Below are 56,851 nucleotides of genomic sequence, written 5' to 3' on the forward strand. Positions count from 1 at the left end.
AAGGTAAAGGCGGCGGGCGGCATCCGCACGCGCGAAGAGTTTGACGAATTGCTGGCGATGGGCGTTGAGCGCTTTGGAATCAACACGCAGTCTGCAATTGAGATTGTAAAGTCTTTCGAATGAGGAGAGGAAGAAATGACAGCAAAAGAATTAGGCAGGATCATGGGAGGCCGTATCCTAGAAAGCTATTATGATTATGCGCACGTATCCAACCTGGTATACGAGGCGCTCGACCTAGGGTTCGAGTGCATCCAGGTATTCCCCAATATGCTCCCCAAGGTGAAGGAAGTCCTAAACGGACGCGACCTTGAGGTCTGTGCGGTGGTTTCCTATCCTCATGGGATATTTCTGCCGGAGCAGAAGGCATTTGAGATCAAAGACGCCATCGGCGCAGGCGCGACGCAGATCGAATTCGCGGTACACAACATCAATGTACGCTCCGGAAATTGGGAACTCGTGCACGATGAATTCCGGGCTTGCCGACAGGCGGCGGGAAGCTGTGTCCTGAAGGCGATCCTTGAATGCGAATGGCTGACGGACGAAATGATTTGCAAGGTATGCGAGATCGCTGTAGAAGAGAAGATCGATCGTGTATGTACCTCGATCGGCGTATACACGCGGCCGGACGAAAACAAGAACGATATGCTGATCGGCGTGGAGCCTGAGGATGTGCGGAAAGTGAAGGCTGCCGTGCAGGGAAAGGTGAAAGTCGTTGCACAGGGAAATATAGACAGCATTTCCAAATGCAGGGAATTACTGGGTGCGGGTGCGGACTACATCAGTTCGGAGTATGCGGCAGATATACTGCGGAACTGGGAATAAACGGGAGGAATTTATGTACGATAAAGATTTTGTGAAACGGGCGATTACGTCGCCGTTTATTTCCTACCTATCAGAAGATATTGTAAGGAAGGAACTGGTCGACGGTTACAAAAACAGCGTTCGGTCCGCGATCATTGCCCCCGGGCAATGCGACATTATCAACGAGGTCAAGGTGGAATACGATAACGGCTATTCCAGAACCGGGATGATCGTCGGGTATCCCTATGGTGGTATGTCTACGAATATGAAGGTATACCTAACCAAATATGCAAGAAAAAAGCATCTCGACGAAATCGACGTAGGCTTCAACGTAACAGCGGCCGCTTCCCGGGATTTTGACAAGGTGCGGGAGGAAATGAAGCTGATCATGGAAGCGGCAGGCGGGGAAATTAAGGTAATTCCTATGCTGTGGATGGTCAAGTTTCCTTTCGAAATCGTGGATGAACTGTGTCGGATTTATGTTGATCTCGGCATCACCTCCGTGAAGACGAGTGCGGGAATCCATTTTGGACGGATGCAGGTGGAGCATATCGAATGGCTGTGCAATAACTGGGGCGATAAGCTGGAGATTGAGGTTGCCGGGAAGGTGCGTTCGCGCGAAATCGCGGAACGGATGATCGAGGCGGGCGCGCGGTTCTTCCATATGGGAAGCTGGCGGCGGCTTGGCGGGATTGGGCAGGATATCCAGTTCGATTTTAATACCAAGGAAACCAAATACGGGGAATATAAGGAAGCGGAATAAACCGTGGCAGGGCTTTGAAAAGGGAACGGACAACCGGAGCAGGCCAAGATGCCTGCTCCGGAAACTGCAAACAGCGGAAATGGATTTTGAAACCAAGACGGGCGGCTGCGGTGAATATAAGGACAGGTTATAATTTTGCGGAAAACGGGGGCTGCGGTTCCCGTTTTTTTATAAAGCCGGACCGGGAAACATGTTATAATGAAACGAAAGCAGGCCGTAGCCTGCGGAACGAAAAAGGGAGGGATTTAAGTGATACCATGTTTTAAACTGCATAACGGGGTAGAGGTTCCGGCTATCGGTCTTGGAACTTACCGGATTCCAAACGATGAAGAAGCAGTGCGGTGCGTACGGGACGCGGTGGCGGCGGGCTACCGCAGCATCGATACCGCCATGTTTTACCATAATGAGGAATGGCTGGGAAAAGGCGTGCGTGAATGCGGCGTGCCGCGCGAAGAAATGTATGTCACCACTAAGCTGTGGAACGATTCCCACGGATACGAACCGGCCCTGAAGGCGTTTGCCGCCTCGCTCAGGCGCCTTGGCCTTACCTACGTGGACGAATACCTGATTCATTGGCCCGGTTTCGACGTGGAAGCGTTCGTGCAGACGTGGAAGGCGTTTGAAACGCTTTACAAAGACGGCCTTGTGCGCGTAATCGGCGTATCGAATTTTATGGACTGGCAGCTCAAGGTGCTGATGGAGCGCTGCGAAATAAAACCCATGGTCAACCAGATAGAGACGCATCCCCTGTTCCAGCCCGCGCAAGCCATTCGCTTCTGCCGTGAAAACGGTATCCAGGTCGAGGCGTGGCGGCCGATTGCGCATGGAAAGCTCGACCGCGGCGCCCTGCTTGACGCGGCGAAAAAATATGGTAAAACGCCCGCGCAAATCACGATGCGCTGGCATTACCAGAACGGCTGCCGGGCGATTCCCAAAACGACGCATAAGGAACGTATGGCGGAAAATGTGGATATTTTTGATTTTTCACTTACGGAAAGGGAAATGGAACGGATCACGAACCTCAATACCTATGTGCGGACAGGTGAGTCGCCGGATGAGTTTTTCCTCACCGTAAAGCGCGGCAGTGTATAAAAGCGTGAAACGCCGCGCGCGGCGGGAGGTTGCAGAAAAATTAGATGATCCAAAAAGCGCGGGTCTGTGGCGGCTGTAAAAAGGCATGGAAACCATCGCGCTTTTTTGATATAATAATGAATCATATGGAGTCTGGAAGGAAACGGCTCCCGGAGGATATTTTTTTGAAGTATGACGTAACGCTCAGCATTGTCAACTATAATGACTATGAACGGGCGAAAAAGGCGATCGCGTCCATCCTGCAGTATACGCACGGAGTCCGTGTGAAAATATACCTTGTCGATAACGCTTCCAAAGACGGGAGCGCCACCAGGCTTGCGGATGAATTTCCATCCATCAGCGTGATCTTCAGCGATAAGAACCTCGGGTTTGGCGCAGGGCATAATCTTGTGCTGCCGCTCATCGATTCAGATTTCCATGCCATTGTAAATCCGGATATTATCTTCGCCGGGGATATCCTCGCGGAGCTCGCGGATTATATGCGCAGCCATCAGGATGTGGGCATGTGTACTCCGGCGATCCGCTATATGTCGGGCGAACCCCAGCACCTTCCCAAACGGAACCCGCACCTTAGGTACCTGATTGCCAACCGTGCGCCGGGCAAGCGGTGGGAAGCGCTCCGCGGGCATTATAAAATGCTCGATGAAGACCTTTCTGGTGTTACGGATGTGGAATTTGCGTCCGGGTGCTTCCTCTTTGTGCATACGCCGCTCCTGAAGCTCGTGGGCGGGTTCGACGAACGGTATTTCATGTATTTTGAGGATGCCGACCTCACGCGTACCCTGCGCAAGAATACGCGGGTGGTCTATTATCCATATGCATACGTCTATCACGATTATTCGCGGGCCAGCGCGCACAGCGCACGCTACCTGCTGATCCATATCGCGTCCATGTTCAAATATTTTTGGAAGTGGAGAGGGCAGGACGATGCTCCTGTACCCGGCGGTATGACCGGTCCAAAGCCCAAACAATCTGGAAAAGAGGTACGGTGACTATGAAGGGAATTATACTTGCGGGCGGAAGTGGAACGCGCCTCTACCCGCTCACCATCATGACCAGCAAACAGCTTTTGCCGGTTTATGATAAACCAATGATCTATTATCCGCTTTCCACGCTGATGATGGCGGGCATCAAAGATATCCTGATTATCTCTACGCCTGTGGACTTGCCGCGTTTCAGGAATCTGCTGGGGGACGGGCAGCAGTTCGGCATTTCGCTTTCCTATAAAGAACAGCCCTCGCCGGATGGTCTCGCGCAGGCGTTTATCCTGGGGGAAGAATTCATTGGCGGGGATTCGTGCGCGATGATCCTCGGCGATAATATTTTTTACGGGAACGGCCTCACGCAATTGATGGCGGAGGCGGTGGCAAATCAAAACCGCGCGACGGTCTTCGGCTATTATGTAGACGATCCGGAACGCTTTGGCATCGTAGAATTCGACAAAAACGGGAGGGCGCTTTCCGTGGAGGAAAAGCCGCTGGAACCGAAATCCAATTATGCGATCACCGGGCTGTATTTTTATGATGAACGCGTGGTGGAGTATGCAAAGAGTCTGAAGCCAAGCGCGCGCGGCGAACTCGAAATTACAGACTTGAACCGTATTTACCTTGAAAAAGGAGACCTCGACGTAAAACTGATGGGCCGCGGCTACGCGTGGCTTGATACAGGTACGTTCGATTCGCTGATCGAAGCGGCGGAATTTGTGCGCATGCTGCAAAAGCGGCAGGGCATTGTGATGTCCGCACCGGAGGAAATCGCCTACCATAAGGGCTGGATCGATGTAAAAACGCTTGTCGAAAGCGCGGACCGGTATGGTAAATCGTCCTACGGGCAGCATCTGCATGCCGTTGCGAAAGGAAAGGTGCTTGATATATGAATGCAATAGAAACGGGAATTGAAGGCCTTATAGTCATCGAGCCGGATTGCCACGGAGACCATCGCGGATGGTTTATGGAAACGTACAGTAAGCCCAAGTTTGAAGCGCTCGGCGTCACCTGCGAATTTGTGCAGGATAACCAGTCCTATTCGGCGCGGAAGGGAACGCTGCGCGGCCTGCACTTCCAGAAAAATCCCATGGCACAGTCAAAACTTCTGCGCTGCACGCGCGGGAAAATTCTCGACGTGGCGGTGGATATCCGCAAAAATTCGCCGACCTATAAAAAATGGTATGCCGTAGAGCTTTCGGCAGAAAACAAGAAACAGTTTTTCATGCCCAAAGGCATGGCGCATGGCTTCGTGACGCTCACGGACGACGTGGAAGTGCAGTATAAAGTAGATGCGGTATACGCGCCCGAATGCGATCGTTCCATTCGTTTCGACGATCCGGAGATCGGGGTCGACTGGGGGATCAGCGAGCCGGTTCTTTCGGAAAAAGACCTCAGGGCGCCTCTTCTTGCGGACAGCGACGCAGACTTTTAAGCAAGCGGGACCGGAAATATGGCGCAGTCCGCAGGCTCCCCTTGTGCGGCGTATAACAAACAGGAGCCACGGACGGCTTAGGCGTTCGCAAGCCGCTTCGGGAGGAAGAGCAATCGCTTGAAAGCGGGTTGCGGCGCAGCGATACAGACCAATTTTAAGGAGTTTATTATCTTATGAAAATACTTGTCACCGGCGGAGCCGGGTTCATTGGCAGCAACTTTGTGTTCCATATGCTTGAAAACCACCCGGATTACGATCTGGTGGTTCTCGATTTGCTGACCTATGCGGGCAACCTTGAAACGCTCAAGGATGTTTTAGATCGGCCGAACGTGCGTTTTGTCCGTGCGGACATTGCCGACCGCGAAGCGGTCTTCGGGCTGTTCGGGGAAGAACATCCCGATATTGTGGTAAATTTTGCCGCGGAATCGCACGTGGACCGTTCCATTGAAGACCCGGGTATCTTCCTGCGCTCGAATGTCATCGGTACGCAAACCCTGATGGATGCGTGCCGTAAATACGGGGTGACGCGTTATCACCAGGTCTCTACGGACGAAGTGTACGGCGACCTGCCGCTCGACCGCCCGGACCTGTTTTTTACAGAGGAAACGCCCTTGCATACCTCCTCGCCCTATTCGGCTTCGAAGGCCGGAGCAGACCTGCTGGTGCAGGCGTACCACAGGACCTACGGCCTGCCCGCGACCATCTCGCGGTGCTCGAACAACTATGGGCCGTACCATTTCCCGGAAAAGCTGATCCCGCTCATCATCTCGCGGGCACTCGCGGATGAAAGCCTGCCGGTATACGGCACGGGGGAAAATGTGCGCGACTGGCTGTATGTGCGCGACCACTGCGCCGCCATCGACCGTATCATCCATGACGGGCGCGTGGGCGAGGTATATAACATCGGCGGGCATAACGAGCGTACCAACCTGCAAGTGGTAAAGACGATCCTGAAGGAACTGGGGAAACCCGAGAGCCTCATCACCTTTGTCCGGGACCGTGCGGGGCACGATATGCGCTACGCGATCGATCCGGCCAAGATGATGAGCGAACTTGGCTGGGAACCGACCACCACTTTTGACGAAGGAATCAAACAGACGGTAAAGTGGTATCTTGATCATGAAGATTGGTGGAAGAACATCATCAGCGGGGATTATCAGCAATATTACGAGAAAATGTACGCGGACAGGTGACGCGCACGGCGCGGGCCGTCGCGCTCCCAAAACCGGGGCGGCCGGATGAAAAGAGGAATCTATGGCAATGAAAGTACTTGTAACAGGCGTAAAAGGACAGCTCGGGTACGATGTGGTGCGGCATCTTGATGCGCTCGGCATTGAAAACCGGGGCGTAGATATTGACGACTTCGACCTGACGGACGAAGCGGCCGTGCGTGCGTATATCGGCGAATACAGGCCCACGTGCATCGTGCACTGCGCGGCCTATACCGCGGTGGACAAGGCGGAGAGCGAACCGGAAAAATGTTTTGCCGTTAATGTGACGGGCACGAGAAACATCGCGCTTGCGGCGAAAGACGTGGACGCGGAGGTGCTGTATGTCAGCACGGATTATGTGTTCGATGGGTTTTCCCGCGAAACGCCGTGGGAGGCAGACGATCCCAAAGACCCGCAGAACGTGTATGGCAAGACCAAATATGAGGGCGAACTCGAGGTGCAAAAGCTTCTTGACCAATATTATATCGTACGGATTTGCTGGGTATTCGGCAAAAATGGCAATAATTTTGTGAAAACCATGCTGCGTCTTGCGCAGTCGCATGACGAGATTTCCGTAGTGTGCGACCAGCACGGCGCGCCCACCTATACATACGATGTAGCCAGTCTCCTGTGCGACGTAATCGCATCCCACAAATATGGCGTCTACCAGGCGCCCAACGAAGGAGATATCACCTGGTACGATTTTGCGGTGGAGATCTTCCGGCAGACAGGGAAGGATACGAAAGTGATCCCGGTTTCTACGGAGGAATATGCAAAGATGAATCCGCAGGCCGCGCCGCGGCCCAAAAATTCGCGGTTGTCGAAAAAATCGCTGGACGAAGCGGGTTTCTCCCGCCTTCCCGACTACAAGGACGCGCTCGCGCGGTACCTCAAAGAGCTGTGAGCTATGGAAGAACCCCTGATTTCCGTTGTCATTCCATCCTATAATTACGAAGCCTATATCGGCCACGCTATCGAAACGGTGGCCGCTCAGAGCTACCGCAACCTGGAGCTGATCGTGATTGACGATTGTTCGCAGGACCACAGCCTTGAGAAGGTGAACGGGCTCGCCGGGGATAAGCTCCTGCGGGAACGGTTTTCCGAGCGGATTACGGTACGCAAAAATGAGCACAACCGAGGTGCGCACGAAACCATCAATGAAGGGATCGCGGCGGCAAACGGCGAATATCTTGCTATTCTCAACGCGGACGACCTTTTTGAGCCGAACCGTTTTTCCGCGCTGATGGGGGAGATGCGGCGCAAAGGAGCCATGTGGGGATTTTCGCGCGTGCGGTGCATCGGCCCGGATGGGGAACCGCTCGAAACAGAGCAGGCGCATTCATTCGAACGAATTCAGGATAAACTCGCCGGCAAGCGTTTCGCCGCCCTCGCGGCGGTGGCGGAAAACGTAGGAATTTCCACGGGAAACCTGCTTTTTTCCCGTCGGCTTTTTGAGGGGATCGGCGGTTTCAAAAACTATAAATACGTGCACGACTACGATTTTTTCCTGCGGGCCTGCCTGTATGACGAGCCTGCCTTCACGGCGGAAACATCCTACCTGTACCGCCTTCACGGGGAAAATTCTTTTCTTTCCCTGCATGAGGAAGGAGTGCGGGAAAACCGGGTCGTATGGCTGGAGTTTTACCGTGCCGTGCAAAAAGGAGAGATTGCCAACCGGATCATTCTGCAAAACCCGGCATATGCGCAGGAGTTTTATGAAGCGGTAAGCGCGGAAGGCAAAAAAAAGCGCACCCTGTGGAAGCTGGCCCAAAACCCCCTCATGCGCGCGGGCCTGAAGCTCTTTAAGGCAAAATACCGTATGGACTGACCGCCTTTCCCAAATTGGCTGTAAGGAAAGCAGAAATGCTTTTCTTTTTTATGTACGGATTTTACTCAAAATCTCTTGTTGACGCGCCGCAGTTATGCTAAGATAGTGCTTGCGCCGCTATGTAAAGCCGCTCATCCCTCAGGAAAGGAAACCGGTATGGAACAGAAGATCAACCATAAGCAAATGCTGAAGCTGTTTCTCACAATCGCGCTGCCTGTGGCACTGCAAAACCTGCTGACCTATGCCGTGGGCCTGATGGATTCCATCATGGTCGGCTCTCTCGGTGAGGTGCAGCTTTCCGCGGTTACGGTGGCAAACCAGCCCTTTTTCCTCTTTATGATGTGTATGTTTGGGCTTTCTTCTGGCGCGTGCGTACTGATCTCACAATATTGGGGCAAAAAAGACCAAGACACGATTTCCCGCATCTTCGGCATCGTCCTGCGGATCGCGGTACTCGTGGGCATTGGCGTCACGGCGGTAGTTCTTCTCTTTCCGCGGCAGGTAATGGAGCTTTATACCAATGAACAGCCTGTCATTGAATACGGTATGCAATACCTGCGGGTCGTCGCCTTTTCCTATATTCCTTTTGCGGTTACGAACGGCTATCTGACCTGTGTGCGCAGCGTGGAGCGTGTAAAAATTGCGGTCATTACCTATAGTATTTCGTTCTGCGTGAATGTATTTTTTAACTATATATTCATCTTCGGAAAATTCGGGGCGCCGGCGCTCGGCGTTGCGGGCGCGGCCGTGGGTACCATCATTGCCCGCGCGGCGGAACTTGCAATCGTTCTTGTATACGCGCTTAAAAAGGAAACGCGCGTCACCTTGAAATGGAGCTATATTATAAAAAATGAAAAATGGATCCTGCACGATTATATGAAATTTTCTCTGCCTGTGCTGGTCAATGAGATGATGTGGGCGGTCGGGTCTTCGGCAAGTACCGCGATCCTCGGACGCATGAGCGTTTCGGCGGTCGCAACGGTCAGCATCGTTTCCACCGCGTTCCAAATTGTTACGGTGTTTATTTACGGTGCGGCCTCCGCGACGCTTGTGATCGTGGGGAAATATATTGGAGAAAAGAAATTTGCAACCGCGCGCAAAAGCGCGAATTGGCTGGTTGTGGCCAACATCGTCATTGCGGCGGCGACTGCCGCCATGTTCCTGCTTTTAAAGGACATCTTTATGGGCTTTTACACGATTACGCCCGAAACGCGCGCAGCGCTCGATATGACAATGATTGTAGCAGCGGTGGTCATCCTTTTTTATGCGGTCAACATGGCATGTATTGTGGGGGTGTTCCGCGGCGGCGGCGATACGGTTTTTGCCATGCTTCTCGATATCGTTGCCATGTGGGGAATCGCCGTGCCGCTGGGTGCGCTGGGTGCGTTTGCCTGGGGGCTGTCGATTCCGCTGGTTTACTTTCTTCTGCGCTCCGATGAAGTTGTCAAAGCCTTTGTCTGCCTTGTGCGTATGAAAAGCGGAAGGTGGCTGCGCGTAGTCACGCGGGATATGGGTGACGATGCGGGTCCCATGCCGCCGGAATCAAGCCAGGTACTCGAATGAGCTGGAAAGCTCATATGAGCGGGCCGGCAGATGCACATGCCGCATATGTCCGCAAATGCTATGCCAGACAGGAGGTTGGCGCAGCCTGACAGGATGGAAACATCCTGTTTTTTTATGCGGAAACCATGCTATACTATTAGGGAAAGAAGTGCGGAGTAAGAAAGCGTGTATTTTGCAAGCCCCCCTGTTTATAGGAAACGGGAATCTTCTTATTTTCGTTGAAAGGTGGATAAGCAATGGCGCAAAACGGAACGATGATGCAGTATTTTGAATGGTATCTGCCCCCGGGAATGCTGTGGAACAAAATGAAAGACGAAGCGCAGGCCCTTGCGCAGAGCGGGATCACCGCGTTGTGGATTCCGCCCGCCTATAAGGGCAGCGCGGGCGTAAACGACGTCGGTTACGGCGTCTACGATATTTACGACCTCGGCGAATTCGGGCAGAAGGGAACGGTCGCCACCAAATATGGAACGAAAGACGAGCTTCTCGCGGCGATCCATGCCCTGCATAGGGCCGGGATTGAAGTCTATGCGGACGTGGTGCTCGACCATATGATGGGAGCGGACGGCATAGAACTCGTAAACGCTTCCGAGGTCAATCCGGGCAACCGCAACGAAGAGGAGGGAGAGCCGCAGCAGATTGCGGCGTGGACGCACTTTTATTTCCCCGGAAGGAATAAAGTATATTCAGATTTCGAGTGGCATTGGTATCATTTCACGGGCATCGATTGGGATCAGAAGGCAAAGGAAACGGCGGTCTTCAAATTTGAAGGCAAGGAATGGGACGAAGAAGTGGATGCGGAAAACGGTAATTTCGATTATCTGATGGGCGCGGATTTGGACCTCGACCATTTCGATGTAATCACGGAACTGACCCAGTGGGGCAAATGGTTCATTGAAACGACGGATATTGACGGATTTCGCTTTGACGCGGTCAAGCATATGAAATTCTCATTCTACCAGAATTGGCTTGATTCCATGCGCCGCGATACCAAGGAAGAACTTTTCTCCGTAGGCGAATACTGGAATGCAGACCTTGGCGCGCTCAAGAACTATATCGATACGACGAAAGGCGCGCTTTCCCTATTCGACGTGCCCCTGCATTTCCGCTTCATGGACGCGGCAAATTCGGGCGGGTCATTTGACATGCGCACGATCTTCGATGGAACGCTCACACAGGATAATCCCACGCGTTCCGTTACTTTTGTGGATAACCATGATACACAGCCGGGGCAGGCGCTCGAGTCGTGGGTGCCGGACTGGTTCAAGCCCCTCGCTTATGCGCTCATCCTGCTGCGGCAGGACGGCTATCCCTGCGTTTTTTATGGGGATTATTACGGCATCGGACACAGCGGTATAGCTCCCAAAAAGCAGATGCTTGATTGCCTGCTCGCGGCGCGGCGGAACCATGCTTACGGAAAGCAGAACGATTATTTCGATCATCCGAATCTCATCGGGTGGACGCGCGAAGGGGAGGAAGGGCACCCGGGCGGGCTTGCGGTGGTTGTTACCAATGGCGAAGGCGGCATAAAGCATATGTACGTCGGGCAGGCGCATGCGGGGGAAACCTATTACGACTGCACGGGAAACCGTACGGAGGAAGTGACCGTCGGGGAAGACGGAACCGGGGATTTTTCGGTGAACGGCGGCTCGGCATCGGTGTGGATCAAAAAGAAAGAAGGGGAGAATGCGGTATGAACGAAAGAAAGATACGCATGAAGGACGGCGGCGAAATGCCTGCCCTCGGGCAGGGCACGTGGCATATGGGCGACCATAAAGACAGGGAGGAGCAGGAAATCGAAAGCATACGCCTTGGGGTGTCCCTTGGTATGACGCTTCTTGATACGGCGGAAATGTATGGAGAGGGCGCGTCCGAACGCATGCTCGGCAAGGCGATTGCCCCGCTTAAGCGGGATGAATTGTTCCTTGTTTCCAAGGTTTACCCGTGGAATGCGGGACGGGCCAATCTATTTGAAAGCTGCGAAAACAGCCTGCGGCGGCTGGGGACGGACTACCTCGACCTTTATTTGCTGCACTGGCCGGGCAGCGTGCCGCTGGCGGAAACGGTAGATTGCATGGAGCAGCTCGTGCGCGAGGGAAAAATCCTGCGGTGGGGCGTCTCTAATTTCGATACGGATGATATGGAGCGGCTGTGGTCTGTGCCGGACGGCGACAAATGCGCAGTCAACCAAGTGCTCTATCATCTTGGTTCCCGCGGTGTGGAATACGATTTGCTTCCGTGGCTGCAGCGGCATGAAGTGGCCATGATGGCCTATTGTCCCATTGCACAGGGCGGCGCCCTGCGAAGGCAGCTTCTTAAGGATAAAGTTCTGGGCGGAATCGCGGCTGCCCACGGGGTTACGGTAATCCAGCTTTTGCTCGCTTTTGCGCTCCGGAGGGAAAGCGTAGCGGCAATTCCCAAAGCGGGAACGCCGCGGCATACGCGCGAAAACGCGGAGGCGGCGGAAATTAGGCTCTCCGATGAGGAATGGAAACGAATCGAAGCGGAATTTCCCTCTCCCGCACATAAAATGCCCCTTGATATCAGGTAGCGCATGGATAGAGAAAACCGTTCCGGAAGGAACGGTTTTTTAGATACGAGGCATCTCATACAATATCATAATCAAAAGAAATAGTCTATACTTTTTTTCCGTTTCTGGTAAGCTGGAATCACCGGCCGGATTTAAATCAAAGGAGAAAACGACGATGGCAGTTGATTTTGAACAAATGGCGGAATACTATGATGCCATGTATGGAAACGAAGATGAATACCGAAGGGAGGCGGAACAGGTGCATGCTCTGGCGTGCGAATATGGCGTGCAGGGGAGCCTGCTCGATATCGCCTGCGGAACAGGACTCCATGCGAAATATCTCTCGCGTTACTTTGAGGTAACAGGGGTGGATCTTTCCGGAGGAATGCTGCATGCAGCACGGAAAAATGTGCCGGGAGTCCGTTTTGTGGAGGGAGATATGTGCACGCTTCCTTTGGAAGAAACATTTCACGTTGCCGTGAACCTTTACGGAAGCATCGGTTTTGTAAAGGATGGAAAGGGGCTTGCAGCCGCCTGCCGGGAAACATACCGTTGCCTTGAAGAAGGCGGTCTTTTTATCCTTGTGCCGTGGAGCACACGGGAGTCCTTTGCGGAAGGGATGGTTGCGGACAGCGGGGAGAAAGACGGTCTCTTTTATTGCAGGATGGAAGCGGTGCGCCGAGAGGATACGCATCATGCCGGAATCGTTATGCGGCATCTGATCGGACGGAGCGGGAAAATCCGCGAATTTTGCCAGATGCAGGTAATTACGCTTTTCTCGGAGGATGAATATTGCACCGCACTTGAAAATGCAGGTTTTCGTATTGCATTGCGCCTCAAAGAACCGGAATTCCGTATGGGTGCCTTTGTATGTATCAAATGAAAGAAATAAAAAACGGCTGCCAATGGCAGTCGTTTTTTGCTTATTCATAATCTCTTCTGAAATTGTTCCGCTGCTGCTTCTTTGCCTTCCTGCAAGCCGGGCGCCTGACTGGATCGTTTTCAAAGCCTTTTTCTTTGTAAAATTCCTGTTCGCCCTCTGTGAATATGAACTCGTTCCCACAGTCCTTGCAGGTAAGGGTTTTGTCAGCCATGCTGTGCATCCTCCTGAAAAATAATTTGAGAAAAGAGACCATAGTTAAAATTTCCCCAAATTGAATTTTTCGCAGGGTTGTTTTAATTTGCGGTTCTTTTTCTGGCTTCATTTTAACATAGCGTTTTTCGCTTTGCGACGTTTTTTCGCGGGGGCAAACCAAAATTTACAGAAAAATAATTTTATGTAGGAAAGTTTTGTGATATAATCAATACAATATATCATGGGGAAGGTGTTGAGTTTTGTATAACGTGCATTTCACGTATACAAAAATGCCTTTTCATGGCGGAAAGAAATGGATATGACGAAAACAACACAAAATATTATGGTGAATATACGCGGCAGCCAGGCGGATGAGTATGATGACAACACTATGGAGCTTTATACTGAAGGAATGCTGACGCATGACGGCGGAAAATATATCATTGAATATGATGAAAGCGAAATTTCGGGTATGGAAAATACGCGGACCTCGCTTACGGTGGAAGGAGACAGGGTGCAGCTTAAACGTACCGGCGCAGTAGAGACGGAGTTTGTGTTCCTAAAGAGCCGCGTGTTTGAGGCAGCTTATGAAACGCCTTTTGGCATGATGCAGATGTCGGTTCTGCCTACGCAGATTTTAAGCGAACTTTCGGAAGACAAAGGGAAAATCAATCTCGAATATGTCATCCGTATCGGCGACCAGCAGGCCGTAAATAAGCTGGATATTGACTATAAAAAGTTACCGAAAGCATGAGCTTTGCAATAAGTTTCAAATGTTTCCCAGAGGAGGATTGATAGATTATGTTAATTGAGTGGATTGGGCATTCCTGCTTTTATATAACGACGGAGGCGGGCAAGACAATCATAATAGATCCCTACGAAGATACCATTGGTCTTCGTGTGCCCGAAACGCGCGCGGATATCGTGCTCATCACGCACGATCATTTTGACCATAAGAACCAGGCGTATATTGACGGTATGCGCAACGGGGACGTACTGATCGCGGATGCGGGCGTTCATGAAGTAGACGGCATAAAAATTACGGGAATCCCCGTATGGCATGACGAACAACAGGGCAGTGAGCGCGGGCAGGTGATTACATTCCTGGTTGAGACGGATGGTATGCGTCTCCTGCACATGGGCGATGTCGGCGCAATGCCCGAGCCTTCTTATTTTGAACAGATCGGGAAAATTGATATCCTGATGATCCCCATAGGCGGCTACTACACTGTAGATGCAAAGGGAGCGCTTAACATTATGGATATTATCCGCCCGAATATCACGATTCCCATGCATTATCTTGTGGGCAGTCTTACGCTGACCGAAATCGCAGGGTCGCATGATTTCCTTGCGCGCGCAGCCAGCCGCGAATACGATGTTTCACGCCTTGGCGGCGGGCTGTTTGATATCACAAAGGATAATTTGAAAAAGCGCAACAGGATTGTTGTTATGGAGTGTTCACACTGCTAAAAGCAGTGTAGTGCGCGCCTGCCGTTTGTTTTCTCTTCGGGGGGAAATACCGCTTTTGCGCGCTTACTTCTTTTTTCCACGCAACACACGCTGCTTGGGCGGGGGCGTAGCCGGGAGGCGCGCGCCTCTTTGTCCCGGAAGGACGGCGGCCCCTGCGCGGCAGGCACTTATATAATATGAAACAATGGAAACGGGAACGCATTTTATGCGTTCCGTTTCTTGTGAATTTATGAAAATTGATAGACGGTTTCTTTGGGGTTTTGCTTTCAAAGCAAAAAAGGAAGCGGTCATTTTGGGAGGCTTGTATATTTATGAAAACCGGATTTGACAATGAATTGTATATCCAGAAGCAGACGGAAAAAATACGTGAACGGATCGATTTATTCAAGGGGAAGCTGTACCTTGAATTCGGCGGGAAGCTGTTCGATGATTACCATGCTTCGCGGGTGCTGCCCGGGTTTGACGTAAATGGCAAGGCCAAGCTCCTCCAAAGCCTCAAAGACCAGGCGGAAATTATCTTCTGCATCAATGCGGGGGATATTGAAAAAAATAAGGTCCGTGCGGATCTTGGCATTACCTACGATCTGGATGTACTGCGCCTGATAGACAACCTGCGCGGCATGGATCTCTACATCGGCAGTGTGGTGATTACCCAGTATACAGAGCAGCAGGCGGCGGATATTTTTCGCCAGAAGCTTGAGCGCAGGGGAGTCAAAACCTATATTCATAAGCACACCAAGGGATATCCAAACGAAATCGAACTGATTGTAAGCGATGAAGGGTACGGCATGAATCCCTATATAGAAACGACACGGCCGCTTGTCGTTGTAACCGCCCCCGGTCCGGGCAGCGGAAAGCTTGCAACGTGCCTCTCACAGCTGTACCATGAAAATAAAAGGGGCGCGCGGGCAGGGTACGCGAAATTTGAGACTTTTCCCATCTGGAACCTTCCGCTGAAGCATCCGGTCAATATGGCATATGAGGCGGCAACGTCCGACCTCAACGACGTCAATATGATCGATCCGTTCCACCTTGAGGCCTATGGGAAAACGGCGGTCAACTATAACCGTGATATCGAGGCGTTTCCTATTGTCAAAACAATCCTAGCCAAGATCACGGGGAATAAGGATTACTATAAGTCGCCTACGGATATGGGCGTCAACATGGCCGGTTACGCCGTTACGGACGATGAAGTGTGCAGGCAGGCTGCATGCCAGGAGGTCATCCGCCGCTATTACAATGCGCAGTGTGATTTCAAAAAAGGACTCATACAGCAGGAAGCGCTGCAAAAAAACCTGATGGTTATGAAGCAGCTCGAGCTTGAACCGGCAGACCGCGTTGTGGTTGCCCCGGCAATTGCAAAGTCTGAAAAGGAAGGCGTTCCCGCCGCCGCGATAGAGATGCCGGACGGCACGATTATTACCGGCAAAACAACGGAACTGATGAATAATGTTTCGAGCATGCTCTTAAACGCCATTAAGCACCTCGGGAATATTGCCGATGAAATCCGGCTCATTTCCCCAATGGTGCTGGAACCGATTTTGAAGCTTAAAGAAGGCGCGCTCAAAGAACTCGATCCTATTCTTAATATTGAGGATGTGCTTATTGCACTTTCCATCAGCGCGGCAATGAACCCCATGGCCGAGGTTGCGATGGAAAAATTCAAAGACCTCGCGGGATGCGAGGTGCATTCCACCTGTATGCTGACGCAGACGGACGAATCGGCGCTCAAAAAGCTCAATGTAAATCTCACATGCGAGCCGGCATATCCATCCAAAGACCTGTATTACGTATAAGTTGATCTGCATGTGGACGGGAATGCAAAAAAGCATTCCCGTTTTTGGCGAATTTAAACCAAGGCTTTCTTCTGCCCGGATTTTGGATAGCAAAACCAGAAAAAAACGCCAAGGGCAATGAGCGCGAGGCTCACCCATTGCGAGATGGAAAAAACACCGTAAATGCCGCGAAATGCATCGTAGCGGAAAAATTCCAGTACGAAACGAATGATGCCATATCCAATCAGGTAGACCGCAAGGATTTTTCCGGGCGGTCTTTTTTGTTTCCCATAACGGAGCATGAAAAAGAACAACGCCAGGAGGCACGCCGATTCGATTAGCTGCACAGGCAGCAGCCGCACACCGTGCGGCGCAAACGGCGAGGCATCAAAGAATACGCCGAAGTCGCAGGGAATGCCATAGCAGCATCCGGCGGAAAAACAGCCTACGCGCCCGACCGCGTGCATGAGCGGGATAGAAGGCAGTATGGTATCGAGCATGGCCCATGCCGGCGTTTTAATGAGTCTGGCCGCCAGAAACAGAAAAAGGATACCTCCGATGAATCCGCCGTAATACACAAGGCCCGCATCCATGAAATATTCGAGAAATGTATAACCGGTATCTTTTGCCAGTTGCAGGAAACTGGTAAAACCTTGCGCCATATAAAAGAGTTTAGCGCCGAGAAGCGCGCCAGCCGCTGCAATAAATAAACACGCGACAAGATCGTCCGCGCGAATTCCGTTTATTTTGCGCCGCAAAACGGCGCAAATGAGCCCGGCGGCAAAGCCGATAACGATCATAATCGCATAAGTGGATATGGAAACGCCAAAGATTTGTGTTACAGGACACATAGAGGAAACCTTTCTAAAAGAGAAAAACAGGCAAACCTTACGGTTCGCCTGTTTTAAAAAACTCAGTCAGATTAACCAAGCATGCTTGCAGCCGTCATACCTGCAGCAAGAAGCGCACCCGCGCAAGCAACCGCAACGATGATCAGGATCACCGAGAGAATCAAGCCGATCAGCGAAAGAATCCAACCGGCAGTTGCCATTCCGGAAGGAGCCTGCTTTTTTGCTTTGGAACCGAGTACGAGACCAATGATGCCGCACACGAGACCAACCGGCCAGAAGACAAATGCAAAAATGATCGCTACAATACCAAGTACGAGCGATACAACTGCAAAAGTACTTTTGTTTTCCATAACTATGATACCTCCAAAAATATATAATAATAGCGGGCCGGAATATAAAACCTGACCCTGAAAGCCGGATTTTAAACCACTTCCCACGATCTCATTATATAATAAAACACCTTCGCAAGTCAAACTCCGGGCGCAAAAAAAAGGCAAAACAGGGACGTTTTGAGGCGCAAAATTATTTTTTGGAGAAAAATCGTTTTTTACCCGTAATAAATGTAATATTTTTGTATAAAATATAGATAAATTTCATTGACAAAAACGCCTTTTTTGCGCATAATAAAAGGGACAGAAGTGGAAATTTATGAAAATGGAGTTCACAACCGTTTTTTCCTGTATATTTTAGTGTATATATAATTTTATCACTTCCATGCACGTTAAAGGGTTTTGATTGACGCTGTTTCGTTGATATTGTTTATTAAATTTTAAAAATTTTTAACATACCAAAAAGGAGTAACCATTGTCGTGGATACCAGTTTACTCGAATCCAAAAGTCTCGCCGACCTGCGCGAGATCGCAAAACTAGCAGGTGTAAAATCTCCAACCAAGTACAAGAAGGCGGATCTTCTGGCAAAGCTTCTTGAGCTTGAACAAGCGGAAGAGCAGAACGCAGCCCCGCAGCAGGAACCTGCGGCGGAGGAACCGGCCGTCTTGGAACAGCCGGTTGCCGAGGAGGCGAAGCCGGAAAAAGCGCCCGCCCCCCGGCGAGGGCGTCCAAGGGCCAAGCCGCAGCCGGAACCGGAAGAACAGCCGCAGCCGGAGGCGCAGCCACAACAGGCGGCCCCCGCGGCGGAACCGGAATCGATGCAGGATTTTGGGGATGACGAGTCTGCCGGGGAAGTAGAGGAGCATCATGATTCCCGCCGGCGCAGGATCATCGAATATGTGCCGAATAACGATGCCGTAAACGAAATACTCAATACCGGCGAATGCAAGGATGCAAACGGCATCTTGGAAGTGCATTCGGAGGGATACGGCTTCCTGCGCAGTGAAAATTACCTGCCGGGCTCCAAAGATGTATACGTATCTCAGGCACAGATTCGTAAGTTCAACCTGAAAACGGGGGATAAGGTGCGCGGTAAGACCCGTCCCTCCAAAGATGGGGAACGCTTGCTCGCCCTCCTGTATATCGAAACGGTGAATGGGGAGCCGGTGGAAAATTGCCAGACACGTCCGGCCTTTGAAACCCTGACGCCTATTTATCCGGATGAACGTTTTACGCTGGAAAATATCCGCGCGTCGCGGGATCTTGCCATCCGTATGATCGACCTCATTTCACCGATCGGCAAAGGCCAGCGCGGCCTCATCGTAGCGCCGCCGAAGGCAGGCAAAACAATCCTGCTGAAAAAGATTGCCAACAGCATCACCACGAACTATCCGGAAGTAGAGCTTCTGGTGCTGCTGATCGATGAGCGCCCGGAGGAAGTTACGGATATGCAGCGCTCCATCGCGGGAGAGGTTGTCTATTCGACTTTTGACGAAAAGCCGGAAAACCATGCGCGTGTCTCGGATATGGTCATCGAGCGCGCCAAGCGCCTTGTGGAACATGGGCGCGATGTTGTGATCCTGCTTGACAGCCTGACGCGTTTAGGGCGCGCGTATAACCTGATTGTTCCGCCATCCGGGCGTACGCTCTCCGGCGGTCTTGATCCGGCATCCCTCTATAAGCCCAAGCGTTTCTTCGGCGCGGCGCGTAATATTGAAGGGGGCGGTTCGCTGACCATTATTGCCACAGCGCTGGTGGAAACGGGTTCCCGCATGGATGAAATTATCTATGAAGAATTTAAGGGAACGGGCAATATGGAAATCCATCTTGACCGCAAGCTGTCTGAAAAACGTATTTTCCCGGCAGTGGATCTTGCGAAATCGGGTACCCGCCGCGAAGACTTGCTGCTCTCGCAAAAAGAGCTCGAGGGTACGTGGGCGCTGCGGAAAGCGTTGTCTTCCGGGAACACGACGGAAGTTACAGAACAGCTCATAGGCATGCTCGTACGTACGCAGACAAACGAGGAATTCCTCGCAAGGCTGCATGAATGGTTCCGTATTTGGGAAAAAGAAGGATATAATTCCGGCAGCGGCGGAAGATATTAATTTGCGGTAACAAAAAAACGGATAGCCGGTCCCGGATATCCGTTTTTTTCGTGATTTTTTGAAGGGATGCTGCGTTATCCCAGGATTCCTTTTACACAGTCATAAAACGCATGCGCCAGTTTGCCGTGCCCTTCTTCATCCAGATGGAGCTGGTCAATGGGCGAAGGCTCCGCGACCTGCGCGGCGTCGATATAATGGCAGCCGTATAGCTCCGCCATCTTCTGATAGCGCGGGGCAAGTTCCTTAGCCAGGGAAATGGAGCGTTCATCGAAATAATCTCCGAGCCAGGTTTCCCCCACCTTTTCACCGATCCTGATCGGCGAAACGACCAGGATTTCAGGCGCTTTCCCATCCCTGCCATATGCTGGATTCTGCGCTTTTACAATCAGTTGTTCCAGGCATTTGGAAATGGAAAATGCGGTTTGCCCAAGATGCGCCTTGGTGTCGTTGGTGCCCAGCATAATAATCAGCAGGTCCACCGGCATTTTGGTCAGCAGACACGGATCCAAATAAGAAATACCGTTCCGGTACGGATCCACCGGGTCGTCGAAACCAGTGGTGCGTGCGTTCATACCTTCTTCGTACACAAGGTATTCCCCGCCGAGGAGTTTTTGGAGTACGCCCGGCCAGCGGTCCTCGTACGGCGTGCGGTGCCCGTCGGACGGATGGTGTCCCCATGTGTTGGAATCTCCGTAGCAAACGATTGTTTTCATTCCTGTCATTCCCCCTTATGGTTTTGCTTTGCAGCCGGACAACATGGGTCCGGCTCCAAAATGATATGTTTATCATACAACAAAATTCTTTGCGGTTCAATGTGGGCGGCCTTTACCAAAACGGCTTTTTGTGCTATATTTTGAGCTGTATCAAAGAATTTACGGAGGCGCGCGTGAAGCTGAAGGACTTGGACGTACGCAAAAAAATAATACTCGCTAATTTTATGATGATTGTGATTCCAGTCCTCATCATAGTGCTTGTTATGATAGGAATCCTCATCGGCATCCTCACGGGCGCGGGCTCCAGTGTGACGATTGCAGCCACGAGCAAATGGGCGGGGGAAACGACCAATTACCAGCTCCAATTGATGATCGATTCCCTGAGCGAAGACCTTGTGGAAAATAAGAATGTATTCCGGGAAGGTTCCACACTGCTCGAAATTTGCTCGGAATTGGAGGCAATGGGCGTCCATATCGCCATTTCGGATGGAACGGGTACGCGGTATATCTCTCCGGGCGTATCGCCCGGGGAACTGGAAGCGCAGGCCAATGCGCTCCATGCGGACGGCTCGCCGTCGTTTGTGCGGACACAGGAGGGTTTCGCGTGCCGCACCGTTACGGAAAGTGAAAACGGTGTTTTTTCCATCGTTGCCGCAGCTCCCGGTTTTGCATATCCGGCAGGGGAATATTATGCCTATGACTCGCTGAAGGCCCACCTGAAAGTGATTCTTGTAACCGTAGGCGCAGCCGCGATCATCATTATCATATTTACAGGCAGCTATCTTTCCAAACGGTTGTCGCGCAGTATCCTTGCGCCGGTGCGTAAGCTGGGGGAGGCGACGGCTGCCGTACGCGGCGGGAACCTAGACCGTCCGGTGGGCTATACGTCCGGGGACGAACTTGGGCAGGTATGCGCCCTCTTTGATGAAATGCGCCTTCGCCTAAAGGAGTCCAAACAGGCGGAGCAGCGCTATGAGCAGCAGCGAAAACAGATGATTGCGGGAATATCCCACGACCTTTCAACGCCTATTACCACAATAAAAGGCTATGTAAGCGGCATTTTGGATGGAATTGCGGATACGCCCGAAAAAAAAGAACATTACCTGCGCACGATTTACGGCCGGGCATGCGATATGGAGCAAATGGTGGATAGCCTTTTCCTGTTTTCGAAGCTTGACCTGGATGAGGAACCATTCCGCATGGAACGGGTGGACCTCGTTGCGTATTTTGAGGATTACTTTGCGGAAATGCGCAAACCTGTGGGAGTGAAGTCTGGCTTCCATCCCGGAACGTGCAGAAGCGCGCCCGTGCTGATCGACCGGCTCCAGTTCGACCGTGTAATCGCCAATTTAGCGGATAACAGCATCAAATACCGCCGGGGGGATTCCTGTTTACTGGAACTGTGGCTCTCCTGCACGGAAAATGAGGTGGTGCTGGAATGGAAAGACGACGGCATCGGCATTGCCGGAGGAGAGGCGGAAAAAATATTTGAAAGCTTTTACCGCACGGATCCTGCGCGCGGGAATGCCGCGAAAGGGAGCGGCCTTGGCCTTTCCATCGCGCGGCGGATCGTGGAACGTATGGGCGGGTATATCAGTGCGCGCGCCAGGAGAAGCGGCGGCCTATGCATTACCATTACTCTGCCAATGGCGAAAGGAGAAGTATGAAAAAAATATTAATCATAGAAGACGATGCAAGCATTGCGGAACTTGAACGGGATTACCTCGAAGCGAACGGTTTCAGGGCCGTGCTGGAAAGCGACGGGGGACAGGGACTTAAGCGGGCGTTGGCAGAAGAATTTGCATTGATCCTGCTCGATGTGATGCTGCCTGGAATAGATGGCTTTGAGCTGTGCAAAGAAATCCGCGCACAGAAAGATACGCCGGTGCTCATCGTGTCGGCACGGCGGGACGATGTAGATAAGGTAAAGGGCCTTGGGCTCGGCGCGGATGATTATATGGTAAAGCCGTTCAGCCCGTCTGAGCTCGTTGCGCGGGTGCGTGCGCATATCGCGCGTTACGAACGGCTGACCAATAAAACGGGTGACGGAACACTTGCGGTACGCGGGCTTACAGTCGATGTGCCTGCGCGGCGGGTATATGTGCAGGGAGAGGAAGTTATACTCAAAAATAAGGAATTCGAGCTGCTCGAGTTCCTGATGAAAAATCCCAATATTGTATTCAGTAAGGAAACGCTGTTTGACCGCATCTGGGGAATGGATTCCCTTGGAGACACGGCAACCGTAACGGTGCATATCAACCGCATACGGGATAAAATCGAAACGGCGGATAAATATATCGAGACGGTATGGGGATCGGGCTACCGCTTCCGGGAATAGGGAAAACGTCAAAAAACAGATGCCCGGAAACAGAAATTTACCGCAAGAGAGCAAATTTTGGACGGTAATATTTATATGAGGCAGCGCGCCAAAAATTCATCGACGATTAGGGCGTTGACATAGCCGCTGCGCAGGATGCTTTTTACGGCGGAAGCACGCTCCGAACCAACCGCAACGCCAATACGCAGGGGAATCCGCTTTAATGTTTCAAGGTCGATCGCGAGGATGCGCTCGTTGATTCCCGCGTTGCAGGGGCTTCCCTGAATATCGAAATATCTTCCACATATAACGGCTTCCGCTTTCATTTCAATCAATTGCAGGACGTCCGCGCTGGAAAGCTGACCGTCGTGCATCGCCATGCGGTGTGGAAATTTAGCCGTGCCAATCGCGAGCAGGGCAACGTCAAGATGTGGAAACTGCTGGAATACTTTTTGAATAAGCGGCTCCTGAAGCAACAATGTTTTGAGCGCTTTGGACTGTACCATCATGGGCGCGTTTACCGTATAAGCGTCGCCGTGCAGCTTGGACATGAAACTGTGGGCAATTTCAATATTCCCATATTTTGAATATTTCCCGGAAAGGCAACCGGAAAGCGCAACGGAATCAACCTTAACAAAATCGGAAAAATCAAGGTGCGAAATAATATTTAGATTGATCCTTCCAGAAGAAAAACCAAATTTCATTCCAGTTTCAAGATGACGCTCCAAATAGGCGGCGGCGAGTGCTCCAGCGTTATCCTGCGTGATTTCAGGATCGCTGTGCGACGTGGCGATCTGGATGTCCTGAAGGGAATATTTGTCCTTTATCCTAGCTGCCATATCCACCGCTTTTGATTCGGAATCGACGATTCGGATTACAACGACGCCGTTGTCTTCGCACGATTTCAGAAGCATGGAAACATTCGACCGGGACATAAAAAGCCGGTCTGCAATCTGCTGCTGGGAAAGGCCTTCGTAATAATAGAGCTTTGCGATTTTTACAAGAAGGTCCCGTTTATTCTTAGGGGAAGTACTTTGTGCCTGTTTCATTGCGTATCCTCCCGGAGGGCTGTGGAATTTTGATAGGGCTTTCTTTATTGTATGCATGCCTTTTTGTATATGTCAATTGAGAGGGGATATTTTAATACATTTGTCAAAGATTACTGACATTCGTCATAATAGGCCAATATAGATTGACGAAAGATAAAACACGAGTTTAAAATGAAACTGAAATTTGACAAACTGATTATTTTTCCGATCACATCTAGACAAATGTTTTCCGTACAAAAGGAGATAGGGAATATGAAGAGAGAAGAAGTCGTAAGGGACGCCCTTGCAAAGAAGGCGACCAGCCATCTGCCGGTTACCTTTGTTTATTCCAACCAAAAAGCGGAACGGTATTTTGCGGAACAGATGCACATGGACCACGAAGCGTTCTTAAAATATTCTGACAGCGATATCAAAGACATCTATCTGATGGATGACCTGAATATGTATATTTCAGAGCCGGAACAACTTTCCCTCGCGCGAGATATGGGGTTTGTGTTTGACAGGGGGGAAGAAAACGTGCTGTTCGATAGGTGGGGGATCGGATGGTCGACGCACAGCGTGGGCCTTGAAGTAAGGATCAACGCGCTCAGGAAGGGCGAGGATGTCCTGTCCTATGAAGTCCCGAAGGAAAAAGGCGGGAATTTTATAATGGCAGACCGTCTGGTTGAAACCTACCGCAAAGAAGGTTATGCTGTATGGATCCCACAGTATATTTCGTTTTTTGAGCGTGGCTGGGCGATCGTTGGTTATGAAGATTTTATGATGAAATGTTATACCGAACCGGAAAAGATCGAGACGCTGTTGGATAAAATCCTGGAATATAAAATGACTTTGGCCGAGCGAATCTGTACCTATCCGGTCGTTATGGGACATACGGGGGACGATTATGGCCTCCAGCGCGGCGGCGTGATGTCCCTTGAAATGTGGAAACGTTTTTTCAAACCGCGCCTGAAAGAATTGTGGGGAGTGTATAAAAAACACCATATCAAAGTATGCCACCATAGCTGCGGGGATGTCGGCATGTATCTGGATGATATGCTGGATGCAGGATTGGACATCCTCCATCCAGTACAGGCGACGTGCCTGTCCATCACAGAACTTTCCGAACGTTATGGAAAAGATCTCATATTTTATGGAGGGATCGACTGCGTAGATGTCCTGACCAACGGAACGCCCGATGACGTCAGGCGGAACGTAGATGAAACGGTTGAGGTCCTCGGAAAAAACGGAGGACTGATTCTTTCGGCAATCAATATCATGCCGAATGTTCCGGTGGAAAACCTCAGGTCGCTGATCAATGCGGTAAACAGCTATAAATAGCAACTGCCGGGCGAACCGCACAGGAAGTTAAGGATCACACCCAAATAACGTAATCAAAATTACCCGAAAAACATGCGAAAAGCAATGTTTTTACAAGGGCTGGCTTAGTTTTGCCGTTTTAGAGAAAAACGGCGATGCAAACAAAACAAGGAGGAAGAAAAATGAAAAAAGGTATGATTTGTGTAATGGCTGTTCTGCTGGGGGCGGCGATGCTCTTTGCCGGATGTTCATCCGGCGGGGATTCAGGGAACGCAGCGGCTCCGGCCGCGCAGGGAGAAACCAGCGCGGAACAGGAGAGCGTGCCCGCAGTACAGGGAGCGACGACCATCGGCAAAGTCGGCATATGCATGCGGGAGCAAAAAAATCCCTTTTATAAGGTCATGAACGATGTACTGGTGAACCTTTGTAAGGAAAAGGGGTATGAAGCGGCGACAACGGATGCAAACGGAGATATCCAGACGCAGATCGGCGATTTCGAGAACCTGATGACACAGGGGTGCGATGTGATCATCCTGAATGCGGCTGATCCAGATTCTTTCATAGACGTAGTGACCCGCGCCCGGGAACAGGGGATCATTGTAATCGCGGTCGATAACGCGCTGAATACGGATACGCCTGTCAACGCGACAGTACTTACCAACAACGAAGGAAACGGAATCGAAGTCGGGAAATGGCTGGTTGAACAAATCGGGGATGAACCGATTAAAGCAGTCGTAATGTCGGGAGAGATCGGCAATATCATCGGCGAAGACAGGCGGCAGGGAACCTTCCGCGGCATAACGGAAGCGCAGCTCGCCAAATATGGAAAAACGGATTTTGAAGTTGTCTACCAGCTTTATTTTGATGGGTGGCAGTCGGATGTAGCGCAGAGAAAATTTGAGGACGTGGCAGTATCCACGCAGGATTTCAACTGCATTATTTCAGAATCTGACGTAGCGACGATGTATTGCTACGAAACGCTTCAGGCGATGAACCTCCCGCATAAGGTATGGCTGATTTCGGCGGCAGACGGCGAAAAGAACGTGCTCAAGGCCATCCAGGACGGACAGTACGATGCAACCGGCATGAACAGCCCTACTATGCTGGGAGAAAAGGCGATCGAGGTCGCTGAGAAAATTGCCAACGGCGAAGCTGTGGCACAGACGACCTATACGGACGCCACCTGCGTAACACAGGAGAACGTAGACCAGTATTACGACCCGGATGCGCTGTTCTGAGAAAAGGACCGGCAGGGCTGGTTAGTCGATGCTGTATTCCGGGAAGGCAATCCCTTCCCGGAATACGGATTTAAGGAGTGGCCTATATGGAATATATTGTTGAAATGCTGAATATCAGCAAAGCGTTTGGCGGGGTAAAAGCGCTGCGCAGCGTAGATTTCAGGATCAAAAAGGGGGAGATACACGCCCTGGTAGGAGAAAATGGGGCGGGAAAATCCACCTTAATGAAGGTTTTATCCGGTGCGATTATGAAAGATGAAGGCACGATCCGGATCAACGGTGAAGAAGCCGATATCCGGAGCACAACGGATGCGATCCGTCATAATGTGGCGGTGATCTATCAGGAACTGAATCTTGTTCCCGACCTTACGGTGGCGGAAAACCTGTATCTGGGAGAGGATATATCAGGCAAAAATACAGTAGTTCGCTGGAAAGACCTGTATGAAAAAACGGGGAAGATGCTTACGGAAAACGGTTTTGACATCGATCCGAAGGAAAAAGTGGGGAACCTTACGGTCGCATACCAGCAAATGGTAGAGATAGCCAAGTCGGTGACGCGCAACGCGGATGTAATCGTCCTTGACGAGCCGACGGCCGTCCTGACCGCAAGCGAAGCGGAAAATCTGTTTGAGATTATCCTGCGTTTGAAAAACGAGGGAAAGAGCATCATCTATATTTCCCACAGGATGGAAGAGATTTTCCGGCTGTCGGACAGGGTGACCGTTATGAAGGACGGCGCGGTCACGGGAACGGTAGAGATCGGCGCGGTCACGAACGACGATATCATCAACTTGATGATAGGACGCACCTTGGGGGATATGTTCCCTGAAAAATCCCGGAAACCCGGAAAAATTGTACTGGAAGCAAAAGACCTTAGGCGGGGAAATAAAGTAAAAGGAGTCAGCTTCAACGTAAAGTCAGGCGAAGTACTCGGGATATTCGGCCTGGTAGGGGCGGGAAAGACGGAAACGGCGCGTCTCCTGTTCGGTGCAGACAAAATGGATGGCGGCGCCATATTGATCGACGGAAAGGAAATGCGGATCACGACTCCTAAAACCGCGATGAAAGCGGGAATATCCTATGTATCGGAGGACAGGAAAGGGCAGGGTGTGATACTTGATATGTCCGTGCGGGAAAACATTACGATGCCGATGCTTGAAAACTATACGTTCGGCCCCGGGATTGTAAAAGCCGCAAAAGAAAAAGCAGACGTTTTGCAGTCGATTGAAAAGCTGAACGTTAAAACGGAAAGCACAGAAACAAAAGTCCAGAATCTGTCCGGGGGAAACCAGCAGAAGGTAAGTATTGCGAAATGGATCGATCTGGACAGCAAAGTGATCATATTGGACGAGCCAACCCGGGGCGTTGACGTGGGCGCCAAGGTGGAGATCTATAAACTGATCGATTCCCTTGCGCGCGGAGGCCTTGCCGTCATACTGATCTCCTCGGAAATGATCGAGGTGATCGGCATGAGCGACCGCGTATTGGTTTTGCACGAAGGGCGCATCAGGGGCGAACTGTCGGGAAATGAAATTTCAGAAAGCAACATTATTTCCTGTGCGATCGGGCGGTAATGAGAGGGGGAAAAGAGACAATGAAGACAGGCGAAATGGGAGTTAAGAAAACAAGTTTTTCAAAATTTATGGCAGAGAACAATATATACGTATTTTTTGTAATACTGTTTATTGTCTGCGCCGTAAGCTCCGCAAATTTTTTATCAGATATCAATCTGACAAATATCTTGCGGCAATATTCGCCCTATGTCGTAATGGCGCTTGGAATGTTGCTCGTTATTATGACGGGCGGGATTGATCTTTCTGTCGGATCGATCATAGCGCTCGCCAACGTTGTGTGCGCGATGCTTCTGACCGATATGGGCCTGCCGGCATTTTTGTCGGTATTGGTTGCGTTGCTGGTGGGAACGGCCTGCGGCCTTGTTTCAGGGTTGCTGATCGCCTATAAAAACATAGCGCCGTTTATCGCGACACTGGCAATGATGACGATCACAAGGGCACTTGCGTTCGTTCTGACTGATGCGGTCAACATCCGCATATACGATGAAGCGAGCGTAGAATTCGGAAGCGGCTATTTTATGAGCATGGATGGATTTGTCGGGCTGCCTTACCAGCTGCTCGTTATGATCCCGATCGTGGCCGTAATTTTCCTGATATTGAAATATACTTCCTATGGGCGGCTGGTGATTGCCGTAGGATCCAACCGGGAAGCGGTTCGACTGTCTGGCATCAACGACAAAGCGATCACTCTTTCGGTCTACTGTATATCAGCTCTGTGCGCCTCGATTGCGGCAATTATGATCGTATTCCGCGGGCGGCTTGCCAGTGGTTCTCTGGGCGACGGGCTGGAGCTTGACGCGATCGCTGCCTGTGTGATCGGCGGGGCAAGCCTTTCCGGGGGAAAGGGATCGGCAATTAAGACGGTGGTGGGCGTGTTTGTGCTGGCGCTGATTGGAAATATTATGACGCTGCTGAATGTGCCGAGCTACCCGCAGGACATCATCAAAGGCATCATCATATTGCTGGCGGTGCTGTTCCAAAAGAGCAAATAGCGGCGGAGACGGGAGGTTGAGTATGACGACAGAGACATTTGTGATCGGTCTGGACTTTGGAACACTGTCGGCACGCGCGGTGATGGTAGATACCGCAGACGGCGAAGTAAAGGCGGTTTCGATCGTGGGCTATCAGGATGCGGTGATCGAAGATTTTTTGCCGGGAACGGATATCAGGCTTCCCGAGAATTTCGCGCTGCAGAATCCGCAGGATTACAGCGACGCGCTGGAATCGCTTTTAAAAGACGTACTGCATAAATCGGGCGCCGCGCCCGGACAGGTAGTAGGGATAGGTGTCGATTTTACCTGCTGCACAATGATTCCGGTCGATGAAAACTATATGCCGCTCTGCTATGACGAACGGTATCGGGACAACGTGCACAGCTGGGCCAAGTTGTGGAAGCATCACGGTGCGCAGAAGGAGGCGGATTACTTCAACAGTGTAGCGACATTAACGAAACAGCCTTTTTTAAAGCAATGCGGTAGCAAGTGTTCGTCAGAATGGATGTACCCTAAAATAATGGAAATATTAAACCGTGCGCCGGAGATCTATGACGCGGCCTACCGCTTTATGGAAGCGGCGGACTGGATCGTATACCTGCTTACAGGAAACGAACGGAAAAACAGCTGTGAAGCAAGCTATAAAGCGTTCTGGAATAAACATACCGGATATCCAAGCAGGGAATTTTTTCGGAAATTGCATCCGCGGATGGAATATGTAGTGGAGGAAAAACTCGGGACGGAAGTCTACCCCATTGGGAGCCGCGGAGGAGAACTCACAGAGAAAATGGCACAGGCAACGGGGCTTGCAGCAGGAACGGCGGTGAGCCTTGGAAATACGGACGGCCATATTGCGGTTCCGGCTATGGGAATCACCGAGCCGGGAAAGCTTGCGCTAATCATGGGAACATCAATCGGCCTCATGTTTATCGATGAGAAAGAATGTTATGTCGAAGGAATCGCGGGAGTGGCGGAAGACGGAATACTGCCCGGGTATTATGGATATGACGCGGGGCTTGCGGCGGCAGGGGATATTTACGACTGGGCTGTTTCCAATATTGTGCCGGGATATTATTTCCGGAAAGCGGAAAAAGAAGACCGTTCGGTTTTTGACATACTAAATGAGAAAGCGGACCAGGTTCCGCCGGGCACAAGCGGACTGCTTGCCCTCGATTGGTGGAACGGAAACCGTTCCGTCCTGGTGAACGCGGATCTTTCGGGTATGATCGTCGGGCTTACCCTGTCCACCAAAATTGCAGAAATCTACCGGACGCTGATAGAAGCGACAGCATTCGGGACACGCAGGATCATAGACGCTTTTACAAGCGCAGGACTCGAGATCAATGAAATCATCGCCTGCGGCGGACTTTCGCAAAAAAGCAGCACGGTTATGCAGATCTATGCCGATGTGCTGGGGATGGAAATTAAAATATCGGCAAACGCGCAGACGATTGCGCTTGGGGCGGCCATGTACGGAGCGGTCGCCGCGGGAAGGAAAAACGGCGGATACGATGATATTTTTGAAGCCGCTGAAAAAATGTCACAGCTCAGCGAAAAGGTATATAGGCCAAATCCACAGCATGTCGTGATCTACAATAAATTGTATGAAGAATATAAGACGCTGCACGACTATTTTGGCCGCGGGATCAACGAATGTATGAAAAATCTCAAAGAGATTAAAAATAACAGCATGGAGGTATTGTTATGAGTCTTGATACGAAAAAGATGGAAGGAAAACTTTGTATCGTTACGGGAGCCGAACGGAGCGTAGGACTTGAGATTGCGAAACGTTACCTGCAATATGGCGCACGCGTGGTTATGCTGGATGTGAATCCGGAAGTGGAACAGCGTGCGGAGGAATTGGAGAAGGAAGGATATCCTGCTGTAGGAATGGTGCTTGACGTAACGGAACAAAAGTATGTTTTGGAAGTATTCGAAGGGATCATCGAAAAATACGGAGACGTATATGCGCTTGTAAATTCGGCGGGGGTTGCGGATGTAAGGCCGTTTGAAGACATCACGCAGGAAATATGGGAACGCATGATGAAGGTCAACGTGTGCGGGACGGCCTACTGCATCCAGGGTGTGATCGGAAACATGAAAAAGAACAAAGAAGGGCGGATCATCAATTTTTCCAGCAAGGCGGGAAAGGAAGGCTCTTCCTTGATGAGCTGCTACGGGGCGTCCAAAGGAGCGGTCATCACGATGACGCAGGCGTTGGCGAAAGAATTTGCGCCGTATAAGATACATGTTAACTGCCTGTGCCCGGATATTATCGACGATACAGGCGTGTGGAACGTTGTGCGCGCGCGGTATACGGAAAGCCTTCATCTGGGAGAAAAAGAAGTGATTGAACTGTATACGAATAAAGTCCCGCTCGGGCGTTTTGTCAGCAAGGAAGACGTAACGGATGTAGTGATGTTCTATACCATTTCGGGAGACAGCTCAACCGGTCAGGCGGTTAACGTCACAGGCGGAAGGACTATGCACTAAAGGAGGTTGAAACTTATGGAACTGAAAAGGGAAGGCGTAGATCCGGGATATGCGAAATACTGCGACCATACGGTTTTGCGGGCCTACACGACGCGGGAAACCGTGAAAAAATTCTGTGAGGAAGCAAAAAAGTACGGTGCGGCTGCCGTATGTGTAAACCCGGTACATGTTGCGCTTGTAAAACAGGAACTGGAAGGGAGTGGAGTAAAAACGGCGACCGTAATCGGATTTCCTCTCGGTGCGAATAAGACCTGTGTAAAAGTGTTCGAGGCAGCGGAAGCGGTTGCAGATGGGGCAGATGAAGTCGATATGGTCATCAATATCGGCGCGTTACGCGAAGGCGATACGGAATATGTACTCCGAGACATCAGTGAAGTCGTACAAGCAGCTAAAAATGCCTCTGTAAAAGTAATTATCGAAACCTGTTATCTTACAGATGAAGAAAAGGAAGAAGCGTGCAGGATTTGCATACAGGCGGGCGCTGCATATGTTAAAACTTCAACGGGGATGGGAACGGGCGGAGCAACCGCGCATGACATATGGCTGTTGAAGAAAGCCGTTGGCGGAAAAGCCAAAATAAAGGCTTCCGGCGGCATAGATAATCGAGAAAAGGCCTATGAGATGCTTTGTGCAGGAGCGGATCGACTGGGCGTAAGCCGCGTCCCGCAAATCGTAGAAGACGACATGTCGCTTTTTTCGGCGGCGGTAGGAAACCACCCGCCCCAAGTTGTGTGACAGCAAGGAGATAAAATGGAGAAGAAGCCGCGCTTATACGCGGCTTTTCTGTGTATTCCTTTCATTGACAGTGCTAACCGGAACCGATACAATAAACAAGGAACGTTTTGGAAATAAACGGCGCAAAACCGCCGAATCAACGAGACGGAATGGGGAAATTCAAATGAACGAACAGGTAAAACAGATTGCGGCACGGATTCGTGAATTACGTGAGATTCTCGATATCCCGCAGGAAGAGATTGCGAAAAAAGTCGAGGTAAGCCTCGGGGAATACCAAAAGTATGAGCAGGCCGAGGACGATATCCCAATCGGCGTACTGTACGGTGTGGCGGCGGAGCTTGGCGTGGACCCGACGGAGCTTTTGACAGGCGAAGCGCCGCGGATGGATGAATATACCATCGTGCGCGGCGGGAGGGGCGTAAGCGTGGAACGGTATCCTGGCTATGCGTTCACGGCTCTTGCCTATAACTATAAAAACCGCGATATGGAGCCGATGATCGTAACGATCTCCCCGAATGACGAGGCAGAGCTCGTCACGCACAGCGGGCAGGAGTTCAATTATGTCCTCGAAGGGGCGATTAAGGTCGTGATCCGCGGGCGTGAGTTTGTCCTCAAAGCAGGAGACAGCATCTATTTTAATCCCGAGCTCCCCCACGGGCAGCGCGCGGTGACGGATGTGGCAAAATTTTTGACGATTATCAACGAGTGAGGGCAGGCGGATGTTAGAAAAGTTTTTAGACAGGACAGAATTTACAAGTTACGATGATTTCAAGCAGAACTATAAGCTGAACATCCCGAAGCATTTCAATTTTGGTTACGATATTGTAGACGAATGGGCGAAACAGGATGAAAACAAGCCCGCGCTTGTGTGGTGCGACGACGATGGCAACGAAAAACGTTTTTCGTTCAGCGACATAAAACGGATGAGCGATAAGGCCGCCAATCTTCTGAAGGGCATGGGAATCAGGCGGGGCGAACCGGTGATGCTGATGCTCAAGCAGCGCCCGGAAGTGTGGTTTATGATGGTAGGGCTGCATAAGCTCGGTGCCATCTGCATCCCCGCAACCTTCCAGCTAACGCCCAAGGATATCATTTACCGCTGCAACGCAGCAGATGTAAAAATGATCTGTACGGTGGATGATGACGAGATGCTGCAGCACATCGAAGCGTCGCTTCCCGAATGCAAAACGGTAGAAAACGTCGGTGTGGTGGGGAAAAACATTCCCGCCTGGGCGTTTGACCTGCGTGCAGAGCTTGAAAAAACAAGCGAAAACTGGACGCGCGAATATTTAAATGAGACGGACGACCCCATGCTGATCTATTTCTCTTCAGGCACGACGGGAATGCCGAAGATGATTTTGCACGATTTCACTTATCCGCTCGGGCATATTGTAACGGCAAAATATTGGCAGAAAGTGGAAGACGGGGGCCTGCATCTCACGGTGTCCGATTCCGGTTGGGCGAAATTCGGTTGGGGCAAGATTTACGGCCAATGGATCTGCGGTGCGGTAATCGTCGCATATGATACGGAAAAATTCAACCCGCAGAAGCTGCTCGGAACGATCGACCGCCTGAAATTGACGACGTTCTGCGCGCCGCCCACCATCTACCGTTTCCTGATTAAGGAAGACATGAGCCACTGCGACTTCTCCACGATCAAACATGCGGGAATCGCGGGCGAACCGCTCAACCCCGAGGTATACAACCGTTTCCTGGAGATCACCGGCCTTGCGGTAACGGAAGGATTTGGCCAGTCCGAAACGAGTGTGCTGATCGCAAACTTCGGCTGGGATCCGATCAAGCCCGGTTCCACGGGCAAACCCTCCCCGCTTTACGATGTGGACATCGTGGATGAAGATGGAAACTCGTGCGAAGACGGCGTGGTCGGCTCCATCGTTGTCAAAAATACGGATAAAAAACACCCGGCGGGGCTGTTCAAAAAATACTATCGGGACGAAGAAGCGACAAACCGCTGCTGGAAAAACGGCGTATACAATACGGGAGATACGGCGTGGAGGGACGCGGAAGGCTACTTTTGGTTTGTGGGCCGCAACGACGACGTAATCAAATGCTCGGGCTACCGCATCGGGCCGTTTGAGGTGGAAAGCGCGCTCCTCACGCACCCTTGCGTGTTGGAATGCGCGGTAACGGCGGTGCCGGATCCGGTACGCGGGCAGGTAGTGAAGGCGACTGTAGTACTTGCGCGGGGCTTTGAGGCCTCAGATGAACTCAAAAAAGAGCTCCAGACGCATGTGAAGAACGTCACCGCGCCTTATAAATATCCGCGCGTAGTGGAATTTGTAGAAGAATTACCCAAGACCGTCAGCGGCAAAATCCGCCGGGTGCAGATCCGCAACGAAGACGCAGACAAGTAAAATAAAACAGCGTGCGCAAGGCACGCTTCAGGCTGCCGATACTCCAAGCGGGGATTATCAAGGGCTCTTGCTTTCTTGCAGGCAAGGGCGGCATTGTGCCCGCCAGCCCGCAAAAGCGTCCAGCCGCGTAGCGGCAAGGCCATTCGGGCGCATTTCCATCATCAGCCAGTGACTTCAAAAAAGCGTTCCCTGTGCGAAAGGGAACGCTTTTTTGAAATAGAAGAGGAGAGAAAATTACGATGAGACCGGCCGTAGCCTATCTCAGTTTGATAAATTCACAGTTGCCGTCCGGGCAGGCCCTCCGCCACATTTTGGCGGTCATACACTGCAAGGACACGTCGTAATACTTTCCGCCGAGAAGCACGTGGTCAACGAGCACACCCTCCTGCACGCATCCGCTCTCCGAGCGGCGGCCTATCGCGCAGTGGTTCTCTGTAAAGGCGGTAAAAGTGACTTTGTTCAGCCCAAGCTCCATGAACACGTGGTGATAGATGCTTCGCTCGAGAAGCGCGGACAACTCATCCGTATCGTCCGCCGGGTCGTGCATATAATAGCTCCATCCGCAGCGTTTGTTTTCAAGGTTAATGTCCACAATGGCCAGCACGCCGATCGGCGTTTCGTCCCGCCGCACAATCCAGTGAGTCGTGAACGGGTCGCCTTTTCGTTCCCCGATCCAGCGGAACTGTCCCGCAAGGGACATCTGCATATCGCATGCGAGAAATTCGCGGGCGCTTTCACTCGCCATCCATTCGGAGAGCAATCCGATTTCTTCACGCTCAATTTTTGTACAGCTTATCATTGCCATCTTGCCATTGCCATCCTGTTTCGTTTGGGTTATTCTTTGTATAAACGAAAGCGGGGATAGCTAAACGAAATTGTTTGCTGTATCATGGAATCATTCGCAAAGGAGGACCGCATATGCAGAAAACAGGCAGGCTTTTTATTGCGGCGGAGCTGCCCGCGAATTTAGCAGGAGAACTTGCGGCAACCGCAAAAAAACTGCGGGAAAAAATTGACGCGCGCTGGTCGCGCGTGGAAAATTACCACATAACGCTTGCGTTCCTCGGGGAAACGGAGCTCACGCGTACGGAGCAGGTCGGCCGTATCATTTCCCGCGCCGCGAACGGCATGGGGCCGGTTCGCGTTTGCCTTGCGGAGCTTGGCTTTTTCGGCAGGGAAAACGATGCTGTCCTGTGGTGCGGCCTCTTAGGGACGCGGCCGCTTGAAGAGTTAGCCCGGAAAATTCGCGCGGGCCTTGTAAAAGCCGGAATCCCTTTTGATGGAAAACCGCTGCGTCCGCATATCACCCTTGCCCGCAGGGCCGGGCTTTCCGCCGCTGCACTCAAAGCGCTTTCACCCGAACGGGCAGGAGGAACGATTACTAAAATCACGCTTTTCCTCAGCACGCGGGAGAACGGCTGCCTTGTGTACCGGCCTTTATTTGTGCATGACATCGGCGAATGATTGTTGATTGTTTCCTGCATATGTGTTTGCGGTATGAATAGGATAAGAGTATAATGCTGTTTTGAGGTGAAAAAATTGTCGGTAATGAAAAGTTTTATCAGTTATTATAAACCGTACCGCGGTCTTTTTTATTTTGATATGTTCTGTGCCCTCGTGGTGTCCGTGGTAGACCTCGCGTTCCCGCAAATCCTCAATTTCCTGACGGATGGCCTATATACCCAAAATGCGGACGTGATCTTAAAGTCTCTGTGGATTGTCGCTGTTTCGCTGGTCGTGATGTATGTGGTCCGCTACGGCTGCCAGTATTTCATCACCACCTGGGGGCACGTGATGGGCGCGCGTATGGAAAGCGATATGCGCCAGGACCTTTTCGACCAGATGCAGCGCCTTTCCTTTTCCTATTACGATAAAAATAATACGGGCGATATGATGTCGCGCCTTGTGTCAGACTTATTCGACATTTCGGAACTTGCGCACCACGGCCCGGAAAATATCTTTATTTCCGCGCTGAAAATCATAGGATCGTTCGTATTGTTGATGATGATAAACGTGCCCATGACGCTGATTCTGCTTGCGGTAACAATCGTGATGATTCTGTTCAGCCTGAGCAAAAATAAAAAGATGCGCGCCGTATTTATGGATAACCGCAAGAAAATATCGAATGTCAACAAACAGGTACAGGATAGCCTTGCGGGTATTCGCGTGGTCAAGTCTTTTGCCAATGAAGATATCGAGCGCAAGAAATTCGAGCACAGCAACCTCGAATTCCTCGATTCCAAACAAAGCAGCTATAAAATCATGGGGACGTTCCAGGCAGGGAACAACTTTTTTACCGGGCTTTTGTATACGGCGGTACTTGTCTCCGGCGGTTTTTTTATCGCGGGCGGCGCCCTGCGCGTCACAGACCTCGCGATCTATGCCCTCTATATCGGCATTTTCGTTGCGCCGATCGATGTACTGATTAATTTTACCGAGCAATTCCAGAAGGGCTTTGCGGGCTTCAAACGTTTCCTCGAAGTTGTGCACACCGAACCGGAGATCAAAGATAAGCCCGGTGCGCAGCCTCTGGAAAACGTCAGGGGCAATATCAAATACAGCGGCGTATCTTTCGCGTACGACGAGGGAACCCATGTTTTAAGTCACATCGACGTAGAGATTGAGGCAGGAAAAACAGTGGCGCTCGTGGGGCCGTCGGGCGGCGGCAAAACCACCTTTTGTTCCTTATTGCCCCGTTTTTACGACGTAACGGCGGGCGCTGTTTCCATCGACGGGCAGGATGTGCGGGACGTCACCCTAAAATCCCTGCGAAGCGCCATCGGCATCGTGCAGCAGGATGTATATATGTTTGGCGGTACCATCCGGGATAACATTGCCTACGGCAAGCCGGGCGCAACGGATGAGGAAGTTATGCGCGCGGCAAAAGACGCGAACATCCATGATTTTATTATGAGCCTTGAGGACGGCTACGGTACCAGTGTGGGCGAACGCGGCGTGCGCCTCTCAGGCGGGCAAAAGCAGCGCATTGCCATTGCGCGCGTCTTTTTGAAAAACCCGCAGATATTGATTCTCGACGAGGCGACCTCGGCGCTCGATAACGAGAGTGAACGGCATATCCAGCTTTCGCTGGAAAAGCTGTCGCAGGACCGGACGACCATCGTGATCGCGCACCGGCTTTCAACAATCCGGAATGCGGACGAAATTATTGTAATGGACGCGGACGGTATCCGGGAACGCGGCACGCATGAAGAACTGCTGGAGAAAAAAGGGTTGTATGCGGGCTATTATAACATGCAGTTTGAAGGGCTGGAGGATTGATGGTAAAGGTAGTTGCGGCAGTGATCGAACAAAATGGCAAGATTCTTATCTGCCGGCGCAAAAATAAAGACGGCAGCGCGGGAAAATGGGAATTTCCCGGCGGAAAGCAGGAACCGGGCGAAACGGAGCGGGAATGTCTCTCGCGCGAGCTGATGGAGGAATTGTGCCTTGTGGTGCAGCCTGGGGATAAAATAGAAGCCGTCCGCCACGATTATGGCAGCTTTTCGGTCGAAGTTGCATTTTACCGGGCGAAAGCCGTGGGCGGCGAAATGAAGCTGATGGTCCATGCGGATGCCGCATGGGTGCAAAAAGAGGCACTCTGCGGTTACGATTTTCTGGAAGCGGATATCGGGTTTGTAAGATGGCTGGCGGAGGGCAAAAGATGAACTATGATTTTGAAACATGTATAGACAAGCGAAACAGCGGTTCTATAAAATGGCGGGATATGCTGAAAAAACAGCCGGACGTACCGGAAGGCGTCGTACCGCTTTCGGTTGCGGATATGGAATTTAAAACAGCGCCGGAGATCACAGACGGCCTCAAGGAATACCTGGATACGCAGGCGCTCGGTTATACTGGGGCGACGGATGCTTATTACGACGCCGTAGCCGGATGGATGAAAGAGCGCCACGGATGGGATATAAAGCACGAATGGATCGTGACGACTCCGGGCATCGTGCTTGCGCTTGGCCTTGCGGTGCGCGCGTTCACACAGCCGGGCGAGGGTGTCATCATCATGACGCCCGTCTATTATCCTTTTTATATGGTGGTGCAAAGGCAGGGCAGGAAGCTTGCGGAAAACGCACTCAAAAACCGCAAAGGCCGCTATGAGATCGACTTTGACGATCTCGAGAAAAAAGCGAAAAACCCTGGCAATAAGCTGCTCCTGCTGTGCAGCCCGCATAACCCGGTCGGACGGGTGTGGACGAGGGAAGAACTTGCCCGCATAAGTGAAATCTGTACGCGTCACGGCGTGCTCGTGGTGGCGGACGAAATCCATCACGACCTCATCATGCCCGGATATTCGCATACCGTGTTTGCGCAGGTGGGGAATCCTGAAAATACCATCGTATGTACTGCGCCCAGCAAAACATTCAACCTTGCGGGGATGCAGGCGTCGAATATCATCATCCCGGGCGGGGAGCTGCGCAAGCGGTTTCGAAACGCGAAACTTGAGAGCGGCATCATGGAACTCGGCGCGCTTTCCTACCGCGCGTGCGAGCTTGCATATACACGTTGTGCAGGGTGGCTTGGGGAGCTTCTTGCCATACTGGATAAAAATCGCAGGCTCACGGAAGACTTTGCTGCGCGGGAACTGAAACGGGCGCGCGTCACGCGGCTCGAAGGAACCTACCTGCAGTGGATTGACCTGCGGGCTTATGGCCTTTCAGAACAGGAATTGGAGCAGAAGATGCTCGGGGCGCACCTCTTCTTCGATGAAGGATATATTTTCGGCAAAACAGGCGCGGGCTTCGAGCGCGTCAATATCGCCTGCCCTCCCCGGGTGCTTGAAGGCGCGCTTTTACGGATGAAAGATGCACTCGAAAAATAAAGTTTAGAGACAGAAAAAGCAGGTTATTATAAAATAGATAAGGTCAGCTATGGGTGCAAACCTATAGCTGATATTTCTACAACTGCAGGTAAACGGCAGCGCACAAGTACGCGCTGCAAAGTATATGCTGCATAACGGTTTCCTGCAATCAGTTTATTGTTAACCATTGGGGAAGCCGCAATTATAAATAAGGAGTGTGATGGATATGAAGGACAGGAAAATGTCTAAAGCCGTCACGGATTCCGATTTTCGCAGGCTCGTAGAGAGCAAGAATGTCAGAAAAGCTGTGATGGTAAAAGACGGAAAAGTATTCAAATATGGGTACGACAAATAAAACCGCGCGCGAACTACCGCCCGCGGTTTTTTGCTGGCCGGATGGCTCACGGAGATTTTATGACAGCTTTTTGGATAAAAAAGCGGAAGGATACTGTAGGCTGTATGTTATGCCAGCAAAGGAATTTCGGTAAATGCCTTTCCCCTTATTTTATGTAGTGCGGTAAAACATTTCTAAAAGTTACAAATAAATTACATAAATATGAAAATATTGTAAATAAATCTCCCGTTTCCCTCTGTGCTGTGTTATGCTGGAAACACAGAAAAAGGAAATACGGTTGTGAACAGATAAAACAATGAATCATATGAAAGGAGCAGGAAAATGACGGGAAACGAACTTGCAGTGAGGCAGGATATTACAATGGTAAAACGGGAAAGCTACGGAACGGTTGCGTTCGCAAGTGAGGTAATCGCCACCCTTGCCGGACTCGCAGCTGTGGACGTCCCGGGAGTCGCGGGGATGAGCGGCGGCTTTGTGGATGGCCTTGTAGAACTCTTAGGGCGCAAGAACCTCTCTAAAGGCATTAAGATAGAGCTTGGAGAGGAAGAAGTTGCCGTCGATGCGGCAATCGTTGTGGAATATGGGAAATCGATTCCCGAAATTGCCGGAATGATCCAGGCGGGCGTAAAGCAGGCAATCGAAAGTATGACCGGACTTAAAGTAAAGGAAGTAAATGTCCGTGTACAAGGCTTGAAATTTGAGAGGCAGACGCAGGAAACAAAACAACCCGCGCTTGCAAGGGTGCAATAGGCCCTTTTTACATAGGATAGGGAAAAGCAAAGGATTTAGACTGTCGGTACCCCCTTAAGAGGAGATAATTAAGCCTTGATCTAACTTTGCGGGCAAAAGCGGCATGTACGCCTGTCCGCTCCTATGGCGCTTTACGGCCATGTGCCGTATGCCGCAGCCTCGATAAAGTTACAAAGCCGCGTAACGGCAGGACATTTCGGGTAAGCTTTAAGCACAGGAATTTCCTGTGCTTTTCTCTGTCTGAACGGGCGCAGTGGAAACCGGATTGAATTTACTGAAAAAAGATTGACAGGAAAAGGGGATTGTGATAAATTATTATTGGTTAGCAAAAGCTAACTTATGGATGCGCGAATAAAAGCGCATACTTTTTTAAGCGACAGTTAGCGCACACTAACCATTGCGAAAGGATTATTGCATGGATGAAATGGAATTCATGGTGGCATATCATTGCGCGCCCGCGCTTGCGGGAATCAAGCCCTCCAATCTGGTCTCCTTCTGCAGCCAAAAACATTCCGGCCTCGATGCGCGCCTTGCCGCGTGGAACAGGCAGCTTGGGCCAAGCGGTATCTGTTTTGAAAAAGTATGCAAATGCAAAAAAAGGGTGCTTGTCCTTGTTTACCGCCGTAAAAAGATGGAAGCCCTGCTTGCGGATGAAGCGGTTGCCGCAGAACTTGAAAAGGCAGGATATCCTGTGCGCGAAGGGCTTGAAGCGGTCATCGGTTATCTCAAAACGCGCCTTGCGGCCAGCGGAGGTTTTCCGCATGAGGTCGGTTTGTTCCTGGGATATCCTCTCGAGGATGTGCATGGATTCGTCAGGAGCGGCGGCCGCGGTTATAAGATGAATGGCTATTGGAAGGTCTATTCCGACGAAAAGAAAGCGGAAGAACTCTTCCGAAGATATACAAAATGCCGGAAAGCGGTCTGTGCCCGCTTGGGTATGGGAATGTCGATCACGCGGCTGTTTGCGGCTGCGTAAAAATAGTTTGAGGAGGAATCATCATGGGTAAAAAAGCAGTGGTTTACTGGAGTCTCACAGGCAATACGGAGCAAATGGCAAATGCAGTTTTCGAGGGCGCGAAGGAAGCGGGGGCAGATGTCGTGCTGCTGAAGTTCTCGGATACCAGCGTAGACGATGTGCTCGGGTTTGACGCTGTTGCGCTCGGCTGCCCGGCTATGGGTAACGAAGTGCTTGAAGAGGGCGATGTAGAACCGTTTTTCACCGAAATGGAAGGAAAAATAGACGGGAAGAAAATTGCGCTGTTCGGTTCGTACGACTGGGGCGACGGCGAATGGATGCGCGAATGGGAAAAACGTGTTTCCGCAGGAGGCGCAACGCTTCTTTCCGGTGAAGGATTGATCGTGAACAATGAACCCGACGAATTCGCTCTCGGGGAATGCAAAAAGTTAGGGCAGGCGTTGGCATCCGCCTGATCCTCTCCATAGGATATGAAAAAAGAGCCTTGGGCTCTTTTTTCATTCGCATTTTTATTAAATATAGTTTTATCCGGCGATGAGGTCTCCAATTTGAATCACCTCGCCTGTCGCCGCGTTCAGCAAGAGATACGGGGAAGCGCCGTCGGGAAATGTGTAGAGTCGAATTCGTCCGTATATTGCCTCTCCCCATAGCCGTAAAACCCCCTTACAAAAAGGGCCGCCAAAATAACGGAGAGGGCTGTCAGCGTAATCCTCGCGCGAAGCGTCATATGTCAGTCCTCCAGTCGATATCCAACTTTTGGAATGGTGGCGATGGAAAGGCCGAGCTTTTTGCGGAGCTGTGCGATGTGCACGTCCACCGTACGCGTTTCTCCCATAAAATCGACGCCCCATACGCTGCTGAGCAGCGCGTCGCGGGACATAGCGATATTTTTGTTTTTGGCCAGGGCCAGCAAAAGGTCAAATTCCAACGGTTTCAGGGAAACGGTGCGGCCGTCCTTTTTCACACTGTGGCGTTGTTCGTCAATCTCCACATCGCCTGCACGGAATACATGGGGAAAACGGCCAGCCCGCCGCAAAACTTTTTCCATACGTACCATAAGTTCCAGAATATCGAAGGGCTTGACAATATAATCTTCAGCCTTAAGGAGTCCCTTGACTTTTGATTCCGTATCGTTTACGGCGGTCAGGTAGATTACGGGAATGCCGTGTTGTGCGAAATGGGGAAAAAGGGAAAATCCGTCCGTTCCGGGCAGCATTACGTCCAGCAGAGCCAGGTCAAACCGTTCCGCGCGGAGCCGTTCCGGCACTTTGCTCCCATCATACAAGGGAATCGCTTCATAACCCGCCACGCTAAGGTTCAGGCAAATCAGCGAAGAAATTGCTTCATCGTCTTCGACAACAAGTATCTTATTCATCTCACACCTCACCGCTGTCATAGTATTCCCCATATGTTTCAAAATTGTATCATCAAAAAGGCAGAAAGACATTATCAAAATGTAAAATTTACAGCGGCATCCTGTCAAGGGGAATACGCTTCCCCTTGACAGGGAAGGAGTGTCCCTGTATCATAAGGGCAGATAAGACAGAGGGAGAAGCCATGCATTACAGCAAGCTTTGTATCATAGGAAGCTCCGCGCAAATGGACAGGATGAGACATTGTACGGAGCTTAAAACGGTGGAAGGCCGGTTCATCAGTCAATTATGCCAACAAAATGCGGGAGATCCTGCTTTGTTGTGATACGAAGAGACGGATGATTTCCCCGAAAACGGGAAGGCAGCGGACAATGTCGCGCGGCCTTTTTTTGTGCCGCGAAAACGTTTTGCTTTGGGGAGAATCATCATGAATATAAAGATACAAGATTTAACGTCGGGAAATGTTACCCGGACGCTTCTTCGGTTTGCGGGGCCGATGTTCCTCGCAAACCTCCTGCAATCCTTTTACAGCATTGTGGATATGGTTGTGGTCGGCCGTTTTGTGGGCAGCGAAGGGCTTGCCGCCGTCAGCAGTGCGTCTATGCTCGTTTTTCTCATCACGTCGGTCTGCACGGGCATTGCGCAGGGCGGTGCGGTACTTGTAGCCCAATACGAAGGCGCGGGTCAAAAAAGGCAGCAGGCGGAAGCCGTCTTGGCGCTGTTTGTTCTGGCTGCGGCCTTTGCCGCCGCGGTAACGGCGGCAGGGTTCTTTTTCTACCATCCGGCACTCCTGCTGATGCGCGTACCACAGGAAGCGGCGGCGGACGCGGACGGATATATGGGCATCATCTGCGGAGGGACGGCCTTTGTTTTTGGTTATAATGCGGTCTGCGCGATCCTGCGCGGCCTTGGGGATTCAAAGCGCCCCCTGTATTTTGTACTTGCGGCAGCTATAGTCAATGTAGCGCTCGACCTGCTGCTTGTCGGCAGATTCCATATGGGGACGCGGGGGGCGGCGGTCGCCACCGTTTCATCACAGGGCGTTTCTTTCTTTATTGCGGCAGCGTATCTTTGGCGCAGCCGATTGGTCGCCATCCACTGGAAATGGAAAATCAGCAAAAAAAACGCGGCGGCGATCCTGCGGGTGGGGCTTCCTTCCGCAGGGCAGATGGCGGTACTCAATTTTTCTTATCTGGCCGCCGCCGGAATGCTGAATGTGTATGGCGTGACGGTTGCCGCGGCATCGGGGATCGGTCTTAAGGTAAACACCTTTGCAGCTATGCCTGTATGGGCGGTCGGGCAAGCTGTAAGCGCAATGGCGGGCCAGGCCATGGGCAAGGGAGACATTGCGCATACTGGGGGCGTGGCACGGGCGGGCACGGCAGTCAGCGTGATTGCCGCGCTTGTTGCGGTCGCGTTTTTCCAAGTGTTTGCTCCCCAGGTCGTCCTGCTGTTCGATGGCAATCCGGAAGTTGTACGCGAGGGAGTCTTATACCTGCGCATTTGTTGCTCGCTCAATTGCGTCGCATATGCCGTAATGTATACCCTGAACGCATTTGCTACCGGCCTCGGCGACGCATCCTTTGCGTTCTGGAATTCCATGCTGGACTGCGTACTCATCCGTATTTTTGGAAGCTGGCTGCTTGGGCCTGTCCTTGGATATGGGTTTATAGGGATTTACATTGCAGAAATGTTCGCCCCCGTGCTTCCGGCCATTGCAGGAATAGTCTATTTCAGACGCGGCAAGTGGAAACTGCGGCGGCTGGTCTAATAAAATATTGGCTGCGGTGCGCCCTCCTGAAAAATTGCGGCGGGCGCCTGTGTGGCTGGGAACGCCGCCATCCGGTAGGCTTTCCTATGAAATAGCAAAAAGAGCCTTGCGGCTTTTTCTTATTTGCGTTTTTATGCGGTGGTTAAGCGGGGGGGTGCCGCCGTATCGGATGGAGCAGCGGATCAATAGAGGTTGTTGATGTATTCCGTAAGTTTTTTGCGGTCATAAAAATGCTCCAGTCTCGAAATTGTAAAATCAGGCTCCGCGCCATTGTCTACATGGCAAAAAACGCCGTTGGATAGGGCGCTGATACGCTTATTGCCCCATACTTGCAGCACGGAACCGTCCGCCGTCGTCCATATGGCGGACGACGCGTCATACACCGCCGGAGGCCTCGCCGAGCAGCGTGACGGCCGTTGAAGTATTCTTAAATGCGGAGGGCGGAAAAAACTGTTCGGAGAAATAATGCAGTAAAGGTTTTGGAAGCAACGCTGTCCGATCGGTATGCGTTCGATTTTTTCCGCTTAACGGTTTTATTGCTTGGCGTTATGATATCATACGCCTCTTTTTGAGCATATATACTGTTGGAATAGCGGTAGGAAAATGGGCAATTTTATAAGGTAATGCGGTATGCTGGTCAAAACAACTAAAATATTTCGCGTACCGTTTGTCCGTATGCTTACCCCTTCCGGTTGCATTACATATGCCCTGGATTTATTTGCCGCAGGTTTTCGCGGCATGGCCCTGGCGTTTCGGAATTCCATATGCATCCGTAGTCCGGCAGTTGTTTCCCAAGGCCTGTGCGGGAATATGGTTTCGCGGGACGTTCGCTGTATTGCGGAAATACTCGTCTCCGTGCTTCTGGATATTGCGGATATAGTCTGCTTCGGACACGGCTGGCGCCAAGCCAGCCATCCTGCTTCCCCGCCGCTTCTTTTTACGTTGTAATCTTTACGTATTGTTCCAGACTGCCGATATCCCCTGTGCGGGGATGACCAAGGGGTCTTATTCCCTGATCTGTCATTTGCCGGCGAGAGAGGAACGCAATTGGACGGGTAAAGATATGCAAAAGGCCGCAAGGGAAACGCACAGCATGCAGCCGTGTGGATGAAGAGGCCGTACGGCCTGCCGTGTCTTTATAAAAATGTAAGGCTGCCCTTGGCGAAGAGGTTTTTTGGGAACTCTAAGTATTGTTAGACGGCTTTTCCAGCCCATTAAAATGGATAGCGGGTTATGCCGCGGTATGGTTCTTTCGAATGGTTTACCCGGAAATAGGATGCGCTGTATATCCGTCCTTTCCTTCCGGGATTTCGTATATCCTTCTTTGCTTAAATTCGAAACGGTACTTTTCCACGTGAAAACCGGCCTCCCAATCGTCAGGTTTCAGATCGGACTTTGGGGGACCGGTTCACTTTCGCGTCAGGATTTCTTTCAGCCGGTTTTATTTGCGGTCAAAATAAGGGGATTTACTCCCGGCGGACAGCGGAATCGCCAGGATCACCTTCACATCCTCGCCCATAGCCCGCATGGATAATGCCGCGCGCCCGGCGGAAAACATCACGCGGTTATCAATGCGGGAATCCGCGGCCACCGATACAGCGGAACCGACCGCGATTCCAAGGTCCATATTGTCGTATGCGCATACGCCGTTTTGCTGCGCGCATTCCCCGCAATTGGCATGGTTGCAGTATTGACAGCCTTCATTGAGGCCGCGTTGCTGGTAAGACGTGCCGATCAAAACAACGGCCTGGCTTGCGCGAATATTTCCCGCGTCCCGCGTGAAAAATGGATAATTGAGCAGCGGGGCAAGGCGGGCCATTTCATCCGCAAGCGCCTCCTTTTCCTCTCCTGTCAATACGCATGTACGGATAAAATCGATCCCACGCGTCTTGGGGGCTGTGCGTGCCGCGGCGCACATCCTTGCCGCCGTGTCCAGCACGGTCCTGTCCTCCAATTCTTTTGAATCATACCTCATACTGTTTCCTCCTCACTGGGTCATTTTAGAGATACCTTTGCTTCCTTCTTTTTTCGCAAACCTACAGGTAAGATGCAGGCAGAAACGGTTTCACGTATCCTTTTCGCCGGAATATGCGCGGTGCAAAGCGGTTTTACGGTGGCAGGCCATGATATACCACATATTTCGCAGAGGCAGGCCTTTTTCACATCCAACAGGCCTTTGCCCTGAATACCTCCGCCCTGCCTGCAAAATGGTATCAGCAATACCCGAATAAGTTTTGCAGGCTGCCGCCAACCCTATGGGAAACTGCGGCTTCGAATTCCGGTATTTCATCGAGCCGTCGGCGCCCCCTGAAAATTTTCCAGATCAATCCCATTTGCCCGGCTAAAAATTCGCTCTGCAACTTGTTGTTGGCTGTGACAGGCTGCTATTTTGAGCGGTTATCAAATTCTGGTTCTGATTGATATAATTTTTGTAATGAGAGGACTTTGCCCGCACCTTCTTTATGGCCTGAAATTTCGCGGAATCAACAAGTTCCAACCCAAACGCGCGCTTGCTTTAACTGCCCGAAAACGAATCCGGCCAGTCTTTTGGCTGCTGAAAAATGGCTGCCTGCATGTCCCTCCCGAGAGGGATTGGCCTCCGGCGGAATTTTTCCCCCAGCTTTTTGAAATCCGCAATGGCAGGACTTGGGTTGTATGGCATTTTCACTCGCTTGATGCTTTCAGGCAAGCCTCTTTCTTGCTTTCTTAACTTAATACCATTAAATCTATATTGTCTCGAGCTTTGCCAGCGTTTTTATCAACGTTTTCAGCTTTTTTTCACCGATCAGGTCCTTCACTCCGCGCTGTGCTTTTTTCCACAGCTTTTCCGCATACAAGAGAGTCTGTCCGCCTGATTCGGTCAGTGCGAGACAGTGGTCGCGGGCGTCCTTATTTGCTGTGTCCGCGATAAGATTAGCATTGAAAAGCGGCTTTAAGTTCCGTGCCAGCGTGCTGCGGTCAAGTTTCACACTGGCTGCAAGCGTGCTGGTGCTGGCTGTGCCCAACTGGTCCAAATGGCAGAGCAGGGAATACTGCGCTGCGGTAATGCCGGACGGGGCGAGCATACGGTCATAGTATGAAGTAAGAGACCGCCCTGCGCGCCGGAGGTGGATGCATACGCATTTTTCCTTAGCCATCACGGGCCTCCTTTTTTAAATAGGCGGCTTCAAAATCCGGGTTGTCCTCGAGTGCCCGCAGTTCTTCGCGCGAGAGTACGCTGTTGGTGCCGAGGCATGCCGTACACCGCGCCTTGCATTCAGGACAGATGCACCCCAGCGTAAGATCTTCCGCGTGCACCATATAAGTGCCGCACTGTGCGCATTCACATCTCATAGAACAAGCGCCTCCGTTTCGTGTATATACAACATAATAACACCCTCTTATCTTCGTGTCAAACAATTAAACGACAATAACGCCGAGTAGTTTGGCAAGCTCCGCCGCCTGGGCGGAAGAAACCACCGCGCCGCAAAGTTCCCGCGCGGAAGCGAGGATCCCTGTAATTTCACTTGCGGTAAAATCGATCCCCTTAAGCGGCGTCTGCGAAAAGTTTGCGCGAATAAGCTCCGCGTTCGAAAGTTCCATGTTTTTCAAGACGCATTCCCCGAAATCCGCGTTAGAGAAAGAAGAGTCCGCGATGGAAATGTTTTTCCATTTGGAACGATTGCAGTTCGCATATCCAAAGTTGCAGCCAGAGAATAAAATATCCTGCAAAAAGGCATGGTACAAATTTCCCCCTATATTCTTACAAGAATAGAATTCGCAGCGGGAAAGATAACCGCCCTCAAGCATGCTTCCCGAAAAATCGCAGGTGCGGAAAATGACGTCCATAAATTCCGCTTTTTTCAAATTGCAGTCTGAAAACCGGCAGCTCTCAAATACACATCTTTTAAAAGCGGCACGCGAGAAGTCTTCTCCTTCAAAAGCAAAACCGCGGAACGTTTTATCCTCGATCGCCGTTTCCTCTTCCTGCGCCTCCCGCACGAGCAGCCCAAAGTCCGTGCGTTCCTCCGGGATTCCCGCAATCCTTGGTTTCAGTCGTTTCATAGGTATCCGTCCTTTCTGTATGGTTGGATTATATCATACGGGAACAACAAAAAGATGCAGTTCTGAAAATATGCGCCTTGGGGCAAATACGCTGCGGATTTGTCCGCGGCGAAAAGTTACGTCATTGATACACGGATACCGACGGGTCTATACAGGTTTAGGAATGCGATAAGCATAATTATGTACTGGGCGTAGAGGCCGGCGCAGGGAGGCGTGACGTTTGACCAGTTATACGCGCAAGCAACAGAAGTCTTTCCGCAAGCGGAAGTCATCATGATGGATGCAGGATACCGGACACCATGAATATGCAAGAGAATCCTAGATGATGGCTGGTTCATATCGTTGCCGTACAAGCGGCCTATGACAAAAAAGGATGGAAACGGAAGGTACAAATATGTGGAAGACGAATAGTATGATTGCGTCGTTTGTCCTGAATACCAAAACGCTGCCCTATTCAACGACAAGGCGGAACAGATACCGCAAATACAAGAGCAGGCCGTATGATCTGCAAAGATTATCCAACATAGCATCTGTGTATAGATAACCAGGGCTGCTAAAAGACAGTACAATGCCATATCTGGCAAGAATACTTGGAGAGAAAGTCCGGCATTCGGATGCCGGCAAAAAGCTATGTTCTGCGAAAGCAAATGATAGAACATGTATTAGCGGACGCCAGGGAAAAACACGGTATGCGGTACACCCGGTACAGGGGTTTGGCACGGGTAAACGGTTAGATTAAGATAAGATGAAATATGCGGTGATGAACCCCAAAAACTGGCCTTATGGGAGGCTAAAGACCTTTTTGTTGTGTTATGCGCGCATTCGATCGATCCCACAGGAATCTCAAACCCCTGCGCCGATCAAGCGGCACAGGGGGCTTGTATCATGAAAACCCCGCGCTAAGCGTGGGGTTCCGTAAAGCTTAAAGCTATGGGAAGAGAACCCCTCCGTTTGATAAAATAACCTTGCGGCCTGACAACTGCAAGGAAACAAACGGAGGGATTCAAAATGAATGATACAAAAAGCTTAGTACATATGAAATGGGACTGAAAATATCATATCGTATTGTCTATAATAATCTAAACAAATCAGGTTCGTGGATTTATCAAAAAGGGAAAATCATGTTTCGTATGACCTTTCCTTATCGCGAAGTGTGTGATTCAGAACAATATAGCATTTGCACCAAAGTATAGAAGACAGGTATTTTATGGGGAGAAAAGAAGAGAAGCAGGAGAAATATTGAGAAAATTATATGAATGAAAGGGAGTGAAGATAATAGAAGCAGAGGTATGTAGTATAGACCATGTGCATATGCTATTGGAGATACCGCCTAAAATAAGCGTTTCCGGAGTAGCAGGGTATCTAAAGGGAAAAAGTGCATTGATGATCTACGAAAAATTTGGAAATATGAAACTCAAATACAGGAATCGCGAATTTTGATGTCGGAGATATTATGTGGATACTGCTGGCAAGAATGCGGCAAAAATCAAGGAGTACTAAAACATCAACTGGATGAGGACAAAATGGGAGAGCAATTGAGGATACCATTTAAGGACGACCCGTTTACGGGCAGCAAGTAACAAATACGCAAATGTCAGGCCCGACGTGCGCCTGTTTAGGCGCTGCTGGTATGCGGGGACTTTGCCCGCATATGCAATACCCCCCGGCTTTGCCGGGGGATTTTTATTCGACAGCCTGAAACACGCACGTTTTGTGCATGTTTGTAAAGATAGAGTTTAGTTGAGATCGATGAGTTTGGCAGTTACGCCTTCTACGGCGCTGAAGTCGGCGATCATTTGATCGATGGCTTCCCTGTCACCGCAGGCCTGCAGCATAATTACACCGTCATCCGCACAAAAGTCATCGCTTGTTTCGTGCATACCCACGCGCATTTTAATGTTGCAGCCATGCGCGGTCAGCGCTTCCTGAAGCTTAGCGGCATTGGCGGTACGGTGGTTGAGCCGAATTCCGATAATATAATAGCAAGACATAAACAATTCCCCCTTTTATATTCATTTTTTCCGCAAAAATGCGGTTCATTACGCATAGTATAACATTTACGGCCTTTTACCGCAAGGAACGGGAAACCTCAGGTGAACAGTCCCACCAACCCGGTGACGCAGGTCATCATTGAAACCATGCGAAGGATACTGACCGCAACGACGATGATACCAATAATGAGGGCGGCGGTAGTAACGTTAGCGCGCTGTTTCGCCCGTGCGACGATCCCCAGGACAAGTCCTACAACGCCAATGGCAAGCCCGATGAACGGCCCGATAAAATAACTTAAAGGAAAACCGAGAATAAAGCTCAGCACGAATCCCACAAGGCTCACGATAATTGAAGCGATTCCCATAATAATTCTCCCTGTATGAAATGTTTTTTTATTAATACCCCCCGAAAACCGCGGTTAAGCGTTTTTCGCCTGGACGGAGAAAGAAAATATGAAAAAACCAGCGAAACAGGCAATATACGGCGGTAATCACAAAAAATGGACCGCCCGGCTGAAAAGGCAGAGAGGGACTCATGATGTGCCAACTACAATACAAAATATTTCCGAAATCCTGCCAAGCAGCCTGGCCAAATCAACCGGCACCGTAAAAAACGAATTTTGGCTGCTATGATGCCAAGGAAGGGATTCCTGAAATAAAATCTGAACGCATCATTTTCCCTCTGCTATGCAGCGGCAACTTTATCGCACCGCATTGCCGCTGCATAGAACGGACTCTCCCTGGAAGCACGTACTGCATGTTTTATCAAAAAACAGGAAGCGTACGGCCCTGCAAATTTTGTTTGAAGGTTTTCCGGAACGGCGCCTCCTTCATTTTTTGCATATAAATGATATAATCTAAAAAGTGCATACGATGGACAGAACAGCACAGAAGTGCTGTTTATGCGGTTGTTCTCGCAATAAAAGTTTATCGCGTAAAGTTTTGGATCGTTGTTTAAATGGTTGAGGCGCGTTAGGAGGGTGACAGCAGGACGGACGTTGAAGATATTTAAAACCGGCCCAAATGTTCTGCGGAGGCAGGCAGGAGAACGCCGCCGAATATGCCGGAATACTTACATACAGGAATCTGTAGTCAAAATAAAAATGGAGGATATAAGATGATTCATAAAGCGATTCAATATGCGGCCGTTATGCATAAAACACAGGAGCGGAAAGGGACGGAGGTTCCCTACATTGTCCATCCGTTTGAGGTCGCGCAAATACTGACGGCGGCAGGGGCGGATGAAGAAGTCATCTGTGCAGGGCTATTGCACGATGTAGTGGAAGATACGGATGCGACGGTCGAGGATATTTTACGCGAATTCGGGGGAAGGGTCGCGCGGGTTGTCGCTTCGGAATCGGAAGATAAAACAAAAAGCTGGGAGCAGCGCAAACAACATACAGTGAATTATTTGCGGGGCGGGGCGGATATGGATACGATGCTTGTTGCCTGTGCGGATAAGCTTTCAAACCTGCGAAGCATCCGGTATGATATAGCATGCAGCGGCACAGCGGTTTGGAATCGCTTCGCACGCGGAAAAGAAAAACTTGCATGGTATTATGGCGAATTGATTCATGCGCTGGGCCCACTCAGTGATTATGCGATGTATATGGAGCTGGAGGAGATATATGAAGAAATTTTTTAGAAGGGATCCATTCGCTTTGTTGGGGAGATTGTAAAAAACGGAATTCGAATACCTGAAACCCACCAACTGGAGTTTTGCCTCGCCGGGTAATTCGTGGCAAATCTGCAAGGCTGGGAGATGAACGGAAATCGGCGGAGTTTCGAATAAGAAGGCGCGCTATTTGGCAGAATCAGTATGATACCTTCTCTGTTGTATTGTTCGAAGGGCTGTCTGCTCGACAGCTCAGCAGAACCAATGGAAACAGGAGTGTTGCCGATAGGCAGTACGGAGTTTATACAAGGAGGGCAGGAAAATTTTTAGAGAACAGTATGCTGACGTATGGAAATGCCGCAAATTACACGCTTGTTATAGGGATAAATACAAAACTATACACCGGTGCAGGTGTATGATATGTTTTAGGGCCCTGCCCGCCGTCAATATCGGGCCGAACCAGACGGCATCCAGCGGGAGAATGCGGCGTTCGCATGGTCTGGCAAAGCGGGGAATGTGGGAAAAAGAGGAACATATGAGATCCCGGTTTTTGATTGCTTTTTTGAGGGAAACGCAGTTTGCTCCGGTATGTAACGGCTTAGGGATCAATCCCAAAACTAAAAGCGTTGGCGGGCCGCAGGGCGGCGCTAAAGGGGCGTGTTTGCAAGCGGATAGACGGTAAGGTTGTGATTTTTTCGGAAGAAGAGAAGCGAGAGGCGTTTTCTTGTGCAACAAAAAGCCGGAGAAAAGCCCACTTTGCTCCGGTGTACCGTTGATGCAAAATAGATGCAGGTAAAATGGGGCACCGCCGGACTCAAATGGGACGTTAGCGAAATGAGTCCGATGCGTAGTATTTAGCTAAAATAGATATCTCTTGAACGCAGGCACAAAAATATCGCACACCTCTATGTGAAGTGTGCGACATGTGAGCGGCGACTCGCCGCTGGCGCACCTAACAGGATTCGAACCTGTGGCCTATCGCTTAGGAGGCGATCGCTCTATCCTACTGAGCTATAGGTGCATCATGCATTTTATTCTAATATAAACGCACATATTTTGCAATTATTTTGTTTGAAATCTCAAAAAAATGTTGACATTAGGAGGGAATGGCTTTATTATAAGTACCAGTAAAGTGAAGGAAGCAGAGAAAATGAATCAACCGTCTTCTCACAATTTCATCGTAGTCCTTATTAACCTTATTAGCCTCGTCATTATTGGCAGAGCGAATAAGGCTTATTGCGGTTGTGCCGGAGGGGCACGATAAGGACTACGGATTAGAGAGTAATTCAAGGGCCTGCGCGATAAGCGCAGGCCCTTTTTGTTACAAGGGAAGAAAAGTCTGAAAGAAAGAGGGAAAGCACAGTGAAATTAACAGGAGCCGAGATTATCATGGAGTGTTTAAAAGAGCAGGATGTCGATACCGTATTCGGATTCCCGGGCGGCACGGTCATCGCGCTTTACAATGCGCTCTATGATTATCCCGAAATCAATCACATCCTGACCTGTCATGAACAGCACGCGGCGCATGCCGCGGATGGCTATGCGCGAGCGACGGGAAAACCGGGCGTCGTTTTTGCGACCAGCGGCCCGGGAGCAACAAACCTTGTAACGGGGATTGCGACGGCCTATATGGATTCTATCCCCATGGTGGCGATCACCGGCAACGTGGAGAAAAAAAATCTCGGGAAGGACAGCTTCCAGGAGATTGACATTACGGGCGTAACGATTCCAATCACCAAGCACAATGTGATTGTAAAGGAAATCTCAGAGCTGGCAGACGCGATCCGCGAGGCTTTCTATGTTGCGCAGAGCGGCAGGCCCGGCCCGGTGCTTGTGGATGTTCCCAAAGATATTACCATAATGGAAGGGGAGTATGAGCCGGAAAAACCAAGGGAAATCGCCCATCAGAACGCATTCGAAAAGGAAGACATCGCGGAGGCAATCCGTGCGATCAATGCAAGCGAGAAGCCTTTCATCCTTGCGGGAGGAGGCGTGATTGCGGCGGGTGCGGAAAAAGAGCTGCATGAGCTGGCGAAAAAGCTGAATGCCCCCGTGACGATGACGCTGATGGGCCTTGGGGCGTTCCCGGCGGGTGATGAGCAGTATACGGGCATGATTGGTATGCACGGGACAAAAACATCGGCAATGTGCGCCAGTCATTGCGACTTGCTGATCACCATTGGCGCGCGTTTTTCCGAACGGGTGACATCGGACCGGGCAAAATTTGCAAAGCAGGCAAACATACTGCATATCGATGTGGATCCTGCTGAGATTAATAAAAATATCAATGCGGATTATGAGATAATGGGAAATGCAAAAGATGTGCTGAAAGCCTTACTGCCCGGCGTGGAAAAGAAGGAAGATACCGCGTGGATGGAACAGGTGCGGCATTGGAAACGGAGTTATCCGCTCGACCGCGCAACGAGAAACGCGCGTTTCCCCAAAAAGGTATTGCAGGCTATGCAAGATGAGGCACCGGAAGGGACAGTGTTTACGACGGAAGTAGGCCAGCATCAGATGTGGTCGGCCCAATTCCTGCGCATTGACCAGCCCCGCCAGTTTATTTCTTCAGGCGGACTTGGGACCATGGGGTTTGGATTGGGCGCGGCAATCGGCGCGGCAGTCGGCACGGGCAGGCAGGTTGTAAACATTGCAGGGGACGGCAGCTTTCACATGAACCTGCAGGAGATTGTGACGGCCGTAAAGCACCGGCTGCCGGTAATGATTCTAGTTCTGAACAACAATGTGCTCGGGATGGTACGCCAGTGGCAAAAACTCTTTTTCGAGCAGCGCTATTCCCAAACCACGCTCAATAATCCCACGGATTATGTGAAATTGGCAGAGGCGTTTGGCGCATATGGAATAGATATCTCAAACGAACGGGACTTGCACGCAGCTTTCAAAAAAGCGTTTGCACACAAGGGACCGGTGATTGTGAAGTGCGACATCCACGAAGATGAAAACGTGCTGCCGATGGTACCCGGCGGGAAACCGCTCGATGACATCATCCTCGATCTGGAAAAATAATTGTATGTGGAAACCGCTACGCTATATAATAAAGTAGGAAAGCAGGAACGAAGGAGATAAAAAATGATTAGAAGATACGTACTATCGATACTGGTCAAAAATACGTCCGGCGTCCTATCGAAGGTGACAGGACTGTTTTCCCGCCGGGGCTATAACATCCGCTCGCTCTCGGTTGGTGAAACGCACGACCCTAAGATATCCCGTATCACGATTGAACTGATCGGGGACGAAGCCATTTTAGAGCAGATCCAGAAGCAACTGGCTAAGCTCGTGGATGTGGTGAAAATCACGGGCCTGCGGTCCAAGAGCTCGGTTTATAAAGAGCTTGTGCTGGTTAAGGTGAAATCGAGCGCGAAAAAGCGTGCGAGCATCATCGAGCTGTGCGATATTTTCCGCACAAAGATTGTAGATATCTGCGCGGAAACCATGATTATCGAGATGGCGGGTTCGCCTGAAAAAAACGATGCGCTGCTTAAGCTGCTGGATGAATATGGCATTATTGAGCTCTCGCGTACAGGTATTACGGCCCTGCAACGAGGGGCAGTATCCATCCACGAAGACTGATGCGAACCATGGCGTCTGGAAGGATGCCGGAATATTTTCCGGCGCACCGGATGCACTCCGCAAGGTGTGCTGGGGTCGGCAATGTAGGTTGTATAGCGGTTTCCGGCAATGGTATATGCGCCGTTCCGGAACCGCAATAAATAAATTTTGGAGGCAAATCAAATGAAAATGAAAATGTATTATGACAGGGACTGTAATCTTTCTCTCCTGAAAGGCAAGACCGTTGCGATCATTGGGTATGGAAGCCAGGGACACGCGCATGCGCAGAACCTGAAAGAAAGCGGCGTAGATGTAGTTGTCGGGTTGTATGAGGGAAGCCGTTCATGGAAATCCGCAGAGGAAGCGGGCCTTAAGGTCATGACCTCCGAAGAAGCGGCGAAAGCGGCGGATATCGTGATGATCCTTGTACCGGATGAAAAACAAGGCAAGATCTATGAAGGCATCGCGCCGTATATGACGGAAGGAAAATCCCTCGTCTTTGCGCATGGGTTCAATATCCACTTTGGACAGATCGTTCCCCCAAAGGATGTTGACGTTTGGATGGTCGCTCCGAAAGGGCCCGGCCACACGGTAAGAAGCCAGTTCCAGGAAGGAAAAGGCGTACCCTGCCTGATTGCTATTCATCAGGATGCAACCGGTAAAGCGCGCGACCTCGCGCTTGCATACGCGAGCGGAATTGGCGGCGGCCGTGCGGGCATTTTCGAAACGAGCTTCCGTGAAGAGACGGAAACGGATTTATTTGGTGAACAGGCGGTGCTGTGCGGCGGCGTATCTGAACTGATCAAAGCTGGATTTGAAACGCTTGTGGAAGCGGGATATGCACCGGAAATGGCGTATTTTGAATGCTGCCACGAAATGAAACTGATCGTAGACCTGATCAATGAAGGCGGACTTTCGAGGATGCGTTATTCGATTTCGGATACGGCGGAATATGGCGACTATGTGACGGGAAAGCGTATTATCACGGAAGATACCCGC

Annotated in this window: 58 protein-coding genes, 1 tRNA gene and 1 pseudogene (1 of these 60 cut by a window edge); 43 read left to right on the forward strand and 17 right to left on the reverse strand. The window is 50.9% G+C overall.

What is annotated here, in order from left to right; translation table 11 throughout:
- The first annotated feature begins 135 nt into the window (after positions 1-135).
- The 13 genes from deoC (H8S18_RS03640) to H8S18_RS03700 all read left to right on the forward strand — a co-directional run bounded on the left by deoC (H8S18_RS03640) (position 136) and on the right by H8S18_RS03700 (position 13,089).
- Positions 136-822 (forward strand): deoxyribose-phosphate aldolase, encoded by a 687-nt coding sequence (gene deoC, locus H8S18_RS03640; protein ID WP_186856956.1) that lies wholly within the window; start codon positions 136-138, stop codon positions 820-822.
- 13 nt (positions 823-835) lie between these two features.
- Positions 836-1,564 carry a hypothetical protein gene (locus H8S18_RS03645; protein WP_186856957.1) on the forward strand — a complete coding sequence of 243 codons (729 nt, stop codon included), beginning with the start codon at positions 836-838 and terminating at the stop codon, positions 1,562-1,564.
- Positions 1,565-1,813: 249 nt separating this feature from the next.
- On the forward strand, positions 1,814-2,656 hold the full coding sequence (locus H8S18_RS03650; protein ID WP_186856958.1) for an aldo/keto reductase: 843 nt from the start codon (positions 1,814-1,816) through the stop codon (positions 2,654-2,656).
- 164 nt (positions 2,657-2,820) lie between these two features.
- Positions 2,821-3,648, forward strand: coding sequence for a glycosyltransferase family 2 protein (locus tag H8S18_RS03655; protein WP_186856959.1), 828 nt, complete (start codon positions 2,821-2,823; stop codon positions 3,646-3,648).
- Positions 3,649-3,650: 2 nt separating this feature from the next.
- Positions 3,651-4,532 carry a glucose-1-phosphate thymidylyltransferase RfbA gene (rfbA, locus tag H8S18_RS03660; protein WP_186856960.1) on the forward strand — a complete coding sequence of 294 codons (882 nt, stop codon included), beginning with the start codon at positions 3,651-3,653 and terminating at the stop codon, positions 4,530-4,532.
- Positions 4,529-5,074, forward strand: a complete 546-nt coding sequence (gene rfbC, locus H8S18_RS03665; RefSeq protein WP_186856961.1) for a dTDP-4-dehydrorhamnose 3,5-epimerase — start codon at positions 4,529-4,531, stop codon at positions 5,072-5,074. Before rfbA ends, rfbC begins: the two co-directional genes overlap by 4 nt.
- A 173-nt stretch (positions 5,075-5,247) precedes the next feature.
- Positions 5,248-6,267, forward strand: coding sequence for a dTDP-glucose 4,6-dehydratase (gene rfbB, locus H8S18_RS03670; RefSeq protein WP_186856962.1), 1,020 nt, complete (start codon positions 5,248-5,250; stop codon positions 6,265-6,267).
- Positions 6,268-6,334: 67 nt separating this feature from the next.
- A complete protein-coding gene (rfbD, locus tag H8S18_RS03675; protein WP_186857387.1) occupies positions 6,335-7,189 on the forward strand; it encodes a dTDP-4-dehydrorhamnose reductase in 855 nt (284 codons plus the stop codon).
- 3 nt (positions 7,190-7,192) lie between these two features.
- The gene (locus H8S18_RS03680; RefSeq protein WP_186856963.1) at positions 7,193-8,113 is read left to right on the forward strand and encodes a glycosyltransferase family 2 protein; all 921 of its coding nucleotides are present in this window, start codon (positions 7,193-7,195) and stop codon (positions 8,111-8,113) included.
- Positions 8,114-8,269: 156 nt separating this feature from the next.
- Positions 8,270-9,676 (forward strand): MATE family efflux transporter, encoded by a 1,407-nt coding sequence (locus tag H8S18_RS03685; RefSeq protein ID WP_186856964.1) that lies wholly within the window; start codon positions 8,270-8,272, stop codon positions 9,674-9,676.
- A gap of 236 nt (positions 9,677-9,912) precedes the next feature.
- Positions 9,913-11,373, forward strand: a complete 1,461-nt coding sequence (locus H8S18_RS03690; protein WP_186856965.1) for an alpha-amylase — start codon at positions 9,913-9,915, stop codon at positions 11,371-11,373.
- A complete protein-coding gene (locus H8S18_RS03695; protein WP_186856966.1) occupies positions 11,370-12,227 on the forward strand; it encodes an aldo/keto reductase in 858 nt (285 codons plus the stop codon). Before H8S18_RS03690 ends, H8S18_RS03695 begins: the two co-directional genes overlap by 4 nt.
- A 154-nt stretch (positions 12,228-12,381) precedes the next feature.
- Entirely contained in the window at positions 12,382-13,089 is a 708-nt protein-coding gene (locus tag H8S18_RS03700) for a class I SAM-dependent DNA methyltransferase (RefSeq protein ID WP_186856967.1), read from the forward strand.
- A 40-nt stretch (positions 13,090-13,129) separates the two neighbouring features.
- On the opposite strand, the gene H8S18_RS03705 is transcribed toward H8S18_RS03700, so the two are convergent.
- Positions 13,130-13,300, reverse strand: coding sequence for a zinc-ribbon domain-containing protein (locus tag H8S18_RS03705; RefSeq protein ID WP_186856968.1), 171 nt, complete (start codon positions 13,298-13,300; stop codon positions 13,130-13,132).
- Positions 13,301-13,594: 294 nt separating this feature from the next.
- On the opposite strand from H8S18_RS03705, the gene H8S18_RS03710 reads away from it, so the two are divergent.
- The 3 genes from H8S18_RS03710 (at position 13,595) to H8S18_RS03720 (ending at position 16,547) form a co-directional block, all read left to right on the forward strand.
- Entirely contained in the window at positions 13,595-14,035 is a 441-nt protein-coding gene (locus tag H8S18_RS03710) for a DUF1934 domain-containing protein (protein WP_207721642.1), read from the forward strand.
- Positions 14,036-14,082: 47 nt separating this feature from the next.
- Positions 14,083-14,751 carry an MBL fold metallo-hydrolase gene (locus tag H8S18_RS03715; protein WP_186856970.1) on the forward strand — a complete coding sequence of 223 codons (669 nt, stop codon included), beginning with the start codon at positions 14,083-14,085 and terminating at the stop codon, positions 14,749-14,751.
- A 311-nt stretch (positions 14,752-15,062) separates the two neighbouring features.
- Positions 15,063-16,547, forward strand: a complete 1,485-nt coding sequence (locus H8S18_RS03720) for a DUF1846 domain-containing protein (protein WP_186856971.1) — start codon at positions 15,063-15,065, stop codon at positions 16,545-16,547.
- 53 nt (positions 16,548-16,600) lie between these two features.
- On the opposite strand, the gene H8S18_RS03725 is transcribed toward H8S18_RS03720, so the two are convergent.
- Together H8S18_RS03725 and H8S18_RS03730 are read right to left on the reverse strand one after the other, a co-directional pair.
- A complete protein-coding gene (locus H8S18_RS03725; protein WP_186856972.1) occupies positions 16,601-17,377 on the reverse strand; it encodes a prolipoprotein diacylglyceryl transferase in 777 nt (258 codons plus the stop codon).
- Between the two features lie 71 nt (positions 17,378-17,448).
- The gene (locus H8S18_RS03730) at positions 17,449-17,727 is read right to left on the reverse strand and encodes a hypothetical protein (RefSeq protein ID WP_186856973.1); all 279 of its coding nucleotides are present in this window, start codon (positions 17,725-17,727) and stop codon (positions 17,449-17,451) included.
- A 459-nt stretch (positions 17,728-18,186) separates the two neighbouring features.
- Between H8S18_RS03730 and rho the strand changes: the two genes are divergently transcribed.
- A complete protein-coding gene (gene rho, locus H8S18_RS03735) occupies positions 18,187-19,812 on the forward strand; it encodes a transcription termination factor Rho (RefSeq protein WP_330598665.1) in 1,626 nt (541 codons plus the stop codon).
- A gap of 74 nt (positions 19,813-19,886) precedes the next feature.
- On the opposite strand, the gene H8S18_RS03740 is transcribed toward rho, so the two are convergent.
- Positions 19,887-20,525 (reverse strand): SGNH/GDSL hydrolase family protein, encoded by a 639-nt coding sequence (locus tag H8S18_RS03740; RefSeq protein ID WP_186856974.1) that lies wholly within the window; start codon positions 20,523-20,525, stop codon positions 19,887-19,889.
- 173 nt (positions 20,526-20,698) lie between these two features.
- Between H8S18_RS03740 and H8S18_RS03745 the strand changes: the two genes are divergently transcribed.
- Both H8S18_RS03745 and H8S18_RS03750 read left to right on the forward strand, forming a co-directional pair.
- Entirely contained in the window at positions 20,699-22,192 is a 1,494-nt protein-coding gene (locus H8S18_RS03745) for an ATP-binding protein (RefSeq protein ID WP_186856975.1), read from the forward strand.
- Positions 22,189-22,863: a response regulator transcription factor gene (locus H8S18_RS03750; protein WP_186856976.1), complete on the forward strand. Its 675-nt coding sequence runs from the start codon at positions 22,189-22,191 to the stop codon at positions 22,861-22,863. Before H8S18_RS03745 ends, H8S18_RS03750 begins: the two co-directional genes overlap by 4 nt.
- 71 nt (positions 22,864-22,934) lie before the next feature.
- Here H8S18_RS03750 and H8S18_RS03755 read toward each other — a convergent pair whose 3' ends face one another.
- A complete protein-coding gene (locus tag H8S18_RS03755; RefSeq protein WP_186856977.1) occupies positions 22,935-23,891 on the reverse strand; it encodes a sugar-binding transcriptional regulator in 957 nt (318 codons plus the stop codon).
- Positions 23,892-24,143: 252 nt separating this feature from the next.
- Between H8S18_RS03755 and H8S18_RS03760 the strand changes: the two genes are divergently transcribed.
- From H8S18_RS03760 to H8S18_RS03800, 9 genes are all read left to right on the forward strand, one after another.
- Positions 24,144-25,211, forward strand: coding sequence for a uroporphyrinogen decarboxylase family protein (locus H8S18_RS03760; RefSeq protein ID WP_186856978.1), 1,068 nt, complete (start codon positions 24,144-24,146; stop codon positions 25,209-25,211).
- A gap of 161 nt (positions 25,212-25,372) precedes the next feature.
- Positions 25,373-26,428, forward strand: a complete 1,056-nt coding sequence (locus H8S18_RS03765) for a substrate-binding domain-containing protein (protein WP_186856979.1) — start codon at positions 25,373-25,375, stop codon at positions 26,426-26,428.
- Between the two features lie 86 nt (positions 26,429-26,514).
- Positions 26,515-28,002, forward strand: coding sequence for a sugar ABC transporter ATP-binding protein (locus H8S18_RS03770; protein WP_186856980.1), 1,488 nt, complete (start codon positions 26,515-26,517; stop codon positions 28,000-28,002).
- 20 nt (positions 28,003-28,022) lie between these two features.
- Entirely contained in the window at positions 28,023-28,994 is a 972-nt protein-coding gene (locus tag H8S18_RS03775) for an ABC transporter permease (protein WP_243165059.1), read from the forward strand.
- A 22-nt stretch (positions 28,995-29,016) separates the two neighbouring features.
- The gene (locus H8S18_RS03780; protein ID WP_186856981.1) at positions 29,017-30,702 is read left to right on the forward strand and encodes a ribulokinase; all 1,686 of its coding nucleotides are present in this window, start codon (positions 29,017-29,019) and stop codon (positions 30,700-30,702) included.
- Positions 30,699-31,487 carry an SDR family NAD(P)-dependent oxidoreductase gene (locus H8S18_RS03785; RefSeq protein ID WP_186856982.1) on the forward strand — a complete coding sequence of 263 codons (789 nt, stop codon included), beginning with the start codon at positions 30,699-30,701 and terminating at the stop codon, positions 31,485-31,487. Before H8S18_RS03780 ends, H8S18_RS03785 begins: the two co-directional genes overlap by 4 nt.
- A gap of 15 nt (positions 31,488-31,502) precedes the next feature.
- Positions 31,503-32,222, forward strand: coding sequence for a deoxyribose-phosphate aldolase (gene deoC, locus H8S18_RS03790; protein WP_186856983.1), 720 nt, complete (start codon positions 31,503-31,505; stop codon positions 32,220-32,222).
- Between the two features lie 163 nt (positions 32,223-32,385).
- On the forward strand, positions 32,386-32,931 hold the full coding sequence (locus H8S18_RS03795; protein ID WP_186856984.1) for a helix-turn-helix domain-containing protein: 546 nt from the start codon (positions 32,386-32,388) through the stop codon (positions 32,929-32,931).
- 10 nt (positions 32,932-32,941) lie between these two features.
- The gene (locus tag H8S18_RS03800) at positions 32,942-34,597 is read left to right on the forward strand and encodes an AMP-binding protein (RefSeq protein ID WP_186856985.1); all 1,656 of its coding nucleotides are present in this window, start codon (positions 32,942-32,944) and stop codon (positions 34,595-34,597) included.
- 256 nt (positions 34,598-34,853) lie between these two features.
- Here H8S18_RS03800 and H8S18_RS03805 read toward each other — a convergent pair whose 3' ends face one another.
- Positions 34,854-35,402, reverse strand: a complete 549-nt coding sequence (locus tag H8S18_RS03805) for a hypothetical protein (RefSeq protein ID WP_186856986.1) — start codon at positions 35,400-35,402, stop codon at positions 34,854-34,856.
- Between the two features lie 113 nt (positions 35,403-35,515).
- Between H8S18_RS03805 and thpR the strand changes: the two genes are divergently transcribed.
- The 8 genes from thpR to H8S18_RS03840 all read left to right on the forward strand — a co-directional run bounded on the left by thpR (position 35,516) and on the right by H8S18_RS03840 (position 41,943).
- The gene (thpR, locus tag H8S18_RS03810) at positions 35,516-36,061 is read left to right on the forward strand and encodes an RNA 2',3'-cyclic phosphodiesterase (protein ID WP_186856987.1); all 546 of its coding nucleotides are present in this window, start codon (positions 35,516-35,518) and stop codon (positions 36,059-36,061) included.
- 84 nt (positions 36,062-36,145) lie between these two features.
- Positions 36,146-37,876, forward strand: a complete 1,731-nt coding sequence (locus tag H8S18_RS03815) for an ABC transporter ATP-binding protein (RefSeq protein WP_330598707.1) — start codon at positions 36,146-36,148, stop codon at positions 37,874-37,876.
- Positions 37,876-38,262, forward strand: a complete 387-nt coding sequence (locus H8S18_RS03820; RefSeq protein WP_186856989.1) for a (deoxy)nucleoside triphosphate pyrophosphohydrolase — start codon at positions 37,876-37,878, stop codon at positions 38,260-38,262. Before H8S18_RS03815 ends, H8S18_RS03820 begins: the two co-directional genes overlap by 1 nt.
- A complete protein-coding gene (locus H8S18_RS03825) occupies positions 38,259-39,428 on the forward strand; it encodes a MalY/PatB family protein (protein WP_186856990.1) in 1,170 nt (389 codons plus the stop codon). Before H8S18_RS03820 ends, H8S18_RS03825 begins: the two co-directional genes overlap by 4 nt.
- 205 nt (positions 39,429-39,633) lie before the next feature.
- The gene (locus H8S18_RS14785) at positions 39,634-39,762 is read left to right on the forward strand and encodes a hypothetical protein (protein WP_258106973.1); all 129 of its coding nucleotides are present in this window, start codon (positions 39,634-39,636) and stop codon (positions 39,760-39,762) included.
- Between the two features lie 321 nt (positions 39,763-40,083).
- Positions 40,084-40,512 carry an Asp23/Gls24 family envelope stress response protein gene (locus tag H8S18_RS03830; protein ID WP_243165060.1) on the forward strand — a complete coding sequence of 143 codons (429 nt, stop codon included), beginning with the start codon at positions 40,084-40,086 and terminating at the stop codon, positions 40,510-40,512.
- Between the two features lie 415 nt (positions 40,513-40,927).
- Positions 40,928-41,488, forward strand: coding sequence for a DUF3793 family protein (locus H8S18_RS03835; protein ID WP_186856991.1), 561 nt, complete (start codon positions 40,928-40,930; stop codon positions 41,486-41,488).
- Between the two features lie 23 nt (positions 41,489-41,511).
- A complete protein-coding gene (locus H8S18_RS03840) occupies positions 41,512-41,943 on the forward strand; it encodes a flavodoxin (RefSeq protein WP_186856992.1) in 432 nt (143 codons plus the stop codon).
- A 119-nt stretch (positions 41,944-42,062) separates the two neighbouring features.
- Here the strand turns inward: H8S18_RS03840 and H8S18_RS03845 are convergent, their stop codons facing one another.
- Both H8S18_RS03845 and H8S18_RS03850 read right to left on the reverse strand, forming a co-directional pair.
- The gene (locus tag H8S18_RS03845) at positions 42,063-42,215 is read right to left on the reverse strand and encodes a hypothetical protein (RefSeq protein WP_186856993.1); all 153 of its coding nucleotides are present in this window, start codon (positions 42,213-42,215) and stop codon (positions 42,063-42,065) included.
- A 3-nt stretch (positions 42,216-42,218) separates the two neighbouring features.
- Positions 42,219-42,863: a response regulator transcription factor gene (locus H8S18_RS03850; RefSeq protein ID WP_186856994.1), complete on the reverse strand. Its 645-nt coding sequence runs from the start codon at positions 42,861-42,863 to the stop codon at positions 42,219-42,221.
- Positions 42,864-43,288: 425 nt separating this feature from the next.
- Between H8S18_RS03850 and H8S18_RS03855 the strand changes: the two genes are divergently transcribed.
- Entirely contained in the window at positions 43,289-44,632 is a 1,344-nt protein-coding gene (locus H8S18_RS03855) for an MATE family efflux transporter (protein WP_186856995.1), read from the forward strand.
- A 182-nt stretch (positions 44,633-44,814) separates the two neighbouring features.
- On the opposite strand, the gene H8S18_RS03860 is transcribed toward H8S18_RS03855, so the two are convergent.
- The 6 genes from H8S18_RS03860 to H8S18_RS03885 all read right to left on the reverse strand — a co-directional run bounded on the left by H8S18_RS03860 (position 44,815) and on the right by H8S18_RS03885 (position 48,676).
- Entirely contained in the window at positions 44,815-45,015 is a 201-nt protein-coding gene (locus H8S18_RS03860; protein ID WP_186856996.1) for a hypothetical protein, read from the reverse strand.
- 331 nt (positions 45,016-45,346) lie between these two features.
- Positions 45,347-45,547: a hypothetical protein gene (locus tag H8S18_RS03865; protein ID WP_186856997.1), complete on the reverse strand. Its 201-nt coding sequence runs from the start codon at positions 45,545-45,547 to the stop codon at positions 45,347-45,349.
- A 526-nt stretch (positions 45,548-46,073) separates the two neighbouring features.
- Positions 46,074-46,607: a ferredoxin domain-containing protein gene (locus H8S18_RS03870; protein WP_186856998.1), complete on the reverse strand. Its 534-nt coding sequence runs from the start codon at positions 46,605-46,607 to the stop codon at positions 46,074-46,076.
- A gap of 751 nt (positions 46,608-47,358) precedes the next feature.
- The gene (locus H8S18_RS03875) at positions 47,359-47,769 is read right to left on the reverse strand and encodes a MarR family winged helix-turn-helix transcriptional regulator (protein WP_186856999.1); all 411 of its coding nucleotides are present in this window, start codon (positions 47,767-47,769) and stop codon (positions 47,359-47,361) included.
- Positions 47,762-47,965, reverse strand: a complete 204-nt coding sequence (locus H8S18_RS03880) for a hypothetical protein (protein WP_186857000.1) — start codon at positions 47,963-47,965, stop codon at positions 47,762-47,764. Before H8S18_RS03880 ends, H8S18_RS03875 begins: the two co-directional genes overlap by 8 nt.
- A 66-nt stretch (positions 47,966-48,031) precedes the next feature.
- Entirely contained in the window at positions 48,032-48,676 is a 645-nt protein-coding gene (locus H8S18_RS03885; RefSeq protein WP_186857001.1) for a pentapeptide repeat-containing protein, read from the reverse strand.
- A 1,143-nt stretch (positions 48,677-49,819) separates the two neighbouring features.
- Here H8S18_RS03885 and tnpA point away from each other — a divergent pair.
- A pseudogene (gene tnpA, locus H8S18_RS03895) lies at positions 49,820-50,256 on the forward strand (IS200/IS605 family transposase).
- A 156-nt stretch (positions 50,257-50,412) separates the two neighbouring features.
- Here the strand turns inward: tnpA and H8S18_RS03900 are convergent.
- Both H8S18_RS03900 and H8S18_RS03905 read right to left on the reverse strand, forming a co-directional pair.
- Positions 50,413-50,667: a hypothetical protein gene (locus H8S18_RS03900; protein ID WP_186857003.1), complete on the reverse strand. Its 255-nt coding sequence runs from the start codon at positions 50,665-50,667 to the stop codon at positions 50,413-50,415.
- Between the two features lie 98 nt (positions 50,668-50,765).
- Entirely contained in the window at positions 50,766-51,032 is a 267-nt protein-coding gene (locus H8S18_RS03905; RefSeq protein WP_186857004.1) for a hypothetical protein, read from the reverse strand.
- An 88-nt stretch (positions 51,033-51,120) separates the two neighbouring features.
- On the opposite strand from H8S18_RS03905, the gene H8S18_RS03910 reads away from it, so the two are divergent.
- Positions 51,121-51,300, forward strand: a complete 180-nt coding sequence (locus H8S18_RS03910; protein WP_186857005.1) for a hypothetical protein — start codon at positions 51,121-51,123, stop codon at positions 51,298-51,300.
- 484 nt (positions 51,301-51,784) lie between these two features.
- Positions 51,785-52,312: an HD domain-containing protein gene (locus tag H8S18_RS03915; protein ID WP_186857006.1), complete on the forward strand. Its 528-nt coding sequence runs from the start codon at positions 51,785-51,787 to the stop codon at positions 52,310-52,312.
- A 914-nt stretch (positions 52,313-53,226) separates the two neighbouring features.
- Here the strand turns inward: H8S18_RS03915 and H8S18_RS03920 are convergent.
- Positions 53,227-53,303, reverse strand: a tRNA-Arg gene (locus H8S18_RS03920).
- A 341-nt stretch (positions 53,304-53,644) separates the two neighbouring features.
- On the opposite strand from H8S18_RS03920, the gene ilvB reads away from it, so the two are divergent.
- The 3 genes from ilvB to ilvC form a co-directional block, all read left to right on the forward strand.
- Complete coding sequence (gene ilvB / locus H8S18_RS03925; protein ID WP_186857007.1) at positions 53,645-55,309, forward strand: biosynthetic-type acetolactate synthase large subunit; 1,665 nt, start codon at positions 53,645-53,647, stop codon at positions 55,307-55,309.
- 66 nt (positions 55,310-55,375) lie between these two features.
- Positions 55,376-55,873: an acetolactate synthase small subunit gene (gene ilvN, locus H8S18_RS03930; protein WP_186857391.1), complete on the forward strand. Its 498-nt coding sequence runs from the start codon at positions 55,376-55,378 to the stop codon at positions 55,871-55,873.
- Between the two features lie 168 nt (positions 55,874-56,041).
- Positions 56,042-56,851, forward strand: partial view of a ketol-acid reductoisomerase gene (gene ilvC, locus H8S18_RS03935; protein ID WP_186857392.1) — the 5' portion only. The gene runs 183 nt beyond the window's last position; the window shows 810 of its 993 coding nt (coding positions 1-810); its start codon is at positions 56,042-56,044; its stop codon lies off the right edge, out of view.

The sequence above is a fragment of the Christensenella tenuis genome, assembly GCF_014287795.1.
In the GTDB taxonomy this organism is placed as follows: Bacteria; Bacillota; Clostridia; order Christensenellales; family Christensenellaceae; genus Christensenella; species Christensenella tenuis.

Excerpts from the sequence above, each read along its gene's own strand:
- thpR (WP_186856987.1), top strand. The coding sequence starts at position 35,516 with ATGCAGAAAACAGGCAGGCTTTTTATTGCGGCGGAGCTGCCCGCGAAT.
- H8S18_RS03830 (WP_243165060.1), top strand. The coding sequence starts at position 40,084 with ATGACGGGAAACGAACTTGCAGTGAGGCAGGATATTACAATGGTAAAA.
- H8S18_RS03855 (WP_186856995.1), top strand. The coding sequence starts at position 43,289 with ATGAATATAAAGATACAAGATTTAACGTCGGGAAATGTTACCCGGACG.
- H8S18_RS03725 (WP_186856972.1), bottom strand. The coding sequence starts at position 17,377 with ATGTGTCCTGTAACACAAATCTTTGGCGTTTCCATATCCACTTATGCG.
- H8S18_RS03905 (WP_186857004.1), bottom strand. The coding sequence starts at position 51,032 with ATGGGAATCGCTTCAATTATCGTGAGCCTTGTGGGATTCGTGCTGAGC.
- H8S18_RS03705 (WP_186856968.1), bottom strand. The coding sequence starts at position 13,300 with ATGGCTGACAAAACCCTTACCTGCAAGGACTGTGGGAACGAGTTCATA.
- H8S18_RS03835 (WP_186856991.1), top strand. The coding sequence starts at position 40,928 with ATGGATGAAATGGAATTCATGGTGGCATATCATTGCGCGCCCGCGCTT.
- H8S18_RS03715 (WP_186856970.1), top strand. The coding sequence starts at position 14,083 with ATGTTAATTGAGTGGATTGGGCATTCCTGCTTTTATATAACGACGGAG.
- H8S18_RS03785 (WP_186856982.1), top strand. The coding sequence starts at position 30,699 with ATGAGTCTTGATACGAAAAAGATGGAAGGAAAACTTTGTATCGTTACG.
- H8S18_RS03885 (WP_186857001.1), bottom strand. The coding sequence starts at position 48,676 with ATGAAACGACTGAAACCAAGGATTGCGGGAATCCCGGAGGAACGCACG.
- rfbA (WP_186856960.1), top strand. The coding sequence starts at position 3,651 with ATGAAGGGAATTATACTTGCGGGCGGAAGTGGAACGCGCCTCTACCCG.
- H8S18_RS03820 (WP_186856989.1), top strand. The coding sequence starts at position 37,876 with ATGGTAAAGGTAGTTGCGGCAGTGATCGAACAAAATGGCAAGATTCTT.
- H8S18_RS03910 (WP_186857005.1), top strand. The coding sequence starts at position 51,121 with ATGAAAAAACCAGCGAAACAGGCAATATACGGCGGTAATCACAAAAAA.
- H8S18_RS03775 (WP_243165059.1), top strand. The coding sequence starts at position 28,023 with ATGAAGACAGGCGAAATGGGAGTTAAGAAAACAAGTTTTTCAAAATTT.
- H8S18_RS03700 (WP_186856967.1), top strand. The coding sequence starts at position 12,382 with ATGGCAGTTGATTTTGAACAAATGGCGGAATACTATGATGCCATGTAT.
- H8S18_RS03730 (WP_186856973.1), bottom strand. The coding sequence starts at position 17,727 with ATGGAAAACAAAAGTACTTTTGCAGTTGTATCGCTCGTACTTGGTATT.
- H8S18_RS03870 (WP_186856998.1), bottom strand. The coding sequence starts at position 46,607 with ATGAGGTATGATTCAAAAGAATTGGAGGACAGGACCGTGCTGGACACG.
- H8S18_RS03795 (WP_186856984.1), top strand. The coding sequence starts at position 32,386 with ATGAACGAACAGGTAAAACAGATTGCGGCACGGATTCGTGAATTACGT.
- H8S18_RS03740 (WP_186856974.1), bottom strand. The coding sequence starts at position 20,525 with ATGAAAACAATCGTTTGCTACGGAGATTCCAACACATGGGGACACCAT.
- H8S18_RS03750 (WP_186856976.1), top strand. The coding sequence starts at position 22,189 with ATGAAAAAAATATTAATCATAGAAGACGATGCAAGCATTGCGGAACTT.
- H8S18_RS03845 (WP_186856993.1), bottom strand. The coding sequence starts at position 42,215 with ATGACGCTTCGCGCGAGGATTACGCTGACAGCCCTCTCCGTTATTTTG.
- H8S18_RS03760 (WP_186856978.1), top strand. The coding sequence starts at position 24,144 with ATGAAGAGAGAAGAAGTCGTAAGGGACGCCCTTGCAAAGAAGGCGACC.
- H8S18_RS03765 (WP_186856979.1), top strand. The coding sequence starts at position 25,373 with ATGAAAAAAGGTATGATTTGTGTAATGGCTGTTCTGCTGGGGGCGGCG.
- H8S18_RS03645 (WP_186856957.1), top strand. The coding sequence starts at position 836 with ATGTACGATAAAGATTTTGTGAAACGGGCGATTACGTCGCCGTTTATT.
- H8S18_RS03685 (WP_186856964.1), top strand. The coding sequence starts at position 8,270 with ATGGAACAGAAGATCAACCATAAGCAAATGCTGAAGCTGTTTCTCACA.
- H8S18_RS03815 (WP_330598707.1), top strand. The coding sequence starts at position 36,146 with ATGAAAAGTTTTATCAGTTATTATAAACCGTACCGCGGTCTTTTTTAT.
- H8S18_RS03850 (WP_186856994.1), bottom strand. The coding sequence starts at position 42,863 with ATGAATAAGATACTTGTTGTCGAAGACGATGAAGCAATTTCTTCGCTG.
- deoC (WP_186856983.1), top strand. The coding sequence starts at position 31,503 with ATGGAACTGAAAAGGGAAGGCGTAGATCCGGGATATGCGAAATACTGC.
- H8S18_RS03695 (WP_186856966.1), top strand. The coding sequence starts at position 11,370 with ATGAACGAAAGAAAGATACGCATGAAGGACGGCGGCGAAATGCCTGCC.
- H8S18_RS03800 (WP_186856985.1), top strand. The coding sequence starts at position 32,942 with ATGTTAGAAAAGTTTTTAGACAGGACAGAATTTACAAGTTACGATGAT.
- rfbB (WP_186856962.1), top strand. The coding sequence starts at position 5,248 with ATGAAAATACTTGTCACCGGCGGAGCCGGGTTCATTGGCAGCAACTTT.
- H8S18_RS03720 (WP_186856971.1), top strand. The coding sequence starts at position 15,063 with ATGAAAACCGGATTTGACAATGAATTGTATATCCAGAAGCAGACGGAA.
- H8S18_RS03915 (WP_186857006.1), top strand. The coding sequence starts at position 51,785 with ATGATTCATAAAGCGATTCAATATGCGGCCGTTATGCATAAAACACAG.
- H8S18_RS14785 (WP_258106973.1), top strand. The coding sequence starts at position 39,634 with ATGAAGGACAGGAAAATGTCTAAAGCCGTCACGGATTCCGATTTTCGC.
- deoC (WP_186856956.1), top strand. The coding sequence starts at position 136 with ATGACAGCAAAAGAATTAGGCAGGATCATGGGAGGCCGTATCCTAGAA.
- H8S18_RS03770 (WP_186856980.1), top strand. The coding sequence starts at position 26,515 with ATGGAATATATTGTTGAAATGCTGAATATCAGCAAAGCGTTTGGCGGG.
- rfbC (WP_186856961.1), top strand. The coding sequence starts at position 4,529 with ATGAATGCAATAGAAACGGGAATTGAAGGCCTTATAGTCATCGAGCCG.
- H8S18_RS03805 (WP_186856986.1), bottom strand. The coding sequence starts at position 35,402 with ATGGCAATGATAAGCTGTACAAAAATTGAGCGTGAAGAAATCGGATTG.
- H8S18_RS03840 (WP_186856992.1), top strand. The coding sequence starts at position 41,512 with ATGGGTAAAAAAGCAGTGGTTTACTGGAGTCTCACAGGCAATACGGAG.
- H8S18_RS03680 (WP_186856963.1), top strand. The coding sequence starts at position 7,193 with ATGGAAGAACCCCTGATTTCCGTTGTCATTCCATCCTATAATTACGAA.
- H8S18_RS03880 (WP_186857000.1), bottom strand. The coding sequence starts at position 47,965 with ATGAGATGTGAATGCGCACAGTGCGGCACTTATATGGTGCACGCGGAA.
- H8S18_RS03825 (WP_186856990.1), top strand. The coding sequence starts at position 38,259 with ATGAACTATGATTTTGAAACATGTATAGACAAGCGAAACAGCGGTTCT.
- H8S18_RS03690 (WP_186856965.1), top strand. The coding sequence starts at position 9,913 with ATGGCGCAAAACGGAACGATGATGCAGTATTTTGAATGGTATCTGCCC.
- H8S18_RS03865 (WP_186856997.1), bottom strand. The coding sequence starts at position 45,547 with ATGGCTGGCTTGGCGCCAGCCGTGTCCGAAGCAGACTATATCCGCAAT.
- rfbD (WP_186857387.1), top strand. The coding sequence starts at position 6,335 with ATGAAAGTACTTGTAACAGGCGTAAAAGGACAGCTCGGGTACGATGTG.
- H8S18_RS03755 (WP_186856977.1), bottom strand. The coding sequence starts at position 23,891 with ATGAAACAGGCACAAAGTACTTCCCCTAAGAATAAACGGGACCTTCTT.
- H8S18_RS03710 (WP_207721642.1), top strand. The coding sequence starts at position 13,595 with ATGGATATGACGAAAACAACACAAAATATTATGGTGAATATACGCGGC.
- H8S18_RS03780 (WP_186856981.1), top strand. The coding sequence starts at position 29,017 with ATGACGACAGAGACATTTGTGATCGGTCTGGACTTTGGAACACTGTCG.
- H8S18_RS03900 (WP_186857003.1), bottom strand. The coding sequence starts at position 50,667 with ATGTCTTGCTATTATATTATCGGAATTCGGCTCAACCACCGTACCGCC.
- H8S18_RS03875 (WP_186856999.1), bottom strand. The coding sequence starts at position 47,769 with ATGGCTAAGGAAAAATGCGTATGCATCCACCTCCGGCGCGCAGGGCGG.